The organism is Enterococcus sp. AZ103, assembly GCF_051714685.1.
Lineage (GTDB): Bacteria > Bacillota > Bacilli > Lactobacillales > Enterococcaceae > Enterococcus_A > Enterococcus_A alishanensis.
Window position 1 is genome coordinate 1,553,566 of sequence record NZ_JBIOSI010000001.1, and the last position, 57,671, is coordinate 1,611,236.

Consider the following 57,671-nt stretch of genomic DNA (forward strand, 5'->3'; position numbering starts at 1 on the left):
GGAATTACTCAGTCAAGGTGGCGCAACTGGAGGTCTAGGTTCTGAATCGGTCAATGAACAATTATTGGCTTACTTAGAAGAAAATCAAGGATCAGCTGAATATTTATTTGCAACAACTGATTCTAATTCAGCTTCACCTTATATTATTGCTTCTGGTAAGGCAGTGATGGCGATCGGTGGATACAATGGAACTGATCCAGCGATTACGCTAAAACAATTCAAGCAATTAGTTAAAGCAGGAAAGATTAAGTATTTCTATGCTAGTGGCAATAAAAATAGCACGTCTGATATTGCAGAATGGGTGGCAGAAAATGGTACCGAAGTGGACGCCAGTGAATATGGTGGACAAACTACAACAGAAGAGACAAATTCACAGCCTGAAAACGCCAGTGATTCAACAGAAGGAACGATTCAATCTAATCAAATTGGATTAATGCAAGGTGCCGGTATGGGCGGTGGTATGGATAGCGGTACCCTGTACCAATTATCAGCAGATTCAGTTAATTAAGGAGGGAAAGTTTATGGAGCAGCAACCTTTAATTTCGATTGTTTTACCAGTCTTTAATGAAGAAGAAACGCTGAATGAAACAATCTTACAAATTCAACATTATATCAATAGTCAACCAGCAACATTTGAAGTGATTTATGTGGATGATGGTTCAAATGATGACAGTGTTGAATTGATTCGGGCAGCAATTCAACAGTATCCATCTATCCGGCTGGTTCAGTTTTCAAGAAATTTTGGTCATCAAATAGCAATCTCTGCAGGTATTCGTTATGCCTCAGGTGATGCAGTAGTAGTAATGGATGCAGATTTACAAGATCCACCGGAAGTGATTACTCAAATGATTGAAAAATGGCGGGAAGGCTATGATGTGGTCTATGGTAAACGACGTTCTAGACAAGGGGAGAGCTATTTCAAAAAAGTTAGTGCTCAGATATTTTATCGTTTGCTTTCAAAAATGACTGATACGGAAATACCTTTAGATACTGGTGATTTTCGTTTAATGGATAAAAAAGTGATTACTCAATTAAAGAGAATGAATGAAACTCAACCATTTGTGCGAGGCATGGTTAGCTGGGTGGGATTTAAACAAACGGCAGTTATGTATGAACGGCATGAGCGTTTTGCAGGAGAATCTAAATATCCTTTGAGAAAAATGTTGTCACTGGCTTTTGATGGCATAACATCATTTTCAGTCGTTCCATTAAAGTTAGCCAATTATTTTGGCGGATTGTTGTTAGCAATTGATTTTTTATATTTGGTCATACATTTATTAATTGGAAATATGACGACCGACCATTGGATTATTGTGAATTTGTTAGGAATCGGCGGCGGTTTATCAATTGCAGTTGGAATGGTGGGCATTTATTTAGAACGAATTGTTAGCCAAAGCAAAGACCGGCCGTTGTATATTATCGATGAATTGATTGGTTTTCCTTATCAATCAAAGATTACAAAAAAAAATTTAGTAAAAAATGCCCATGGTATCCGCCAAAGCGCCAATGGTTGAGCCTGAAAAAAGATCAATCGTCTTTTTAAAGATGATTGGTCTTTTTTGATTTGTTATAATTAAATGAAGAGATTTGGAAGAGGTGAGAAAATGAAACGTTCACGCTATGTCGTGCTGGATCATTTAAAAGAGTTGGCTGAACAAAAAGAAAATATATCGACCCAAGCAGTTGCTGAAAATATTAATTTAAGTCGTAATGTTGTGACGACTTATTTATCTCAGTTATTAGAAGAGGGTTTAGTAGAAAAATATGGCACCCGCCCCGTCTATTGGCGACCAAAAACTGAAAAAAAAGATGCTTTTTCAGCTTTTATTGGTGCGAATGGAAGTTTAAAAGAAGCGATTGATGAGTCTAAAGCAGCAGTGACTTATCCGCCAAATGGGTTTCCAATTTTGATTACGGGAGAATCTGGTGTCGGTAAAAGTTATTTGGCGGGCTTGATTCACCAATATGCGATTCAACAAAAAGTCATTGGAAATCATGCCAATTTTGTGACGTTAAACTGCGCAGATTACGCTAATAATCCAGAATTGTTGTCTTCAGTTTTATTTGGTTATCGTAAAGGGGCTTTTACTGGAGCAAATGAAGATACTGATGGTTTGGTGCAACAAGCCGATGGTGGTTTTTTGTTTTTAGATGAAGTGCATCGTTTAAATAGTGAAAATCAAGAAAAACTATTTACTTTGTTAGATTTAGGGCAGTATTATCCATTAGGAGAAAAAGAGCAACCAATAGAAGTTAATTTGCGATTTATTTTTGCGACAACTGAATCGTTAGATGATACCTTATTACGAACTTTTCGTCGACGGGTTCCTATGAGTATTCAGTTGCCTGCTTTTCATCAAAGACCGATTCACGAGCGGTTAGAAATTACTTTTAACAATTTCATCACTGAAGCAACTAGTTTAAAAAAAGAAATGCAGGTAGGCTTAAGTGAAATTTTTCAACTAGTCAATCAGCATTATAAAGGTAATTTAGGAGATCTAAAAAATAATGTCCGCCTGTTAGCTGCCCGAGCATTGATGGAACAGCCAGAAAAAGTCGAACTGCAAATAGGAGATATGAGTCTTGGCAGTGTCACACTCAGTCAAGGTACCCAATCCACTAGCTTGACCAATCGGTTGTTTGCGGAAACGCTAGAACAATTAATCGCGACTGTTTTTGTTTCTGATAAGATTGCCGAGATGAACGAAACTCGTTTTTCTGTCCGCACAGAAATAAAAAAATTGCGGCGGCATTTTAATAATTCGGATTTAAGTGAATTATTAGTAGATAGCTTTTCCCAAATGTTGACAGTTAAAATGCAAACTTTTAAACAGAAATACGGTATTTTTAATCAAGTTTCAGCCAATGAAATAAATGAAGCGGGAATTTTAATTTATTTGTTGATGGAAGCAGCTGAAGTACCGGCACTTCCCCAAAATATCTTGACGATGATTAAAGGAAAATATTCCCGTTCTTATTATTTAATGGGAGAATTTGTCACTTTATTAAAAGATGATTTTGCGATTTCTGCGGAGCAAGCTGAGTTGTTGCAAGCATTATTGTTATTTGTTCTGATCGGTGAGGAGTATCAAGAAATTGAAAAAGTCCCTTTTTTTTGCTTGCTATTGTCTCATGGAAACATGGCTTCCAGTATTCAAAAGGTAGTCAATGGTTTGTGTCAGACGTATCTCTTTGAAGCTTTTGATATGCCGATTGATGCGTCGATGTTGGCAATCAGTAAAGAAGTTGAGAAATTTTTATTAAAACAAAATAAACCTGATCAAGAAGTGATTCTGTTGTTTGATATGGGTTCATTGAGTCAGATGTACAAAGAAATCAAGAAACAATCGGATGCTGATTTAATGGTAATCAATAATTTGACTACCTCAATGGCATTAGATATTGGTTTACAAGTTCAGCAGCAGCGGCCTTTTAAAGAAATTGCAAAAAAAGCTGAGAATTACAGTCAATTAACAAATGTTCAATATTTTGAAGGTCTTTCACAAAATCGAAATATTATTGTTTCTTGTATGTCCGGTGTCGGTTTATCGGAAGAAATCAAAAGTATGATGAATAAATGTTTACGGGAAGACACTGAAATTATTACGATGGATTATAAAGATTTGAAAACCACGTTGAATTCCCATGACTTAGATTATTTTTCCAATACCCAAATGATTTTAACGACAACCGATATTGATTCTTTTGACGAAATTTCAATTATTAATATTTATGATGTGATGGAACCAGAAGGTGCAAATCTAATGAAACAATTACTGGTAGAAAACGGTGAGTCAGTTAGCGCGACCGATGAATTACTAGATCAGTTTCTAGCCTTCTTTACGATTGAAGGAATCGCTGCGCGCTTACAGTTTTTAAATCCCGAAATTGTCATTAAAGAAGTCCAAGAAATCATTGAAAAATATGAACAGTATTATGAGTTAACCTTAAGTGGTCGAGATAAGCTGAATTTATATATGCATATCGCGTTAATGATTGAGCGAATGATGGTGAGTTCTCGTAAAGGTGAAGAAATTGTCAGTTTGGAAGAAGATTTAGATAGTGAGAAAAAAGAATTTTACTCAGTATCTAAAAATATTTTCCATAATGTCGAAACCAAATATAATATCCTTATTGACGAATATGAGCTGTCATTAATGTATGAACTGCTTAAAACACGTTTCTAAATTGAATGCTTAAAATAGTGCCCGAAATATTGAGCACTATTTTTTTGTGCTTAAAGGAGTACTCATATCAATGAAATTAAAGTTGGCACGCTAATTGCTTTTATAAAAGTGAGAAGGAGGTTGTGAGATGACAAAATTTGCAATCGCAACACATGGGAATTTTGCTAAAGGCTTAGAAAGTACGTTGGAATTATTTGTTCCCAATCAAGATATTACTTTTCTTTCAGCTTACGTTGAGGATCTTCCGCCAATCGAGCAGCAATTGGAAGATTTCTTTGCAAATTTAGATAATGAAGAATTAGTTGTTGTATTTACCGACTTATTCGGAGGAAGCGTCAATCAAAAAGTACTATTAGGTAGTGAAGGGAAAAATATTCAGATTATTGCCGGCTTTAATTTGCCAATTGTTTTAGAAATTATTTTGAATCAAGAAGATTTAACAACTGAAAAAATACAACAATTAATCGAAGCAAGTCGCGAAGCACTTCAAATAGTCCCACCAATCAATCAAATAGAAGAAAATGAAGAAGAGTTTTTTGCATAAAAGGAGAAGATGAAAATGATTAAAGCTTTACGAGTAGATGAAAGATTAGTCCATGGACAAATTGCGATGGTATGGTCGAAAGATTTGAAATTAGATGGCTTAGTAGTAGCAAATGATGAAACAGCTGCTAATCCTACGCAACAAATGGCTTTAAAAATGGCAGTACCTTCAGGTATAAAAATTATTATTAAAAGTGTTGATGATGCCGCAGCCTTAGTAAAAAATCCTAAAGCTGGGAATATGCGGCTGATGGTACTAGTCAGGACCGTTGCAGATGCAGTAAAATTCGCCAGTCAAGTCGATGATATTGAATATGTCAATGTTGGAAATGTTGGCAAAACAGTTGGTGAAGATAAAAAAACTATTACCAAGTTTGTCATGTTGACAGATAGTGAAATTGCTAGCTTAAAAGAACTAGTAACTATTTATCCAGAAACAGCTTTTCAAGTGATTCCAAGTGATGAAAAAACGTTAGCATCAGAAATTATTAGTAAACAAGGACTATAAGGGGGAACTTAAATGTTAAATGCATTAATTGTAGCAGGAGTTGTATTTTTCTGTTTGTCCATGAATGAGTTAATTGGATTTAGTTTATTATGGCGACCGATCGTGGTTTCTCCATTAGTTGGTCTACTAATGGGCGATCTGCAAACTGGATTGATTGTAGGCGCATCTTTAGAAACAATCTTTATGGGAATTATTAATGTCGGCGGTGCTTCGGCAGCCGAGCCTGGTTTAGCAGCTGCATTAGCTACAGCCTTTTCGATTCAAAACGGAAGCGGTGTTGAAGCAGCGATCGTATTAGCAATTCCGATTGCTATTTTAGGACAACAAGTGAAAACATTGATCTATATTTTTTGGAATGGTGCCTTTACTGAAAAATTCACTAAATTAGCTGGAGAAAATAAGCAAAAAGAATTTGTTCGATTACATTTCTTTGTTTGGTTCGGCTGGTGGTTCTTATATGCATTAGTACCGTTTTTCGCTATGTATTTTGGTTCGACTGCAGTAGAAAGTGCTTTGAATGCTATTCCAGAAGTAATTATGAACGGGTTAAATATTGCCGGTGGACTATTACCAGCAGTCGGGATGGCAATGCTATTGAAAATGCTTTGGTCTACTGAGATTGCAGTCTATTTCTTCTTGGGCTTTGTATTGATTGCTTACTTTGAATTACCACTAATTGCTGTTGCCGTGATTGGTTTTATTATCGCCATCATTTTTGCACAAATTGATTTCCACTTTAATAAAATTTCTAATCGAACTGCACCAGCTGCAGTTGTTGAAGATGATGGATTATCACAAGAAGAGGAGGATTTCTTCGCATGAAAATAACTAAATTACCTCAAGAGGAAAAGAAATTAGTCAAAAGTATGTTTTGGCGTTCACTAACTTTATATGCTTCTGTTAATCCAGCAAAACAAGGTGCTAATGGTTTTGCTTACTCAATGTTGCCATTTATCAATCACTTTTATAAAACAGAAGATCAACAAGCAGAAGCATTTTTACGTCACAATGTTTATTTCAATACAACGGTTCCGATGGCTTCCTTTGTAATGGGGATTGCAGCTTCAATGGAAAAAGAAAACAGTGAGAAACCTGATTTTGATGTTTCTTCAATCACTGCGATTAAAACCAGTTTGATGGGACCTTTAGCCGGAATTGGTGATTCTATTTTCATGGGTGTATGGCGCGTATTAATTGCTGGGATCGCGATTAGTTTAGCGCAATCTGGCAATATTATTGCTCCAATTTTCTTCGCTATCGGTTTTAGCTCATTACCTTGGGTTGTTCGTTACTATGGTGCATTTTTAGGCTATTCTTTAGGCTCAAAATATATTGAACGACTGTATTCAGAAGGCTTAATTTCGATTCTTTCAAAAGCTGCCAGTATTGTTGGATTAATCATGGTAGGTGCTATGACCTCATCAATGGTGATGTTTGATACAAAATTGGATTTTAAAATTCAAGGTGAATCTGTTTTAAATGTACAGGAGATGTTAGATTCATTATTTGTCGGTATTGTGCCACTATTATTAACCTTGCTTTGCTTTAAATTATTAAACAAAAAAATGAGTGTCACCGTTCTAATGGTGCTAATTATTGTTTTAGGAATATTGTTGTCAGTTTTAGGTATTGCTTAAAAGGAGTATGTGATGAATTCAGAATGGTGGAAACAAAGTGTTGTTTATCAAGTCTATCCAAAAAGTTTTTATGATAGCAACCAAGATGGATCAGGAGATATTCGAGGAATTATTGAAAAACTGGACTATTTAAAGAAATTAGGTATCGATGTAATTTGGCTTAATCCATTGTATCAGTCGCCATATGTGGATAATGGCTATGATATTTCTGATTATTATCAGATTAATCCTGATTTCGGAACGATGGCAGATTTTGACGCGTTATTACAAGAAGCCCATCAACGAGATATTAAAATCATTATGGATTTGGTAGTCAATCATACTTCTGATCAACATGAATGGTTCAAAAAAAGTCAGCAAGTGCCCAAAAACAAATACCGTGACTATTATATTTGGAAAGATCCTGTAGAGGGTCACGAACCAACCAATTGGGGCTCAAGTTTTGGCGGCTCCACTTGGGAATTTAACGAAGAAATTGGGCAATATTATTTACATTTATTTGCGAAAGAACAACCGGATTTAAATTGGGAAAATCCAGAAGTCAGACAAGAAATTTATAAAATGATGCGTTTTTGGTTAGATAAAGGGATTGACGGTTTTCGAATGGATGTGATCAGCTTACTCTCAAAAAAACCTGATTATCCAGATGGCCGTGTGATTCAAAATAGAAAATTAGGAACCTATTATGACGGCGCCTCAAATGGACCGCGAGTCCATGAATTTTTACATGAAATGTATCAAGAAGTTCTGTCTCATTACGATGTTTTAACAGTTGGTGAAACGCCTAACACGAATGCAGATCAAGGTGTTTTGTATTCTGATCCAACACGGGAAGAATTAAATATGGTTTTTCATTTTGAGCATATGCATGTGGATTATGGTAAATATGGTAAATATTCCAATGCTAGCTTTAAATTAACAGATTTGAAAAAAGTTTTAACTGAATGGCAAGAAAAACTCTATCAAAAAGGCTGGAATAGTTTGTATTGGAATAATCATGACCAAGCGCGGGTGATTTCAAGGTTTGGTGACGATCAAGAGTATCGCGTAACCTCTGGGAAAATGTTAGCGACATTATTACACTTTATGCAAGGAACTCCTTACATTTATCAAGGAGAAGAAATTGGTATGACCAACGTGAAGTTTCCGGAATTAACTGACTATCAAGATTTGGATGTATTTAATACTTACAAAGAATTAACAGAGATGCATCAATTGTCCCATGAGTTTGCAATGGAAGCAATTCATGCTAAATCACGTGACAATGCTCGTACACCAATGCAATGGAGTGAGGAAAAGTTTGCCGGATTTTCAAAAGTTAATCCATGGTTAGCGGTCAATTCAAACTATCCAGCAATCAATGTTGAAAAAGCTTTAGAAGACCCTAATTCCTTATTTTATTACTATCAAAAATTGATTCAGTTAAGAAAAGAGTATGAAATCATCACAACAGGTCGTTATCAATTGCTAGCTGCTGATTCGGAAAAAATTTATTATTATACACGAGAAACTGACGATCAAATCTTAGTTGTTGTTTGTTCGTTTTCAAACGAAACCGAAGAATTTATTTTAGAAAATTATTCAGATTTGGCAACTTACTCTGAAGCTAAATTGTTGATTGGTAACTATCTAGAGGCTAATCAAGTAGCTTCAGAAATGATTTTAAAACCATACGAGGCAGTGGCCTATTTGTTTGATAAGAAAGGAAAGTGAATATGAGTCAAGCTTGGTGGAAAAAAGCCGTATTTTATCAAATATATCCAAAAAGTTTTAATGATACTAACAATGATGGCATTGGAGATTTAAATGGCATTAGAGAAAAATTGCCATATTTAAAAGAATTGGGTATCGATGCTTTGTGGATCAGTCCCGTTTATTTATCGCCACAAGTAGATAATGGTTATGACATAGCTGATTATCGTCAAATAGATCCAATGTTTGGCACCAATCAAGAGATGTATGACTTAATCGAAGAAGCCCACGAACAGAAAATTAAAATTGTGATGGATTTCGTGGCAAATCACACTTCTGATGAATGTCTATGGTTCAAAGAAAGTCGTAAATCAAAAGATAATTTCTTTAGTGATTTTTATATTTGGAAAGATGCTAAGGCTGATGGTTCAGCACCTAATAATTGGGGCTCGAGTTTTGGCGGTTCTGCTTGGAGTTGGGATGACTCGCGGCAGCAATACTATTTACATTATTATGCCAAAGAACAGCCGGATTTAAATTGGGAAAATCCGATGGTTCGGGAATATATTTATGACATGATGCGTTTTTGGAAAAGTAAAGGCGTTGATGGTTGGCGGATGGATGTAGTAACATCTATCTCAAAAGATTTGGCTTTTCCAGATAATCCCCGAGCTTTTACTACTGAAAATCAACAAAATGGTCCAAGAATGCATGAATTTATTCATGAAATGAATCAAGAGGTTTTGAAACCTTTTGAGATGATGAGTGTGGGCGAATCGCCAGCAGCAAAATCTAACGACGCATATTTACTAGTTGATCCTAAACGGGAAGAATTGGATATGATTTTTACTTTTGAGCATATGCATGTGGATCGTAAAAAAGGCGATGTCAATGGACGTTGGGCACTTAAAAAAATGGATTTACCTCAGTTGAAAAGCATTTTGGCTTCTTGGCAGATTGAATTGCGCGACAAAGGTTGGAATGCTTTGTATTTTGAAAATCATGATCGGGCGCGGGTAATTTCTCGTTGGGGCAATGATCAAGAATTTCGTTATCAAACAGCGACAGCTTTTGCGACAGTTTTACATGGATTACAAGGAACCCCCTTTGTTTTTCAAGGGGAAGAAATCGGCATGACCAATCCAAAATTTGAGTTAGAAGAGTACGAAGACATTGAATTACGAGGGAATTATCAGTTTTATGTTGAACAGCAAAAAACTATGAATAGAGAAGCTTTTTTAGCAGCGATTCACAAAATTTCTCGCGACAATGCCCGTACACCTATGCAGTGGGATGCATCAGAAAATGCTGGTTTTAGTCAAGCGGATCCGTGGTTCAAGTTAAATCCAAATTATCCAGAAATCAATGTTGAAAATGATCGAAAAAGTGAACAATCAGTCTTTAAATATTATCAAGCATTAATCGAATTACGACATAATGAAGCTATTCTGACAGAAGGCAGTTTTGAATTATTATATCCAGAAGATGAAGCCTTGTTTATTTATAAACGACAATACGCAGGAAAAACTTGGTATGTGGTAGCTAATTTTTCAGAAACAAAGCAAGAAATACCTAGTGAAGTAAACGGTTTGACTGGAAAAATAATGATTAAAAACGATCTTCAGCGTGCAGAGCTTTCAAACAGTTTAGCACCTTATGAAGCTTTTATTATTGAAGTGTAAAAAAGTACTCGTCTGTATAGTTTTTCAGACGAGTGCTTTTTGTTTAGCTAAAGGAATTTTTATTTGAAAAATAATTCCTTGCGGCTGTAAATCAAGGGTTTTTATTTTTCCATGATGCAAATGGACAATTTGCTGGGCAATTGCAAGTCCCAAACCATAGCCACCAGTTTGTTTGCTGCGAGAAGTATCTTCGCGGTAAAAACGGTCAAAAAGTTTTTGCTGAGTCATTTTATCAATCGATGGTCCTGTATTAGCAATTTCCAACAACCAATCATTGCCGCTTCTTTTTGAAGTAACCGAGATGGTATCACCGGATGTGGTATATTTTAAAGCATTGTCCAACAAAATAACGAATAGCTGATGGACTTTTTCTTTGTCGATCATAACTAATTGAGAAAGCGTGTTTGTTAAAATCAAAGTCTTTTGTTCTTTTTCAGCTATTTCTCTAAAAGGAGTGACTAACTGATTTAAAAATTCTTGGCTATCAACTTCTATTAGGTTTAGCGAATAAGTATTTGTTTCCCCGCGAGCAAGCGTTAATAAATCATTAGTTAGGATTGATAATCGGCGGGTCTCATTTAACGCTAAAGCAATCGATTCGGCTTCATCAAGAATAGTTTGATCAGGATGCTGAAAGACACTTTGCAATTTATTTTGAATAATTGTTAAGGGCGTGCGCAATTCATGAGAGGCATTCTCGACAAAATCCTGCTGTTTCCGCCAAGCTTTCATAATCGGCCGCATCATGAGTGCCGATAAATAATAACTAATAAATAACGAGATGATCCATGAAATAAACATTGCAATAATCAAGCCAGTTTGAAAAGTTTTGACAGTTTGGGTGACTTGATTGGTATTGACTAAAAATTCTACATAAGCAATCTGATTATTATCTGAATTCGTATATTTTTTCGTTATAGAATGGAAAGAAAAGCTCCCACTACCGCTTTCTGAAGAAACTTCTAAAGAATTTACTGTGTTTAGATTGCTTTTGTTTAATTTCAACTGAGTAAGTTGTGCTAGACGACCATTGTTCTCATCATTGTTTAAAATGGTGCCATCCTTTGACCATAAAATAATCTGGCTATTAAAAAGATTTTCACCAGTTGGATCCGGTGGAGGTGTTTGAGTGAGCTTATTGTCTTTTCCAGAAAGACGATCAATTTCTTGTTGAATCAAGTCATCTTTTTCGCTCATATTTATTAAACTTTGATCGGTTTCTTTATAAATATTAGTGGTAACTAAGCGGATCATGACGATACCTAGAGTCAAAAAAATTAAAGCAAACGCCAGCATGTTCATTAGAAAATAGCGGATCCGTTGTTTTTTTAGTAGCGTATTATTCATGGCTTTGCTCCTGCAATAAATAACCCACATGTCGAAGTGTCTTGATTTTGTTTTCCAAATCAGTTCCTTTTAAATGTTTGCGTAAATGACTGACATATACTTCGACAACCGTCAAAGTTGTTTCAGAATTGTAACCCCAGATCCGATCAAAGATTTGTTCTTTGGTTAAAATAGTACCGGCATTTTGAATAAAATAGACCAATAGATCAAACTCTTTTCCCTGTAGCGGTATTTTTTCTTCACGAAAACTTACGCTGTTAGCATGGAGATTACAAATAACTTCTCCATATTGCAATGTGGCATCATCAAATAAACCGATTGACCGTTTTAATAAAGCTTTCACCCGCATCAAAAGTTCTTCACGATAGAAAGGTTTCGTCAAATAATCATCGGCGCCTTTTTGAAAACCTTCAATCTTATTGGGTAATTCATCTTTAGCACTAACGACTAGCACCGGAAGTGCGCTTTTTTTCTGTTTAAGAGCAGATAAAATATCAAAACCATTTTTCCCAGGCAGCATGATATCTAATACTAACAAATCATAAATAGTACTTTCCGCTTCAAATAAACCTAGTTCACCATCATATACTTGAGTGACTTCACCAATCTCGATCAATATTTCTTTAATACTATCGGATAATTCATAATCGTCTTCGACTAACAATATTTTAACCATGTCAACCTCACTTTAATTGTTTTTAAGAGTAGTATAAAGAAAATGTTAGAAATAAATTGGAAGATTTTACGAAAGTCTTGTTTTTATTTTCAAGAAATAATCGGCAAATTTGAAACAAATCCTTTGACTTTATGAAATACAAATGATAATTTTAATACAATCTTTTAAGGAGGTACAGAAATGATGACACACAACAAGCAGATGACAATGGAAAATACTTGTTGTTGTATGGTGCAAAAATGCAGCATACGAATTTGTCATGTCTATTAATCTGTATCTATCTTGATAATTTATTTTATTGAAGATCGAAGAGCTGCAGGAAATAGCCTGTAGCTCTTTTTTTTATTTTTAGGAGGGAAAAAATGGATATTCAAACAAAAATGATTCATGGCGGTATTAGTGAAGACGCAACAACTGGTGCTGTAAATGTACCAATTTATCTAACTTCGACCTTTAAGCAAGACGGAGTTGGTAAACCTAAAGAATATGAATACTCTCGATCAGGTAATCCAACTCGAGCAGCTCTAGAGGAATTGATTGCCGATTTAGAAGGCGGCGTAAAAGGTTTTGCTTTTTCTTCTGGTTCAGCTGGTACCCACACAGTCTTATCAATGTTTAAACGAGGCGACCATATTATTTTAGGCGATGATGTGTATGGTGGAACTTTCAGAGTGTTGGATAAAATTTTCCGTCAATTAGAAATTGAATTTACTTTGACGGACGTGACCAATCCAAAAGCGATCGAAGAAAGTATTCAAAGTAATACCAAAGCGCTGTTTCTTGAATCACCTAGTAATCCATTGTTAAAGATCACTGACATTGAAGCCAGCGCCAAAATTGCAAAGGCCCACAACATTTTAACAATTGTGGATAATACTTTTGCAACGCCTTATTTACAACAACCGTTAAGTTTAGGAGCGGACATTGTTTTGCATAGTGGAACAAAATATCTTGGTGGACACAGTGATGTTGTTTCAGGATTGGTTACCACCAATAGTCAAGAATTAGCTGAAAAAATTGGTTTCTTACAAAATGCAATTGGCGGGATTTTAGGTCCTCAAGATAGTTGGTTGGTTCAACGAGGCATTAAAACTTTAGCCGTTCGGATGGATGCGCATCAAAAAAATGCTGGTATTTTAGCTGAATACTTGGCAAATCAACCTCAAGTAGCCAAAGTATATTATCCTGGTTTAGCTGATCATCCTGGTTATGAGATTGCTAAAAAACAAATGAACGGTTTTGGTGGAATGATTTCATTTGATTTAAAAGATGAAAGTAAAGTCAATCAATTTGTGGAGAGTTTGAAGATATTTACTTTAGCCGAAAGTTTAGGTGGGGTGGAAAGCTTAGTTGAAGTACCGGCACTAATGACTCATGCGACGATTCCTAAAGCTGATCGGGAAAAATCTGGGATTAAAGACGGATTGATTCGTGCCTCTGTCGGAATTGAAAGCAGTCAAGATTTATTAAATGATTTAAAACAAGCCTTTGCGGCAATTCAATCAGAAAAGGAAGATTAAAATGAAAAAAAAATTATTAGCAGTTGCAAGTTTAGTATTAATTGGTATTTTTGCATTAAGCTTAAGTGAAAATGATCAAGCAGCCAGCAACAAAACTTTAAGAGTCGGAACTGAAGGAACTTATGCACCGTTTTCTTATCGTAATGATAAAGATAAATTGGTTGGGTACGACGTTGATGTGGCAAGAGCTGTTGCCAAAGAAATGGGTTACAAGGTTAAATTTGTCGAAGCACCATGGGATTCAATGTTAGCAGCTTTTGATGCTGGTAAATCTGATGTTGTCTTCAATCAAGCTAGTATTACGCCTGAGCGTAAGGAAAAGTATGCTTTTTCAACCCCATACACTGTTTCTCATGCTGCTTTGATTGTGAACAAAGATAATAAAGATATCAAAGATTTTTCTGATTTAAAAGGAAAAAAAGCAGCTCAAAGTTTGACTAGTAACTATGCAACGATGGCAGAAGATGATGGTGCAACAATTGTTTCTGTAGATGGTTTCAGTAAAGCGGCTGAATTAGTTAATTCCGGTCGGGCTGATGCAACCTTGAACGACGATGTAGTTTATTACGATTATGTAAAACAACAAAATGACGATAGCTTAAAAATTGTCGCAACTTCAAAAGACGAAACAAAAATGGCTGCTATGGTCCAAAAAGATGACAAAGCTTTATTGAAAAAAATTAACAAAGCCATGAAAAAATTAAAAGACAATGGTACTTTATCAAAACTGTCTGAAAAATATTTTGACAAAGACATTTCTAAATAATGAATTAAAAATAAGACTAAAAAAACGATCGTCTTAGTGAGGAGAATCAAATGGATCGAAGTATTGAAATTATTCAAAGTTCCATCTTGCCGCTTCTGACCTCTTTAATTCAAGTGACCATTCCTTTAACGCTGATTGCTTTTGCGTTGGGGATGGTTCTTGCTTTAATTACGGCTTTGGCGCGAATATCTAAAAATAAAATTTTAAATGGTATTTTTTATTTCTATGTCTGGGTCTTTCGCGGGACACCCTTATTAGTGCAATTATTTATTGTCTTTTTTGGCTTACCATCGATTGGTGTTGAATTAGATGCTTGGACAGCAGCGATTATTACTTTTTCTTTAAATACAGGTGCCTATGCTTCTGAAAATATTCGTTCAGCAATCTTAGCAATTCCAGAAGGACAATATGAATCAGCTGCATCTTTAGGCATGAGTCAGTGGCAAATTTTTTATCGTATCATTGCCCCCCAAGCTTTTAAGATTGCTTTACCACCTTTGTCAAATAATTTTATCAGTCTAGTAAAAGATACTTCTTTGGCAGCTTCAATTACGATTGTTGAAGTCTTTATGACAGCGCAAAGAATTGCTGCTAGAACCTATGAACCATTATTATTGTATTCTTTAGTTGCTGTTTATTATTTGGTCGTTTGTACTTTCTTAAATTGGCTTCAGACTTATCTAGAAAAGCGCATGTCGTATTTTTCATAAAGGAGACACACTATGCTAACAATAAAAAATTTAACCAAGTCATTTGATCAAACTGTCTTAGAAGATTTAAATATTCAATTTATTCCCGGGGAAACGACCGTTATCTTAGGACCTTCAGGATCTGGAAAAAGTACGTTATTGCGGACCATTGATTTGTTAGAAACACCTGATAAAGGTACGATCGAAATATCAGGAGAAAAATTAACTTTCCCACGGAAAATGTCATTTCCAGAATTAAAAGCTCATCGTCAACATTTCAGTATGGTTTTTCAACAGTTTAATTTATTCCCTCATTTAAGTGTCTTACAAAATGTTATGGAAGGTCCCGTTCAAGTAAAAAAAGTAAACAAAGAAACCGCTCGTAGAGAAGCTATTTTATTACTGGAAAAAGTTGGTTTAGCTGACAAGCAAAATGAATATCCTCAACAACTTTCTGGAGGTCAAATGCAGCGAGTAGCAATCGCGAGAGCTTTGGCGATGGAACCAGAATTTATTTTGTACGATGAACCTACTAGCGCGCTAGATCCAGAATTGGCACAGGAAGTTTTACAAGTGATTCAAAAAATTGCCCAAGACAAAAAAGGCCAAATCATTGTGACGCATCACATTGAATTTGCCCGTAAAGTTGCTGACCGGATTATTTTTTTGGAAAATGGTCAGATTTATTTTGAAGGTCCTGCAGCTGAATTTTTTGATAGCTCAGCAGAGCGAATTCAAAAATATGTTCAACAATTTGTCTAAGAAAGTACGTCACATTTTGTGTAACGTACTTTTTAGCTAATTACATGCTCTCAACTTTTTCAATATATTGTTCTTGTAATTTAGAAAAGAGTAGCACACTCTCTTCCCGACTCAAGCCTTCATTTCGAATCAAGAAGAATCTTTTTTCTCCTGGAGGAATGGCAGCTTTTGTTTCGGCTACATAAAAATCAATACTTGGATCAATCGATTGTCCTTCTTGATAGACAGAAATCATCCGGGTTTCAATAAAAGTTAAAAATGAAAAGAAATTTTGCAAATCATAAATCGGTACAAATTGTTCTAAGCCAACAATACCAACAATCAAATTTTTATCGTCTAACTTTTCTTTCCATAGCGGTAAAAGCAACATTGAAAAATAAGTCGTTATTTCATGGATACTATTTTTTAAATACATAAAACGTTTACGACGAGTTATTTTAATAAAGAAAGCATAGATTTCTTGATAGAGTCTTGATTTTGGATTAATTTTTCCTTTCATTTCCTCCTCCATATACTGAGGGAAGAGTAGGAAATTACTTTTAATCACTGAAAAATTCATTAGCGCTGACAGTAAGTTCGCTTTAATCATCATTAATTCATCATCATTTAAACTGATAGCATCATCTGCTAAAAATTCATCTAGAAATTCTATCACTAAACTCGTTAGTGGCAGCGTGGCTTGCTTATCCTCAAATTGTGCCATTTTTATTTTTAAACGCGGATCTTTAGTAGAAAAGGTGTAGGGTAAATAATAAAGAATATAGACTAAAGAAGAAATATCCCAATCAGCCTTGTTCAAATCAAATGATTCAGCGAAATATTCCTCTAAGTAGACTACCTCATCGGGTTGAATTAAATGTTTAAATGGATAGTTCGTAATGAACTGTTTCTGCTCCATCCTCAACTTAGCAATAAAAATTCCCATAAAAGTATAATCATAATTAAAAAATGGTGGTGTATCTAATGACAAATGAGAAAATAGCTCTTTTTCTCTATCCCCGAAACTAACCGCGTCAATTAAATCCTGTCCACTGGACCCTAACCATAATACTGATCCAAACAAGATTCGGATAACAAATTCATCACCGGTGATTTTTAGGTTTGAAATACTGATTTTGATTGGAAATTGCCTCAAATAGTCAAAATAAGGACGTAAAGCACGGCGGACTGTCGACAAACTTAAGAATAAATAATCACTGAAGTCTGCTAAATCAGCATTTGGATGTAATAAAGTATACAGGGTAAATTTATAAGGCAGAGAATTTTTAATCAAATATTTTAAATAGCGATTGTGGTCATATTTTTGCTTATCCCAATGGATTAATGAGTTATCAGAAAAAAAAGTTTCATTAAATAGCTTGATAAAATCTTTTGAAATGGAAACCAAAATATTTTGCACGGTTGTGAATGAATAATTTGTTAAAGCTTTCACTTGATTTATTGTATAAACATTGGAGTCCATTTTTTGAAGCGCATGTATAATCGTCAATTTTTTTTTTGCATCAGCACTTAATAATATTTGTTCCATCGCTCACACCCCACTTTAAATAACGACTTAATTATATCATATGGAATATTTATTTTAATAAAAAATGGTAAAATAGATAAACAAAATTGCCTAAAGATTAAAAAAATCTTTCTTTAATTTCCATAAAAATTAAAGGTTTAATAAATTAATGAGAAAAAAGAATTATTTTTAGCTAACCATAAAAAAAGTATTGATAAAAATCTTTCTTTAGTGTAAACTTTAAGTTTCACTATTTTGTTTCTCTTTTTTTGTTATTTATTTTTTTACACACTATTGAAAAATCTGAATATATCTATATAATATAATAAATGAACCCGTTTACAAATAATTGAGGAGGGAATGTTATGCTTAGCGTTTGTTATCGAAAATGATTCAGTGATCAAGCAAAACTTAGCGTGTCTAAGGAAAGTCAAGTTAACATTGTCGACCATTTTTTGCTGGGTTCACTGGAATTGTCATAAAAAAATAGAAAATTCGGCAGTTAACTTCACTTCAACCTAATTTAAAGGAAAAAGGATGGAATGAAATGAAGAAAAATTTACGTGTATTATTAGTGGGACTTTTGGCAGTAGTTGGATTAGTTATTTTCGCTGGCTGCGGATCAAATGATGGAGGAACTTCAGGTAGTAGTACTGCTGATCGGGCAGAAGCAGATATTGATTGGCAATTTATTTCACCGGCTGATATGAAAAAAGTCGTGGAAGATGAAGACGCTGAAAGTTATCACGTGGTAGATATCCAACCGGAAGCAGATTTTGCCAAAGGGCATTTGCCAAACTCGATTGAATTGGCTGCATACCCAGTAGATACAAAAGAATTAGAAGATATCGTAACAGATTCGGCAGATCAAATGTCAGATGATGAAAATCCGATTTATGTAATGTGTCCTGGTGGTGGTGCTGGAGCGAAAAGAACAATTTCAGTTTTAATCGATGCAGGGATTGATGAGTCTCGCTTATATATTATTGAAGATGGTGCCAAAGGCTGGCCATATAAAGACGATGCGGATCTTTGGGTGCAAAGCTAATTAACTAAATATGATAACAGGACCGCAAGAATTTTCTTATGGTCCTAAAGTTTTTTCTGGTTTTTTAAAGATTGAAAAGGAATTTGTGATTCGTTATACTTAATTAGAAAGAGCGGACTTACTGAATGATGGGAGGGATATTTTATGCAACATAAACATACTAGTTTTTGATTGAATCATGAAAAACTTAGAGTTTCTAAGCATGAAAAAAATATTCTTCCCTTCATTATGTTTAGTTGTGGGTAAATAGTCACTACTAATATTTCAAGGGGAGCATACTGTCTAAAACAAGTATGTTTTTTTGTTGTGGACAAAATTAGTTCGTCACTTCAAAAAAAGAAATCGAGGAGAATTTATTTATGAAAAAAGCAACTGTATTTATCGGCTGTCTGTTAATGGTGGCACTAGTTTTTGGTGCAAAAACAGAAGAAGTCTTAGCAGCAAAAAGTGATTCTAAAGAAACACATTTGGTTAAAAGTAATAAAATTAAAGACACTGATTTTTTTGTTGACGCTAAATGGGTAAATCAACACCGTGATGATGACAATACTGTGATTATTGAAGCTTCTTATGGTGAAGGAAAAGATTTTAAAAAAGGCCATCTTCCTGGATCTGTTCACATGGATACGATGGAGATCGAGACTGAAGAAAACAACTGGAATATTTTACCAGCAGAAACTTCTCGAGATGCCTTTTTGACAAAAGGTGTGAATGCTGATAGCACAGTGATTGTTTATGGTAATGATATTAATGCAGTTGGTCGGATTGCTTACGTTGCTTATTGGTTAGGTGTAAAAAATGTCAAAATTTTAGATGGTGGTTATGATGCTTGGACAGCAGCCGATTATAAAACTGAAAAAGGCAATGTAACGCCAAAAGCTGCGAGTGATTTTGGTGCAGAAGTACCTGGACGTGATGATACTTATATTGAAACAAGCGCTGATTTAGTTAAAGCAAAAGAAGCCAATCCTGAATTAATTGTTGCTTCAACACGTAGCTGGAAAGAATTTACTGGTAAAACTAGCGGCTATTCTTATATTGAAAATGCTGGAGAGCCAGAAGGTGCAGTATGGGCAAAGGCTAGTAAATCTAGTTCCGATGTAGCTTATTTAACTAATAAAGATGGCACCATGAAAGATCCAAAGAAACTTTTTGCAGCTTGGGAAAAATGGGGAATTACAAAAGATTCTGATGTAGCTTTTTATTGTGGAACTGGTTGGAGAAACACGGTTGTCTTTTTCTTAGCAAAACAATCTGGTTTTGAAAATGCTAAGATGTGGGACGGCGGCTGGTATGACTGGGATTTAGCACATCAATCAGATCCAAGTACTTATCCAGTTCAAGTGGGTGATCCTCGTGATGCCGACAAATTAGTAATCGAAAACTAATGAATAAGTTTACTTATTTAATTGTCCATCTGCTGCAAATTGTCTGTCTCTATTTTATTTATGTCTTCAATGATTTTTATCATAATCGTTTAGGATTTATGCGAAATACCGCTTATTTTCAAGAGAAATTTGCATCGAAATATAGTTCTTTTTTATGGTTAATACCAACTTTGTTCTTATTATTAGCCATTGTCTTTGTAATCAGGAAGAAAACCCTAGAAAGTTTAGTATTTTTAATTGAAAGTCTGTTGTTTTCTGGCTGGATATTTTTCTTTTCGCTGGAACAATTTGAGATTTATTATTTGATTGCTGGAATTTTCGCATTAGTTTTAATTTTACAATTGGTTTTGGTTTCGTTGCAAAAACGAAAGGTGGCGTAAAAATGTATTCCCAAAAAACCATCGATTTAGCAAAAGAAATTGCGGAAACATGTACTGAATGTGATCGCTGTATGAAGGATTGCGTCTTTTTGCAAACTTATTGTGAAAATCCCAAAATTTTATTTGAACAATTTTTAGCAGAGGATTTAGCAGCAATTATTCCCTATTCTTGTACTTTCTGTGGCCGTTGTACGGTTGTTTGTCCGCTACAATTAAAATTAGCTGATGCATTTTTGGCGATACGCCAAGATTTAGCTGCTGAAAAATTGCCATTAAAGCAACTAAGCGGTGCAGTTTGGCATCAACGCTTGTCTTGTAGTCGGATCTTTTCTGGTTTGAATCGGGGGAAATGAGATGAAATATGGATTTATGGCCGGTTGTTCATTGAGTTCAACTAGTCCCCAAAGAGTGGCTGATATTATCGAGTATTTGAAAAGCTTTTATCCCGATTTAGCGACTATTCAAGGTTGCTGCGGCAAGCCGACAAAAATGATTGGTCAGCAAGAGCTGTTTGAAAAAAGATTTCGTTCATTGGCTGAGATGGTAGCAGAAGCCGAAATTGATGAGTTAATTGTGGCCTGCCAAGGATGTATTCGTGTGATGACTGATGAAAATCAATTTAAAACCAGTTCTTTTTGGGTAAAGCTGGCAGAATTAGGTTTACCAGTAGAATTAAAGGGTAAAGCAAAAGATAGTGATGCAATATTGTCGATTCATGATTCTTGTCCCACCAAAGAAATGAGCGAAATTCATCAGGCAATTCGATTCATTTTGGAAGAATTAGGTTATCAAGTTAAAAAGCATCGCTTGTCTGGTAAAAATACAATGTGCTGCGGAATGGGCGGTATGTGTGGTGTTAGTAATCCGCCAATGGCTAAAGAAATTGCTAATAAAAGAGTAACTGATTTTAAAACCGATCAAATTGTTACTTATTGTGCTAGTTGTACCTCCGCCATGATTTTAGGTGGTGGGAATGCTTGGCATTTGTTGGATTTAATTTTTGGTCCGGTGATTCAAAAACAGGATGAAACGGTGGATCATCCTTTACAGCACTCTTTAAAAGCATGGGGGAATCGTTACAAATCAAAAAGAATGATTATGAAAAATTAGGAGGAAAAAATGAAAAAGAAATTATTAGCCGGAATCGCGCTATCTTTAGCATTATTATTGACCATTACTGGTTGTAAAACGAATAATGAAAGCAGTAGTAACAATGAGCCAGCTGAAACAACGGAAATTAAAAATTTTGAAGATGCTGTTGAGCAGGCAAAAGGAAAAACAGTTACTTTCTATGGATACGGTGGGGATGAAAAAGCCAATGCATGGGTAGATGAAGTGGTGACTCCTGCCATGAAGGAAAAATATGATGTTACTGTAAAACGAGTGGCGATGAGTGCAGAAGATTTCATGAATAAAATGGTCACCGAAAAAGAAGCAGGCACAAAAAAAGGTGATATGGATGTTTTGTGGATTAATGGTGAAAATTTTTACACTGCTAAACAAGCCGATCTTTTATTCGGCCCGATTCAGGACAAAGTGGAGAGCTTTGAAAAATTGATGGACACAGAAGGGCACAATTCAAATTATGATTTTGGTGTGCCGATTGATGGATTGGAAGTTCCCTATGGTTCTGCGCAATTAGTTTTTGGTGGGAACACCAATGATTTTTCCGATGGCTTCCCGACGAGTTCAGAAGCTTTGTTAGCATATGCTAAAGATAATCCTGGAAAAATTACTTATACAGCGTTACCTGAATTTACCGGCAGTGCTTTTGTTAGAAATATTATTTGTGACATTATCGGCTATGATGCGTTGGAAGCAGCTCCTGCTGATAAAGATAAGTTGTATGAAGTAATTAAACCGGGTTTAGATTATTTGAACGAGCTTAAACCTTATTTATGGCAAGAAGGGAAAACTTATCCTGCGACAACGGCTGAATTAAATGAAATGTTTGCGTCAGGCCAAGTTTCAATGACTTATAGCTACTCACAAATGCATGTTGCTGAAAAAATTGCCGACGGTGAGTTTCCAGAAACAACTGATGCTTTCTTATTTGATAAAGGTACGATTGCAAATGAAAGCTATTTAGCCATTCCTGAAACAGCACCGCAAAAAGCAGCAGCGATTGTTTTAATTAATGAAATGACGAGCGAATCTGCTCAACTAAAAAAAGCAACAGCCAAGTATGGTTACTCGATTCCACCATTCGATGAAACAAAATTGTCAGAAAATGCCAAAGCAACATTAAATAGTTTGTATGAAGAGCCAGGAGCTTTATCATTGGCAGAATTAAATGAAAAACAAATTCCTGAAGTACAAGCCGAAAAAATTCCAATCATCGAAGAATTATGGAAAGAACATGTCTTAAATGAATAAGAAATCAATTTTTTTAATTGTTCCTTTTTTACTTTTAAACAGCGTTGTTATTATAGCAGCGCTGTTTAAAGCTATTCAGGTAAGTTTTGGTTATTATCCAGTGGTGGGGATGACAACTTGGACGACTGAATATTTTCAACAGGTACTCACTAGTCAATATTTTCAAAGCTCTATTTTTTATAGTTTATATTTGGCTATCACCGCTACCGTATTTTCAATTGTGTTAGGTTTAGCATTAGCATTTATAATAATGAAATCAAAGTCTAGATGGTTCCAAAAAATACTGCAGATACCAATTGCAATGCCTCATCTAATTGTGACCTTAATGGTAATGCAAATGATTAGTCAATCAGGAATCATTTCACGGATTTTTTTTCAAATAGGTGTGATTTCTGATATTAATCAATTTCCGCTGTTGATTCATGATCAAGGAGGCTTTGGTATTTTATTAGTATTTCTATATAAAGAAATTCCTTATGTCGCAGTTGCAACTTTAGCAATTTTAAAACAAATGCAATTTGGTTATTTAGAAGTTGCGAAAAATTTGGGTGCTTCGCCGCGACAAGCTTTTTTTAAAGTGACTTTGCCATTGATTCAACCAACCTTAGCAACACTTTTTATTATCTTATTTTGCTTTGTTTTTGCTTCGTTTGAAGTACCATACTTATTAGGTAGTCCGCGTCACGAAACAATCGCAGTGACCGCTTATCAATTATTTAACCAAGTTGATTTGACGACACGTCCTCAAGCTTTTGCTTTAAATTTAATCATGTCTGCCATTTGCTTATTGGTTTCATTTTTAACTTTATTGGTCAGTCGCCTTTTACCAGGAGGTCATGGAGGTGGTCTGAATGAAGAATAGTATAAAATTTATAGTTGGTTTTATTATTATCTTGCCAGTGGCTGTTTTAGTTTTGTGGGCGCTAGGTAAGGATTGGTTGTACCCACAAATTGTTCCTGCTGAGTTTAGTTTAAAATTTATCCAGCAAATGGTTAAGGATCCGAACTTTGTAGCTGCTTTATTAAATAGTGTTTATATTGCTTTTGCAGCAACTTTTTTGACTTTAATTATCGCACTGCCGACTGCTAAGTTTTTAGCTTTTCAACATTTTTTACCTCGCCGTTTTGTCGAACTAATTATATATCTGGCACTAATTTTACCAGGGATTGCTATTATCACATCTAGTCAAACAGTTTTCTTACAAATGCGACTAACTGGAACTTTTACGGGACTTATTTTAATACATAGCTATTTCATGTTGCCTTATGCCTTACAAATATTGCTGGAGAGTTATCGCAAAATGGGCTTTGGCTATAGTGAAACGGCAAAAGTTTTAGGCGCAACGAACTGGCAAACGTTTATTTCAGTGACTTTTCCCCTGCTTAAACCGGGGATCTTAGCGGCTGGTAATTTAATTTATTTTGTTTCTTTTAGTCAGTATTTACCGACATTTTTTATTGGCGGTGGCAGAATCATTACTTTACCAATGCTATTATTGCCTTATGCAAATAACGGTCGTTTCGGAATTGCTTCTAGTTATAGTCTATTATTTTTAGTAGTCTCTTTAATCGCAGTTGGTTTAATAAAAAAAGGTATTGGAGGGAAAAAAGATGGGCTTACAACTTAAAAATATCGACCTCCAGTATGGGAAGCAATCAGTTTTAAAAAATATCTCCTTCACCATTAATGAAGGGGAAATTGTCACTCTCTTTGGGCCTTCTGGTGTTGGTAAAACTAGTTTACTGAAAATGATCGCAGGCATTCAGCCAGCAGCTGCTGGTGAAATAATATTTGATGGGTTTAAACAAGAGGAAGTTATTTTAGTTTTTCAAGATTTTTGGTTGTTTCCTCATATGACGGTGTTGGAAAATATTGCTTTTGGTTTAAAGGTTCGCCGTAAGGATAAGCAAGTGATTGCTGAGAAAGTGGCAGAGATGCTTCAGATTTTTGATTTAAAAGAGTTGGCAAAACAATACCCTAGCCAACTTTCAGGCGGACAAAAACAACGAGTAGCATTGGCACGCGCCTTAATTTTAGCACCGCGATTATTGTTATTAGATGAACCTTTTTCAAACTTAGATAGTCATTTACGTTTAAAGATGCGCGAGTACTTGTTGAAACTGCAAAAAGAATTTCAATTTAGCGTATTACTAGTTACTCATGATCAAGAAGAAGCTTTTTTATTATCGGACAAAATGGTGATCTTATTGGATCAGGAAGTGCAACAAATTGCCTCACCAAAAGAAATATATTATCAGCCAAAAAATAAAAAAGTAGCTAATTTTATCGGTGAGATGAACTATTTATCTGGAATGATTGATGGCAATATTTTTCAAATTGGTGATCAAGAGATTTTGTTGAAAAATGAAGCAAAAATCAAAGGAGACAGCGAAGTTTTAATTCCTTATGCTAGCCAAGTTGATCTTGTTGAAGTTGGTGTTGAAGCAACTGTCGGAAAAGTATTTTGGCGACCAAATGGCTATCAAGTTACGTTCAGTGTAGCAGGACAATCGTTGATTTTGAATAATTTATCTGTGGAATTAAAAGCTGGACAAACAGTTTATTTAGAATTTCCTAGAGAGTTGCAGGTCATAGCCTTATGATGATTTCCATTATTATGCCGATCTTAAACGAAGCAGAAAATTTAAAAAGAATATTGCCTCAATTAAAACAAATTAAAAGCAGCTTACCCTATGAGCTTATTATAGTGGACGGCGGCAGCCAAGATGGGTCGCAAGAGATTGCTGGGAAATATGGGACAGTTTATCATTTCCAAGAAAAAAATCGTGGCGCACAATTACGCTATGGAGTCAGCCAAGCAAAAGGAGAAATCTTGTGGTTTTTACATGCTGATAGTTGGTTTGAAGAGGATTTAACTAATCTGTTTGAAAAGATGGTTTCAATCTTAAAACAACCGAATGTCAGTGCTGGTTTTTTCCGAATTACTTTTAAAGGAAAAGGTTGGTTCTATCGGTATTTAGGTTTTTCTTCTCACCTGAGAGCCTTACATTTAGGTCTAATTTTTGGCGATCAAGGAATGTTTATTAGTCGAGAAATTTATCATCAAGTAGGTGGCTTTGAAGCGATTCCTCTAATGGAAGATTTTGATTTAAGTCGCAAGCTAGCAAAAATTGGGAAATTTGTTCCGCTTGGTTTAAGGATTTTTTCTTCAGATCGCCGCTTTGAAGGACAAAAATTTCGTGTTCACGTTAAGATGCATTGGTATCAATGGCAATATCTACATGGAAAAACCTCTGAAGAATTAGTAAAAAAGTACTATAAGGAGTAAAAATGATTGAAAAAATAGCGGACTATTTAAAACAAAAAAAGTTGCTTAATCGGTTAAAATTACGAGATGATTTTACAGTCACATTTTTAGCACAAGGAGAATACAATCAAAACTTTCTCATTTCAGACGGTCAAAGAAAATATGTGTTTCGATTGAATTATGGCAGTCAATTACAATTAACTAATCAAATTAGCTATGAATATCAAGCGTTAGAATGGTTAGAAAAATCTCAACGGACACCTAAGGTTTATTATGTGGATGATCAACGACAAGATTTTTCACAAGGCTTATTAATTATGGCTTTTTTAGAGGGAGAACCATTAGATTATCGTAAAGATTTATTGACAGCAGCTGATATTTTTAGTGATATCCATCAATTAGCAATTGATACGACGGCAGAAAAGTATTTCGTCACCGAAAAGGAAAATATACTAGCTGCTCGAATTGAAGAATGCCAGTTTCTATTGCAACCCGTCTTTAAAAGCTCGGTAATCACTGAACGTGCAAAGCATCTTTTAGCAGCAGCTTTGGAAGAAAATAAAAAAAATGTTCATCAACAGGATTTTTTTAATCAGCAAAATGTATGGTCAGTTAATAACACAGAAGTTAATTCTCATAACTTTATTATTGGCGAAAAGGGTTATTTAATTGATTGGGAAAAACCAGTGATTAGTCATCCGGTACAAGATATCTCCCAATTTTTAGCCAGCACAACAACATTGTGGCGGAGCAATCTAAGACTGACTTTAACGGAAAAACAGGAGTTTTTAACTCGTTATCTAATGAGAACTTCTTTTGATCCAGCAGCCTTTTTTAAAGCGTTACAGATTTATCACCCTTATTTGATGTTACGGGCCTTATCTTGGTCGGCAATGGCGTATGATAATTATTTAACAGGCGACAAAGCGTTAAAAAATCAAGAGATCTTTGAGAAAGTCAGCCAATATTTAGAACCAGAATTCTTAACAAAGGCATTGAGAGAAGATGTGCTAAAAGATGAATAAAAAAGCTTATATTTTATTTACCCGCATTCCCACGGTTGGAAAAGTGAAAACACGTTTAGCAAAAACGCTTGGTGATCAGTTTGCTACCGAAGTACAGGCGGTGATGTTAGAAGATTTGTACCAACACTTTTCTGAGCTGTCTAAATCAGGAATTGATCTTTTTATTGCCTATTCTGATGAACAGGCACCGGAAGCTTTTCTAAAACAATTACCGCCAAGTAGTCATAGTTTTTTACAATCAGGAAAGACTATCGGCGAACGAATGTGGCGAGCGATGAATCATGTTTTTGCTTTAGGTTATGAAAAAGTTATTTTAACCGGTAGTGATTTACCAGAGCTTTCAAAAGAATTAATCGAGGAAGCTTTTAAGCAATTACAAGAAGTTGTAATTGGGCCGTCAAAAGATGGAGGTTACTATTTAATAGGTAGCTGCCGTAATGTTGACTTAAAGCCTATTTTTTTAAGTGATTTACAGTGGGGAAGGAACTCAGTTTTAGCGGAAACCTTACTTTTATTGAAGAATTATCAAGTGAGTCAAGTGGAAGCTTTACAAGATATTGACGAAGAAAAAGATCTGCGAGAAGTCAGCCGAAGTTTAAGTAAAGCTAGTCAATTGAAAAAATGGCTAGTTGAAAATGGAGAAAATAAATGAAAAAAATTATTCTAGACTGTGACAACACTTTTGGCATGGACCAGAAGGATGTAGATGATGGTTTGACTATTCTTTACCTATTAGGACAAAAAAATTTAAAGCTTTTAGGGGTAACATTAAGTCATGGCAATGGGAGTTATGCTGAAGTATTATCAGCTACTCAAAATTTTATTCAATTGCTTGAATTGAAAATAGATATTTATCCTGGCCATCAGCAAATTGAAAAAAATCAAGCTGCGCAATTTTTAGTGGATTCTGTGAATCATTCACCAAATGAAGTGACTATTTTAGCCATCGGTGCTTTAACTAATTTAGCGCAAGCTGCTACAATCGATCCAACTTTTTTTAGTAAAGTAAAAAAAATCGTTCTAATGGGCGGAATTACTCAAGATTTAATCATCTATGGACATCAGGTGAATGAATTAAATTTTTCAGTCGATGCAAAAAGTACTGACGTGGTTTTGCATGCTAAAACACCACTGACAATTATGAACGGCCATATGACAGCCGGTGCTTTCTTTTCTTTGACTGAAAAAAATCAGTTACTTGAAGAAATCGCACCATATACTAGTCAAGCTGCCCAAGAATGGCTAGCTGATACTATCTCAAGTTGGGTGAGTGTAAATCAATACTTTACTGGAGTTGCTGGCTTCTGTAACTGGGATATGACAACAGCGATTTATTTAAATCATCCTGAATTGTTTTCAACTGAAAGTTATTATTTAGCAGAAAACTTAACTGAGTTAACAAAAGGGAAATTAACCTTTGCTGAGCAATCTGATTATCCACTTGTTATGCCAGCAAAAATTTTAGATTTAAAACGGTTTAATCAATTGATGATTCGAGGAATTGTGAAGGGGTTAAAAAAAGAGGGATAAAATGAAAAAAATTCTACTGTTTATAGCAGCCTTAATAATTGTCGGTGTTTTGGCACAACAATTTGGTTGGGTGCATTTTTTAACTGATGTTCAAAGTTTACGGCAAGTGTTAGAGGATTTTGGTTGGTGGGGTTATCTCATTTTTATTTTATTATCAATATTAGTCGCGGTTTTTTTATTGCCGGGACAATTTTTGGCAATTGTCGGTGGATTGGTTTATGGTGGTTTTTTAGGGGGTGCCTTAACGGTTATAGGCGCTTCAATTGGTGCAACGATTTCTTTTATTTTAGGAAAATACATTGCTCGGGACTATGTGTTAAAAAAGTTTGGCAATAGTGAGACCTTTAAAAAAATTGAAAAGGGCGTGAAAGAAAATGGGGTTTCTTTTTTAATTTTTACTCGTTTGGTGCCAGTTTTTCCTTATGCGATTCAAAGCTACGCCTATGCGATGACTCCTATGACGGTAAAAAAATTTAGTCTCATTTCTTTTTTAACAATGTTACCAGCTAGTTTTATCTACGCCTTCATGGCATCAGAAATTGCTACAAAAGGTGTTTCTATTAAATTACTATTTGAATTTACGATTGCGGGTATATTATTGGCTTTACTGGCATATTTACCAAAAAAATTTAGTCATAAAATCAATCGTTTAACTAAAGAATACAAAAAAAACGATTAAAAGGTGGAGACTTTTATTTGCTAAAAATTTACGGTAGAATAAGGATGTTATCGGGAATGTTGTTATAGATGGTTAGGAGCGTTTAAGATGATCTCAGAAGCTATTGCTTTTCAAAAAAAATTTTCTTTAGCTGAAGGCAATCAATTTGAACAATATCAAATTTTGATGCCGAAGTTGAATGAAAGGGATTTATTAGTAAAAACGGTTGCGATTTCTATTACCCAAATTGATACGATCTTAAGAGAAAAAATCAAGGGACCAAATCGAACTTATGTTTTAGGTTTTGGCGGTGTTGGGGTGATTACTAGAAAAGGTAGCGAAGATATTCCTTTTAGCATTGGTGATCGAATTCTTTATGTCAACAAGGTAGGAAAATATGGGAGTTACAGTGATTTTCAGGTAATTGATAGTCGATCAGCGGTGAAATTACCAGAAGATTTTAGTAGCGAGGATGGCGCAGCTTTTTCTTACTGTTTTTTACTGGCTTACCATGCGTTATTCGATAAGTTTAATTTAATTTCAGAAAAAAACAAAAATCAAGGGAAGATGCTAATTGTAAATTCGTCAGGTGGTGTTGGATCGATTGCAATTCAGCTAGCAAAATGGGCCGGTTTAGAAGTAATCGCTGCAATTAATGAAAGTAACTCAAAAATTTGGATTGAAAAAATGGGTGCAAAAATTGTGATTAACCAACAAAATAATCTATCTAGCGAACTAAGAAAAGTTGAAGTCGATCACGTGGATTATGCACTACACATTAATACAGACAATAATAAAATTAAACAAACCTTTGATTATATGGGAGACAAGGGCGATTTAGTGGCAGTGACCGTCACGAAAGACAAAAAAAATCCTAAACCAGATGCTCAATTGAAAGTCATTAATGCTGAAGAATATTTTGATGAGTCAGCTAAAGAAGTTGAAAAAATAAGCGAAAATCAAAAGCATCTGCAATTTTTATTAGACTTGTGGGCACAAGAGGAAATTCAATCAATTATCACGGCACAAGTCAGTGAATTCACACCTAAAGTTATTTTTGGGGCACATAAATTAATCGAAACCAATCCCAATTTCAGACATATTGTGGTTTCTAACAAGTGAGAAAATAAAAACTTTCTCCTTTTTTAAGCTTGGAATGTTTTAAAAAAGGATAACTAACTGTTCAATAGGTTGATTTATTATAAATTGGCATTCAGAAATAATTTAGACATTTTAAGAGAAATATACTTTTAAAAATTAAAATGGTGCGACTAGTTGATTTAGACTAATCGCACCATTTTTTAGTTTCTAATTGAGTAATCGAAGGCTCCTAGGGCGGCTGTAGCACCAGACCCCATCGAGATAATAATTTGCTTGTAAGCACTGTCAGTGCAGTCACCTGCAGCAAAAACACCAGGAATATTTGTTGCTCCTTGTCTATCTACAATAATTTCCCCTCGAGAGTTTAAATTGACACTATCTGTTAACCATTCGGTATTTGGCATCAAACCAATTAAAATAAATACGCCAGCAACATTAATAGTGGTCTCTTTTTCGGTTGCTCGATCAACATAAGTCAAAGCTTCAACTTGATCGGTACCAGTAATTTCTTTAGTAGCCGCATTTAAGACTACTGTGACATTGGTTAAAGTTGCTAATTTTTTCTGTAAAACTTGGTCGGCTTTTAATTCAGGTAGAAATTCAATGACATAGACATGCTTAGCTAATCCAGCCAAATCAATGGCTGCTTCAATTCCTGAATTCCCGCCGCCAATTACAGCCACATCTTTTCCTTTAAATAAAGGACCATCACAATGAGGACAATAAGCAATCCCTTTATTTTTGAATTCTTTTTCACCAGGAACGTTGATACTACGCCAACGAGCTCCAGTTGCTAAGATAGCAGTCTTTGATTTTAAAACAGCACCGTTTTCTAATTCAACTTCAATCAGTTCGTTGCGGCGAATATCTTTTGCTCTTTGACCTTTCATAATATCAACTTCGTATTGATTAACATGTTCTTCTACTTGATGCATCAGTTGTGGTCCTTCTGTATAAGGTGTACCAATCATGTTTTCAATTCCTAAAGTTTCCAATACTTGTCCACCAAAATTGTCAACGACCATGCCGGTTTTAATTCCTTTTCTAGCAGCATAAATAGCTGCACTACCACCAGCTGGCCCACCACCGACAACTAAGACATCAAAAATATCTTTATTTTCAAATTGATCTGCAGATAAAGGACCAACAACTTTTTCAAGAATTTGTTCAATCGTCATGCGACCGCTGGAAAATTCTTCGCCGTTTAAGAAGACTGTTGGGACAGCCATCACCTTTTTCTGATCAACTTCGTCTTGATACATACTACCTTCAATCATGGTGTGAGAAATACGAGGATTTAAGACACTCATAATATTTAAAGCTTGAACGACATCTGGACAATTATGGCAAGTTAAACTGACATAATTTTCGAAATGTGCCGATTTTGTCACTTCTTTTATCTTATCAATAATAGGTAATTCGACTTTAGGCGGTCGTCCACTAACTTGCAGTAGAGCCAAGATGAAAGAAGTAAATTCATGTCCCATTGGTAAACCGGCAAATGCGATGCCACTTTTACCGTCAGCAGGATTAATTTCGAAGCTAGGTGTTCGTTCCAAACTAACTTTTTCTAGTGTAATTTTATCAGATAGTTCAAGGACTTCATTTAAAAATTCAGCTACTTTTTTTGAATTGTCATCTTCAGCTAGACTGGCACTGAAAATAATATCAGTTTCCATCAATTCTAAATATTGTTTTAGTTGTGCTCTGGTTTCGTTATCTAACATTGCATACTCCTAAATTTTTCCGACTAAGTCAAAACTAGGTTTTAGCGTTTCGCCATCTTCTTTCCATTTAGCAGGGCAAACTTCGCCTGGATGAGAACGCACATACTGTCCAGCGCGGATTTTGTCTACTAGGATACTTGCGTCACGGCCGATACCATCTGCATTAATTTCAACAGCTTGAACAATACCGTCTGGATCAATGATAAAAGTTCCTCTTTGGGCTAAGCCTTGTTCTTCATCCAAAACATCGAAAGCACGAGCAATTTGATGGGAAGGATCACCAATCATTGTATATTTAATTTTTCCAATAGCATCTGAAGTGTCATGCCAAGCTTTGTGGGTAAAATGCGTATCAGTTGAGCATGAATAAACTTCTACTCCTAAGCCTTGTAAAGTATCATATTGTTCTTGTAAATCCTCTAATTCAGTTGGACAAACAAATGTAAAGTCAGCAGGATAAAAACATAAAACAGTCCATTTACCTTTAAAATCTTCATTTGTTACTTCACCAAATTCACCATTGTGATAAGTTTGGGCTTTAAATTCTGCGATTTCTTTTCCGATTAGTGACATGTAAATACCTCCGTGTTGTTATTGAGAAAATCTTCTCTAATTGAAAATGATTAATAAAAAAGATTGGGAAAACTAAATTAATTTTTCTCTCAATCTATAATTATTATAAACAAAAAAGAGTAATCATGTAAAGATATTTTTAAACAAAAAAATTGATGTCCGAAGACACCAATTGATTTATTCTCTAATTTGTCCATTCCCATAAATTATATATTTGGACGACGTTAAGGCCAATAAGCCCATTGGTCCTCTGGCGTGAAGTTTTTGCGTAGAGATCCCAATCTCAGCACCAAAACCAAACATAAAGCCGTCAGTGAAACGAGTAGAAGCATTGACGTAGACAGCGGCAGCGTCAACTTCATTTAAAAACCTTTGGCTGGCTTGATAACTGTCAGTCACAATTGCTTCAGAATGTTTTGTGTTGTAATGATTAATATGATTAATGGCTTCATCTAAAGATGAAACTACACGAATTGCTAAAATATAATCTAAAAATTCCGTCTGCCAATCTGCTTCAGTTGCAAGTTGTCCATCAGAAAAATATTGTAAGGCTGTCTCATCGGCATGAACTTCCACTGCATTTTTTTTCAATTCAACAGCTAACAATGGTAGAAAATCATCAGCAACTTCTGTATGAACTAAAATGGTTTCAATCGCATTGCAAACTGATGGACGTTGTGCCTTGGCATTAATCACGATTTGGACTGCCATTTCTAAATCAGCAGCGTGATCAACATAAACGTGATTATTTCCGGTACCAGTTTCGATTACTGGCACTGTTGCTGTTTGTTTTACTCGTTGAATCAGACGATCACTGCCACGAGGAATTAACACATCTAAATAATCTGTCAATTGCATCATTTGATTGGCAACTTCATGACTTGTATCTGAAACAAACTGAATGGCTTCTTTCGGTAAGTCACAAGCTAGCAATGTTTCTTGCAAAATATCGACTAAGGTTTGGTTAGAATAAAAAGCTTCCTTACCACCACGTAAAATGACACAATTACCTGTTTTAAAACATAAACTTGCCGCATCTGTTGTAACATTTGGGCGAGATTCAAAAATAATACCGATTACACCTAGAGCCACACGTTTTTGACCAATCGTTAAGCCCTCTGGTGTTTGCCACATTTTTTCGACTTCACCGATCGGGTCTGTCAAAGCCGCAACTTGTTCGATGCCAATCGCCATATCTTCAATCCGCTCTGCGGTTAACTTCAAACGGTCGATCATCGTTGGTCGAATGCCGTATTCAGGAGCTTTTTCCAAATCTTTTTGATTAGCTGCTAAAATCCGTGGAACATTATTGCGTAAAGATTCAGCCATTTTTAATAAAGCAGTATTTTTTTCAGGAGTTGATAAATTTCCTAGTTGTCGACTGACTTTTTGCGCTGCTTGACCTAAGTTGGTCATTAAATTACTCATGTGCATCCTCCTTAAATAACGTGCCCACTTCATTTCCAGCTAAAATATCAAAAATAATTCTAGGCGGTTTTCCATTAGCTAAAACCATAGCGCTTTGAGATTTTAAGATCCGTTCAGCGGCTTTTAGTTTGCTCACCATACCACCAGTACCAAAGGAGCTGACTGTGCCACCTGCTTTGGCCATCACTGCTTCGTCAATTTTATTGATACTTTTATATAGAACAGCTTTTTTATTTGTATAAGGGTTTGCTGAATAAAATCCATCAATATCTGACAACATGATTAATAAATCTGCTTCGATAATTTCAGCAACAATCGCAGATAATTGGTCGTTGTCACCAAATTTTGTACTGTGATCCATCTCGTCAACTGCGACAGTATCATTTTCATTAATTATTGGAATAATACTCATCTTTAAAAGTTCTTCCAATGTATTAATGACATTTTTGCGACTTTCGGGAAACTCGACAATATCTCTGGTCATTAAAACTTGCGCGGTTTGCTGATTGTAAGCAAAAAAGCGTTGATTGTAATAATGCATTAATTCAAATTGCCCAACAGCAGCAATTGCTTGTTGCGCTGGAATCTCACTTGGTCGTTTTGGTATTTGTAGTTTGTCTAAACCTACACCAATTGCTCCCGATGAGACTAAAATAATTTCTTTGCCTTGATTAGTTAAGTCGGTCAAAACAAAAGCTAATTGATCTATCCCAGAAAAATTTACTTTGCCATTAGGATGAATCAGAGAGCTGGTCCCAATTTTTATAACGATTCTTTTGACATCTTTTAAAAATGTTCTCATACTTTCACCTCAAAATTGTGCCACCAGTTTTAAGAGTGTGATTTTTATTGTACAGGATTTTAATTTAATTTTCACTACTTTGTTATTATTTTTTTAAAATTTATAGTCCTAACTAAGATGAACAGGTAAAATATAGGAAAAAAGAGGTGACCTATGGAAGCGAAAAAATTTTTAGAAATAATCCAACAGGGTCTGATTGTTTCTTGTCAGGCTTTGCCGGGAGAACCGTTATATACTGAAGCTGGCAATATTATGCCTTATTTGGCTTTAGCGGCAAAAGAAGCCGGAGCAGTGGGTATTCGTGCCAATTCAGGCAGAGATATTTTACAAATTAAAGAACTGGTCGATTTACCGATGATTGGAATTATAAAAAGAGATTATCCGCCAGAAGCACCATTTATCACAGCGACTATGGTGGAAGTAGATCAGTTAGTTGAAACCGGGGTTGAAGTAATTGCGCTAGATGCGACTTTACGTAAACGGCATGATGGAAAAACGATTCAACAATTTATTAAGGAAATCAAAACAAAATATCCACAGCAATTATTAATGGCAGATATTGATACTTTTGCAGCAGGCATGAACGCTTATCAAGCCGGTGTGGATTTTGTGGGGACAACTTTGGCTGGTTATACCGCGGAAACGACTGGGCAAAAAGGACCAGCGATTGAATTAATGCAACAGCTGATTGCAGAAAAGATTCCCGTCATTGCTGAGGGACAAATTCACACACCAGACGAGGCTAAGCAGATTCAAGCACTGGGAGTTGCTGGAATTGTCGTCGGTGGGGCGATCACACGACCAAAAGAAATCGCAAAAAGATTTATCGATGCATTAGAAAGTTAACAAAATAATTTTCAAATGGTTATAAAAGCGTTATCATAAACTTGTAGAAAATGAAAGGAGTTTCCATTTATGACCAATCCATTTAAAATTACGATTTACTCTGACGGTGCCCAGTTAGAAAAGATGAAAGCCAGCTTAGCAACTGGTTTTGTTTCAGGATTCACAACGAATCCTTCACTAATGAAGGCAGCTGGTATTACTGATTATTGGGCATTTGCCAAAGAAGCGGTAGCAACATTTCCTGATTCTCCCTTATCTTTTGAAGTTTTTGCTGATGATTCAGCGACTATGAAGAAAGAAGCGCTGAAGTTAACTGAACTAGGTGAAAATGTTTTTGTAAAAATTCCGGTCTTGAATACAGCAGGAGAAAGTTCCGGCCCATTAATCAAAGAACTATCAGAAGCGGGTGTTCAATTAAATATTACAGCGATTACTACCACCGCACAAGTTAAGGATGCGGTTGAAAACTTTGCCGCAAATACAACTAATTTGGTGTCAATTTTTGTTGGTCGCTTAAATGATGTAGGGATTGATACAACTGCTTTTGTAAAAGAAAGCCGTAAACTATGTGATACTAAACCAGGTTCACTATTATTGTGGGCTTCTACTCGAGAAGTCTGGAATATTTTTGAAGCTGAAAAACAAGGCTGTGATATTATTACAGTGCCACCTGGAATTATTGATAAGCTGGCTAAACTTGGAACGACTGCGGAAGAAGTTGCCTTAGATACAGTCAAAACTTTCCAAAAAGATATTGATGATTTAGGCTTTTCAATTTTATAAAAAATAAGCAGATCGAATAATTTCGATCTGCTTATTTATTTACTGGACAGCTTTTCCTTTTTTATAAACTTTTTTTGCTTGTTGTAACACCGTAATATCTGTTAAAGGATTATTGTCTAAGATGATAAAATCGGCAAGCTTTCCAACTGCAATTGAGCCAGCATGATCATTTATTTTTAGTAAAGCGGCAGCGTTAATTGTCGCAGCCTGTAAAGCTTGTAAAGTTGTTAAGTGAGAATTAGCTACTAATAATTCTAACTCCTTAGATGATTGATTGTTGAAATTATTGTAGGCCGTTCCAGAATCAGTTCCTAGGACAATTTTTACGCCAGCTTGAGCTGCTTTTTCAATACTTTCAATATGGGCTGCTTGAATTTCTCGCGATTTTTTTATCATAAAATCTGGTAAATTAGTCGCGTATTTTTCCATTGACCAAGGTGCACTTAGGGTCGGTACTAGAAATGTATCATGTCTAAGTAATAGATCAATCGCTTCATCATCTAAATAAACGCCGTGTTCGATTGAATCTACCCCAGCTCGAATCGCATTTTTTATTCCTTCGTTTCCTTGGGCATGGGCGGCAGCAGTTTTTCCTTTATGGTGGGCTTCTTCAATGGCTGCTCGCATTTCTATTTCAGTCAGTTGAACATCTTCTGGCCGTTCGCCGCTGAATGAGACGCCACCAGTAGCCATTAATTTAATATTGTCGACGCCTTTTTTTAAAAGAATACGGGCATATTTTCTCGTTTCATCGGGACCATCCACTTCGTAACTACCCTTATATAAATGTCCGCCAGTCATTGCCAAAGACTTTCCTGAAGCAATGATTCCTGGAGCGTCGGTTAAGTCACCTTGTCTTTCTAACTTTGCTAATTCGATATCAATATCAAACGTTGAACCAACATCGCGAATATAAGTCACACCATCTCGTAAAATTTGGGAAAGGTTTCTGAGTGCCATAAAAGTCGAAGCGGCGGCAGTGGATTTATCTGCGCCTAATTTTGAAATTTTTTCATATGGATCAGCAACAATATGCGTATGGGCATTGATTAACCCCGGGATGACAAATTTTCCAGCTAAGTCTACTTCTGTGTCAAACTGAGGGGATGGTTCCGTCGATACGTGATAGAAGTTACCTGTTTTTTCATCAACAATGAAATTTGTCTTTTCAAAAGAATCGTTGTCACCAATAAAAACTTGGGCATTTTTGTATAAAGTTTTAGTCATAAGAGGACTCCATTCGTTAAATTTTAATCATATTATAATCTTTAAGAAGCCTGATGGGTAGTCTTTTTCTGCCAAATTTAATTTGCGATGGTGTTTATGATTGGTTATACTAATCATTGAGAGCGTTTGCAAAAAAAGGGGGGAGGATATTATGCTGCGTCGATGACAAGTAAAAAACTTAGAGGCTCTAAGCAAAAAAATATCTTTCTTCCTAACTAGTCAGGTTTCTAGTGAGGTGGAAAACTAGAGGAGATTTGACTGATGAAATTAAAAACAGAATTGCCAGAGATCTTTGATGAATTTGGAGAAGCTCGTAAAAACGGTTTTATGGCAGTGAAAGAATTGAAAGAAACAGGTCAACCAGTGGTGGGTGTGTATTGTACCTTTATGCCAGAGGAATTGGTCTTAGCTAGCGGAGCGGTTCAAATAAGTTTGTGCTCTACTTCAGATGAAACAATTGGAGCAGCTGAAGAAGATTTACCACGAAATCTTTGTCCATTAATTAAATCTAGCTATGGTTTTGGCAAAACCGATAAATGTCCTTATTTTTATTTTTCAGACTTAGTTGTGGGGGAAACGACTTGTGATGGAAAGAAAAAAATGTATGAATACATGGCCGATTTTAAAGATACCTATTTGATGCAACTACCACACAATCGTGATAGCGATGCTAGCAAACAATTATGGTATTCAGAAATTAAAAGCTTCAAAGAAAAATTGGAAGATTTTTTTGGTGTAGAAATTACCGAAGAAAAAATTCATGAAGCAATTCTATTAAAAAACCGTGAGCGCAAAGCCAAACAAAATTTTTATCGTTTGGGTCAATTGAATCCACCTGCGATTACTGGAAGTGAAATCTTCCAAGTGATGTATGGTTCCCAGTATAAATTTGATAAAGAAGAAGTCATTGAAATGTTAGAAACAACGACTGCAAAAGTAAAAGAAAAATACGAAAACGGGGAAAGTTTAACTAAAAAGCCACGAATCCTAGTAACAGGTTCCCCAATGGGTGGAGTTACCGAAAAAGTGATTCGAGCGATTGAGGAAAATGGTGGTATTGTAGTGGGGTACGAAAATTGTACAGTGGCAAAAGCAGTTGAACGGCTAGTCGATGAAAATGAACAAGATGTTTACCAAGCCTTAACCGATAAATACATTAATATCGGCTGTGCATGCATGTCTAACAATCAGCCCCGTAAGGAATTATTGAGCCAAATGATTGATGATTACCAAGTAGATGGAGTGATCGATATGGTGCTCCAAAATTGCATTCCATTTTCTGTCGAATCATCTCGAATGAAACGCTACTTAAATGATGAAAAACAAACACCTTATCTTTATTTAGAAACAGATTATTCAACCTCTGATATCGAACAAATCAATACGCGGGTGACTGCTTTTATTGAGATGTTGGAAGAAGAGCAAGTATGGATATAATTGGTTTAGATTCTGGTTCGACAACGACAAAAGGTGTATTGTTTTCCGATCATCAATTAATTGATCAATATTTATTGCCTACCGCAGGAAACCCCAAAGCTGCGATGGCTGAAGTGGTAGCTTATTTGTCCGATAATCATGATTTAAAAGAATTTAAATTAGTGACAACTGGCTATGGCAGAAAATTAATTGACAGTGATTTAGCGGTGACTGAAATTACCTGTCATGGAAAAGGTGCTGAATATATCGCCCCTGGAGTGAAAGAAGTAATTGATATCGGTGGTCAGGATTGTAAAACCATTTCTTTGAATGGAAAAGGCTCAGTCGTAGAATTTAACATGAATGATCGCTGTGCTGCCGGAACTGGTCGTTTTGTTGAAGTAATGATGAGAACTTTAGGCGAGGAAATTACGATCATTGACCAGTTTGTTGAAAATGCGCAACCGGTAAAAATCAATAGCATGTGTACGGTTTTTGCTGAATCAGAAGTGATTGGTTTGATTGCAAAAGGTGAAGAACGAGAAGATATTGCCTTAGGTGTTTTGCATTCGATTGCTAAAAGAATTAGCAGTCAATATTCTAAATTACGACCAAAAATAGGTGAAGAAATTTTATTTACCGGAGGTTTGTCTCATAGTCGAGCATTTTCTGAAGTATTATCAGAATATGTTCATGCACCAGTAAACACCAATCCGTTATCCCAATATGCGGGAGCGATTGGTGCAGCTCAAATTGGTTTAAAAAAACTAAGTTAAAAAAGCGGGTCTTATAAAAAAGACCTGCTTTATTTTTGCCGAATTTGAATCAAAGCCATAGCAATCGCTGGCAAGTATAAAAAAATCAATGAGAGTCTTTGCCATAGACCATGTGTGGAGACTAAATACTTTCCAACAATCGGTAAATAGTAAGAAGCAAATAGAATTAAAGTAATGATTGCGCCAATCAAACAAATAATAAAAAATAATACTGGAAAAAGATTACCAATAATATATGCTCGTCCAGCTAAAATTAACGGAACAAGTAGCATCCCAATCATAGCAATAGCCGTAAAGCCTGCGTGAAGTAGATAAGTAGGATTGCGAAAGTTTTCAGCAGCCGGATCTAATTGGATTAAGCTAGATAAAATACAATCACCAATGCCATAAAGAGCAATTGCAGCAGCCAAAATTTTGGCGAACAAACTGGATTCCAGACTGAAAAATTGATAGATACCAACACTAGATAAAACAAATAGACTACCTGTTATAATTGAACCGTGATTAAATATCTGCTGCACTGGACTAGATTTTTCTCCTAGTTGACTAATCAGCATCGTTTTTTGATTAAATCCGGGATAAGCACTGCCCAATAAATAAGGTAAAGAAAAATCTCCTAGACAAGCCAGTAATAAAAAATAAGGGGATAAAGTTTTTAGTAGATGCATATGAACAGTCCTTTCCTAATTCATTTTACCTAAATTTATAGCAATTGAAAATAATAAAGTGATAGATTGACCAAGCGATCAAAGGAGCGTATCTTTTGAACTAAAGAGGAGTGAACAAAATGCCAGCAGTAATTGAACTAAATCAAATAAGCAAAAAATTTGGGAAATTCGAAGCATTGAAAGATGTGAGCTTTACTTTAAATCAAGGGGAAGTAATGGGCTTTATTGGACCTAACGGCGCTGGTAAATCTACCACTATTCGAATTTTGTTAGGAATGTTAAAAAAGACTAGTGGTGAGGCGACTATTTTTGGTGAAGATGTCTGGCATGAAGATACTAAAATACATCAACGGATTGCTTATGTGCCTGGGGATGTCTATTTGTGGCCAAACTTAACTGGTGGAGAAATCATTGATTTATTATTACGCCTAAACAATCAAGAACGGAATCAAAAAACGACCGAATTAATTGATCTTTTTCAGTTAGATCCTAAGAAAAAAGCCCGTTCTTATTCGAAAGGCAATCGTCAAAAAGTTGCTTTAATAGCAGCTTTATCCCAAGAAGCTGATTTATATATTTTTGATGAGCCCACTTCTGGATTGGATCCCTTGAATGAAAAAACTTTTTAAAATGAAGTAATGAAATTAAAAGCGGCGGGGAAAAGTATCTTGCTTTCCAGTCATATTTTGTCAGAAGTCGAAAAAATGTGTGACCACATTACGATTATTCGTGAAGGTGAAATTATTGAATCTGGAGATTTAGCCAGTATGCGACATTTAACTTTCTTACAAATTACGGTGGAAACAAAAGAAAGTCTGGCTGATTTGAAAGATTTTACAGGTGTAGAAAAAATTTCTATTAACGAAGATGACAAAAAAGCGGTGCTATCTGTTAATAATGATCAACTCAATTTAGTGTTAGCAGAATTAACTAAAAAAGAAATTATCACTATCACAACGGCACCGCCTACATTAGAAGATTTATTCCTGCAGTATTATCGAAAAGCAGGTGAAGTTGATGACTAATGCAAACCACACGATTTATTTATTGAAAGCCAATATACGTCAAAACTTATTTAGACATCTATTGTGGTTGGTTATTTTAGTAGGGATTTTTGCGGCAATGGCTGGACAGTTTAATAATTTATTCGGGACGACAGCCGAAATAACAACAATTATGACGACGTTGAAAACACCCGCGATGGTTAGTTTATTTGGTGAAGTAACAGCCACAAAACCTTATACCACTGCCGATGTTTTTTCTTCGGAAATGGTAATCTTTATGGGAATATTTATGATATTCATGAATATTTCGTTGGCAGTCAGAAATACTCGAAGTCAGGAAGATTCTGGGTTGTTAGAAATGATTCGATCACGAAAGGTCGGCCGAGTTGCGCCAATTTATGCCACATTGATTGAAATACTTTTAATAAACAGTTTGATGGGTGGTTTATTCATTTTAAGTTTAATAGTTGGAAAATTAAATGGGGCGACTATTGCTGGTGATTTGTTGATGGGTGTTAGTTTTGCAGTTATTGGTATTTTATTTGGTTGTATCAGCATTTTTTTAGCACAATTAACTAGTAGTAGCCGTGGAGCGTACTTTTTTAGCTATGGTTTGTTTGGTATTTTTTATTTACTGCGGATGCTGACTGATATGACAAACCCTAAATATACTTGGCTTTCACCAGTCGGCTGGATTCAAAAGACCGAAATTTATACCAATAATAATTGGCTACCAATTATTATGATGGTGCTTAGTAGTTTTATCTTTTTATTTGCTGGAATAAAAATTGCTAGTGGGAGAGATATTGGTAGTGGTATTTTTACACCTCGTTCGGGTCGAAGTCAGGCTAGTTGGTTTTTAAATTCGCCTCTTCGGCTACTTTTAAAAATTGAACGAAATAGTATGCTTGGCTGGATGCTAGGGGGTCTTATTTTAGGTGCAGCTTATGGCTCGGTATTTAATTCCATTGGCGATATTATTGGAACGAATCCTACCTATAAAAAGATTTTAGGTGTTTCTGCAATCAATGATGCTAATCGGGATTTATTGCTTAATTATTTAAATATGTTGGCGTTGTTTTTCGTGGCAATTGCAGCAATCAGTGGTTTAATTGTGATATTTCGATTGAATAGTGATGAAAAAAAAGGCTATTTAGAAATTTTACATTCAAAAGCGATAAGTAAAACAAAATTAGCCAATAGTTATTTTTTAATCGGGATTGGATTGAGTAGTTGTGTCTTTATTTTAACTTTAAGTGGCGCTTTTTTTATTGGAATTGGCATTTTCTTCTGTGGTGTAGCTCCTAAGTTATCATTGATTGCTTGGTTGTATCTATTAGCTGGTTTATTAGTGAAAATGTTTGGTCCATTATTAAATCTTTCAGAAAAATTTGAGAATTTCTCTCCTTTAGGTTGGATGGGGAAAATTCCAGTGGAAGAAGTTAATTATCCTTTAGCCGTTGGATTATTGGCGGCATTTCTAGTGATGATTACATTAAGCTTAATTGCTTATAATAAACGAGATGTGATTTAGATTTGCAATAAAAAGCAGTGGCAAAAGTAAGTATGCTTTTGCCACTGTTTTGTCGTTATAATAATAAAAATAAACTGTCCTCAAGCACTACACCAAAAAAAATTACCAGCGAGTCTACTAAAAGGACACCCATATTAGTGCCAAACATAATAGCTAGACGTTCTAGTTGGTCAATAATTTTTTTCTCTTTGAAATAGACTTTAAATAAATAAATATTTGCACCATACAAAATGATGGTCGCACAAATAATTCCCCAAATCATTTTAAATCCCTCCCAATCTCCTTCCTACTTATTGTACCTCTAGATGCTCTTTTTTGGAAACGTTTCATCAAAAAATATTTTGGATTAATAGTTGAATAAAAAGGTAAAAAAATCATAATTTTTATGAAAAATGAATAATAAGAGCTATATTTTTTAGCAAGTGATCTATGATATAATTGATGGAAACGCAATAATTCAAGGTTTTTTAACTGATTTTGTACTTTTCAAACAGATTTCTTGAAATTTTATTTTAAGGTGCTTATGATGAAGGTGGAAAGAAGGGATTTTTTATGTTCCAAGTTTACACTTTACATGGCGACAATGAACCGTGGTGGTTCTTTGAAGATTGGGAAGCTGATGCGACGGATCTGAAAGCTTTCGATACTTTTGAAGAAGCAGAAGGATATTATTACCAACAATTTGAAACTTTAAATTCAGATTATACATATCATAATAAAAAAAATAATTTTTTAAGTGCATTTTGGGATGAATCAGATGAACGTTGGTGTGAAGAGTGTGATGACTTTTTACAACAATATTGGGGACTTGCGTTGTTAGAAAACAAACAGCCAGTTAAACTGGAAGAACGGAAGGAACTTTATGAAACAACTAATTCTAGCGGAAAAGCCAAGTGTTGCAAGAGATCTCAGCAAAGTGCTTAACGCGAATCAAAAACATAAAAACTATTTCGAAGGTGACAAGGTAATTGTTACTTGGGCATTAGGACATTTACTTAGTCTAAAAATGCCAGAGGATTTGAAACCTGAATGGAAAACGTGGCAAATTGATACTTTGCCCATGATTCCCAAATACATTGGTATTAAACCATTACCCAAAACCCGTGGACAATTAAAAACCATCGGACAACTAGCTAAGCGCAAAGACATTTCTGAAGCGGTCATCGCTACTGATGCCGGTCGAGAAGGCGAACTAGTTGCTCGGTGGATTTTAGAGTACGTAAAATTTGATAAACCTGTGAAAAGACTTTGGATTTCATCACAAACCAATAAAGCGATCAAAGAAGGTTTCTCTAAGTTAAAACCAGCTAAAGAGTATGATAACCTTTATCAATCAGCTTTGGCTCGCTCAAAAGCCGATTGGTTGGTGGGTCTAAATGTGACTCGTGCATTGACAGTTAAATATGAAGATAATTTATCTGCCGGTCGGGTACAAACTCCTACGTTAGCTTTGGTGCGGCAACAAGAAAAGAAAATCGAGAAATTTCGACCACAAAATTATTTTGTGATTTCTTTGGACGTTGCTGGTCAAACAGCTAAATTAAATCAAAAAAACCCTTATGGCATCACTGAACGTGAAGACGCTGAGAAACTTGCAAAAAAAATGAGTCAGCAAAAAGGACAAGTCACTAATATCACTGAAAAAGAAAAAACTGAACCGGCACCATTGCCTTATGATTTAACGGAAATTCAGCGAGAAGCCAATAGCCGTTATCAATACTCAGCCAAAAAAACCTTATCGTTGGTTCAAAGTTTATATGAAGTTCATAAAATAGTGACTTATCCGCGTACCGATAGCAAATATCTAACACAAGATATGAAGGCAACTATGAAGGAACGGTTACAAGCCATTAGTGACTTTTCTCCTGAAGTAAAAACCTATATTAAAAATGGTGGTAAAGTAATTCAAAATAAAGTTTTTCAAGATAGCAAAGTAACGGATCATCATGCTTTAATTCCGACAGAACAACGCCCTCGTTATGAAAAACTATCCAATGATGAACAGCGGATTTATACGATGATTGTTGAAAGATTTTTGGGGCTATTTGCCGAAGCGCATAAAGAAAGCCAACAAAAAGTAACGGTTGCTTTTGGAGAAGAAACGTTTACGTTCAGACAAAATAAAGTGTTGGTGGCTGGTTGGAAAAAAAGTGAAGCAGACAAACCAGCTATTTCTTGGCAAAAGGATCAACGTATTCAACCAAATTTTACGGTAGAAAAAGCATTGACTTCACCGCCGAAACCTTTGAGTGAAGGAACTTTGTTGGCAAATATGGAAAAACATAGCCTGGGCACACCGGCAACACGCGCTGAGATCATCGAAAAATTGATTAAATCAGAACTCATGGAACGAACAAATAATGGCTTACAAGTTTCTCCTAAAGGTAAACAATTGCTAGAATTGGTCAATCCCGCATTAGTAACGCCAGAATTAACTGAAAAATGGGAACGACAATTAGAAGCAATCGCGAATGGGAAATTTTCTAGCCAAGCCTTTATTAAAGAAATTGAAAAAGATACGGCATCCTTAGTTAACGAAGTGAAACAAAGCACTAAGAAGTATCAAGATTTTTCAATCACAACTAAAAAATGTCCAGTCTGTGGCTCTAGCCTGAGAGAAAAAAATACGCGAGACGGAAAAATTTATATTTGTACCAATCCTGAATGTGATTACCGTCGTCGCAAAGATCCTAAAGTTTCCAACCATCGCTGTCCACAATGTCATCGTAAAATGGAAATTATCGATGGAAAAAATGGTGCTTACTTCCGTTGTAAATATGATGGTACCACTGAAAAAATGTCAGACAAAAAAGCCCGTAGCAAAAAAATGACCAAGCATGAAGAACGTCGTTTGTTGAACAAAGTCAACCAAGAAGCTGAACCACAAGAAAGTGCGTTGGCTCAAGCGTTGAAAGCAGCGATGGAAAAAGATTAATTGATAACCAGCAAAATCTCAAAATGATTTTGCTGGTTTTTTTGTAAAAAATAGTATAATTATTATTTTTATTAAATAAAATATATCTTGCATAAGTTTATTGTGTATAATTAATAAGGAGAGATTTAAATTTTATTATAGGAGGATTTATTATGAAAAAGAAATGGTTAGGGTTGATTGCTGGGGCAGGTTTATTTTTGTTTGTTGGATGCGGTGGAAATCAAGAAACAGCAGAGGATACACCCGTCACGAATGATTCTGAACAAGTATCAGTAAATCAAGACGAACAGGCCGAAAAAGATGCAAAAACGTTGTTGAACTTTTTATATCAGGGGAAACGGTCTGAACAGTTGAGAGATGTAACGAATCAAAGTGCAGATAGTATCGACTCTTATTTAGTTAGTGAACTATCGAAAAAACAGGATGAAATGTTTGCTGAAAATGAAAATCGAGATGACTATTATTTAGTGATTGATGATTCAAATTATTATGCTTCAGATATTGTAAAAGACTATGCAGAGGCTTATTTAAAACAAACAAAAAGAATATCCTTCGATATTCAAAATGTAAATGTTTCAGGAGATGAAGCCACAGTGGTAGCTTCTTATTATCCAATTGCTGGACTGCAAGAAGCAAATCCGATTGGGGCTGCTCGGACTGAACTATTTGGAGGAATCGATGAAGATACTTTTATTCGTAAATCTCAAAACAAAGATTTAAAAACTATTAAATCTTTAATTACTTTAAAACTGTATGCAATCTATTATGGGGAATTAGATTATGATGCAGAAAAAGTATTAAGTCCGGTTGAGTTGGAATTTACATTGACGAAAAAAGGTGATCATTTCATGGCCAATGATGATGTCATTTACCAACTAGTAAAAGAATCTCGAATTAGCACATATCAAGATAACTCATCTGATTCTGAGACGACAGAATCCTTAATTGAAGAAAGTGCTAGTGAGTACTAAATAAAGATAAACTAGCAATTATCAGAGACTGAACAATTTAAATTGTTCAGTCTTTTTTTTGATAAAGTTGGAAGTACAAAATTCTACAGCAAAATGAAAACGATTTCTAAAAACTGGAATTTTGTTTTTTTATAGCGTATAATGATTTTGGTTTATACCAATTGAGAGGTGTTTGAATGAAAGCAAAAGAACAAGTGTTGGCTTTTTTGAAAGATCATCCGCAAGAATTTACAGCGCAACAATTAGCCGGTGAATTAAAAAGCGATCGCACTAATATTAGTCGTTACTTAAATGAATTGACTAAATCTGGTGATGTCAAAAAAATTGATGGTCGTCCAGTCAAATTTCAAGTAATTATCAAGGCAAATGAAGAAAATATTACTTTTGAGAACTTAATTGGTCGTGATGATTCACTAAAAAGTCAAATTCAAAAATCAAAAGCGGCAATTTTATACCCACCTCGGGGTTTACATACAATTATTTTTGGAGAAACAGGTACGGGAAAAACAATGTTTGCTGAATGCATGTATCATTTTGCAGTTTCCTCCAAAGTCTTACAGTCTAGCGCCCCCTTTATTACTTTTAATTGTGCTGACTATGCCCAAAATCCGCAACTGTTATTCGGTCATATCTTTGGTGTGACAAAAGGTGCCTTCACTGGTGCTGAAGAAACGAGAGATGGTTTAGTGGCACAGGCAGACGGAGGTATTTTATTTCTAGATGAAATTCATCGACTACCACCAGAAGGTCAAGAAATGTTGTTCACTTTTATTGATAAAGGTGTCTATCGACCGTTAGGTGCCAATGAAGAACAAAATGCCTCTGTTCAGATTATCGGTGCCACAACAGAAACAAGTGCTAGTTTTTTATCCACTTTTAATCGGCGAATTCCTATGCAAATTGAATTACCGCCATTAAGAGAACGCTCGATGGACGAACGTTTAGCGATTATCAAAACTTTTTTACAACAAGAAGCCAATCGTTTAAATGAAGAAATTTCCATTGATAAAAGAAGCTTGCTAGGATTTTTATTATATCCAGCTGAAGGGAATATTGGGCAGCTAAAACGAGATTTGAAACTGGTTTGTGCCAAAGCTTTCCTTCATTACCAAGCCAATGATGGTCATGAAAAATTGATGGTTACCGAAGAAGATTTACCGTTAAATGTTCAAAAAGGTTTGTTATATATGAAAGATGTTCCCGATACTTTAGGACCTTTAATGGATAATAAAAATTTATATTTAAATTTAAAACCTGGAACAGAAGAAGTTGTCTGGCGACAAGATCCCACTAAAGATATGGAGGTCTATCATTCGATTACTTATAAATTGGACAAATTGGGTCGGGAAAACCTTTCAGAAATTGATTTAGAAAGATTGATTAGTCAAGATGTGGATCGCTACTTTGAAAATTATGTGGAAGAATTATCTCATGCTAACATTTATCGGGAAATCATATCTGATGATTTATGGCAATTGACCAATCAACTATATGAAATGGCGGCAAAAAAACTAGATCGTAACTATGATGAAAAAGTCCGTTTCGCCTTTGCGTTACACATTAGTTCAACAATTGAACGAATTCGAGCTGGCCAATTCATCAGCCATCCTAATCTAAATGAGGTTCGTCGAAAATATTCTAAAGAATTTCAATTAGCAATTGAGTTTTCGATTCAAATTGAAGAAGCTTATAATGTTGAAATTTCTATGGATGAAATTGGATTTATCACGATGTTTTTAACTCAGGATGTACAAGAGAAAAATGCTTTTCAGCAAAAGCAAGTTGGCGTCTTTGTGGTGATGCATGGACATTCAACTGCTTCAAGTATGTTAGAAACAGTCCAAGAATTATTGGGTACCAATGCTGGTGTTGCTTTTAATATGCCATTAACGATGAATACTTCTGAAATGTATCGTCAAATTAACTATTATTTAGCTCAAGAAAAAGCCAATTATTCAGAAGGCATTATTTTATTAACTGACATGGGCTCACCTAATAATTTTGGAAATTTAATTTATCATGAAATGGGTATTCGTACTCGAGTAATTTCAATGGCTTCTACGATGTTGGTCTTGGAATCATTACGTTTAGCAACATTAGGACGCAGTTTGGAAGAAATTTATCATAGTGTGATGACGATGTTTATCAACATGGTTCAACTAGAAGAAACACCTGAAAAAGATGAGCATAAAGTAATTGTAGTGGCTTGCTTTACTGGAGAAGGCGTGTCGAAGCGCTTAAATCAAGTGGTTAGTCAAATTGTTGATCCAAAAGAGTTTGAAATTATTCAGCTGCAATCTTTAGAGCGAGAAAGTTTCAAGCATCGCTTAGATCAATTAGTGACCCATAAAAATATTGTGGCTATTGTGGGGACGTTGGAGATTCAATACCAGCAAATTCCTTTTTTCCCAGCCTTAAATATGTTTCAACGAGAAAAAATCATTGAATTCCAAAATTTTTTAGGAAGTGATGTGGCTCTTCCACAAATGGCGGAATCTTTGACCCAAGACTTTTCAGCTGAAATTGACACGCAAAAGCTTTTTTTACAAATCGATGATGCGTTGCAAAATATTCGAAAAAGCCAAGCAATGATTATAGAAAATAATGTCTTACAGGCTTTACTTATTCATATTGCTTTTTTAGTTGATAAGATAAAAAAAGATGAACCACGATCAGCTTTTAAAGAAGTAAAATATTTCCATCTACAAAATCAAAAGTTGTTTGAAGCAGTAAAAAATGAACTTCAAAAAATCAGTGATAATTTTGAAATTCGTTTCAATGAAGATGATTTGGCTTATATTGTAAAAACACTTTTAGATAATCAAATTGAACTAGGATTGCACACTGTGTAATCCTAGTTCTTTTGTGTGTAAAAGTAAAAAGGTCATAGCATCAGCTTTTCTCGCTACAAATAGTTGGCACGCAAATTGCTTTTATAAAGATGAATACAAATTAAGGAGTGACAAATATGAAAAGAATTATGTTAGTTTGTTCGGCGGGCATGTCAACGAGTTTATTAGTAACAAAAATGGAAAAAGCTGCTGCCGATCAAGGAATTGAAACGGATATTTTCGCAGTCTCTGCCTCAGAAGCTGATGACAAAATTGAAGATAAAGCAAATCCTATTGATGTTTTGTTATTAGGACCGCAAGTTCGTTTTATGAAAGGTCAATTTGAACAAAAATTAGCCGGTACAAATGTCCCATTAGACATTATTGATATGAAAGATTACGGCATGATGAATGGCGAAGCAGTATTGCAAACAGCGATTAATTTGATTGAAGATAAAGATAAGTAAGGAGTGATTTTTATGGCAGAAATGAGTCAGGAACAATTAGAAGCAGCCATGGGATTAATTATTAATTCTGGAAATGCAAAAAGTGATGCAATGGAAGCAATCCAAGCTGCTAAATCTGGTGATTTTGGATTAGCTGATGAAAAATTAGCGACTGCTAGTCAATCATTAGTTGAAGCCCATCATGCCCAAACTAATTTATTAAAAGAAGAAGCTAGTGGTAATAATATGACCGTGACATTATTAGCCGTTCACAGTCAAGATCATTTGATGACTAGTATGACTTTTAATGATTTAGCTAAAGAAGTAATTGATATTTATCGTCGCCTTGATGCGGAGTGATTTAAATGAAACTGAGCTCGACAACTGAAAATAAACAAGCAATCACAAAATTAATTGAATACGCCTTCAATAAACAAACACCGATTATTGAGGATTCATTATTTTTAAGTCGTTATCAGCACAGTGATGTTTATGGTACTTATTTTAAACATCAATTAACGAGTATGGTGATGAGCAATCATTTCAAAGCCAAATTTTTTGGTTCAACAATTAAGATGGCCGGGATTGGATATGTAGCTAGCTTACCAGAATATCGTGGCACTGGCGGGATTAAGGATATCATGAGTGAGTTACTGACGGATTTAAAACAAGAGGGCTTCATTATTAGCCAGTTGGCCCCTTTTTCTGAAAACTTTTATCGCAAATTCGGTTATGAAAATACCAGTTGGCAAAAAAGATATCAAATTCCGGCAGCTGCCTTCAATCATCTTGAAGATGAAAAAACCGGATCAATAGTCAGAGACAGTTGGGAAAGCTTAAAACCAGAAATTTTATCATTGTATCAACAGGCATTAACTTTTCAAGAAGTCGGCACTGTCGTGCGAGAAATGTGGTGGTGGGAACGGCTCAATCAATATTATCAAGGAAGATTTTATGCTGTTTGTTACGACGACTCTGGACAGCGAGCTGGTTATTTAATTTATCGTTTGCAAAAAGAAACTTTTATCGTTGATGAGTTGGTTTATCAGAACAATTTTGCTTTGCGAAAATTATTAACTTATTTAAAAGCCCATACCGCTTCTTTTAGTCAGTTTACTTATGACGCCTCAACAAGCGAAATTTTAGAGAACTGTTTCAATGAACAACAAGAAATCCAAATTCAAATAAAACCTTATATGATGAGTCGCATTATCGACTTTTCTAGTTTGCTAAAAATTTTACCAATAGAAGAAAAAGCTATTATTTTTGAAGTCAGCAGTGATGACTATTGTCCAGAAAATATTGGTTGCTTTAGAAAAACTGGAGAAACAGTCGAAAAAGTTACTGGGGAGAGCGATATCAAAGCTTCGATTGAAGCATGGAGTGAGTTACTTCTAGGAAGAATGACTCTACAAGAAGGAATTTTATTAGAAAAAATTGAAGTATCTAAGGAAATTAATATTCCTAAGGGACAGCAAAGTTTTTATGATTATTTTTAAAAGAAGGAAAAAATAGGAGGAATTGTACATGAATGCATTTATCGATTTTATGGAGAAACACTTTATTCCCGTAGCATCAAAAATTGGTGCTCAGCGCCATTTAGTAGCGATCAGAGACGCTTTTATGGTGACTATGCCACTAATGATTTTAGGATCTTTCGGGGTATTAATTAATAATTTACCGATTCCTGGCTTCCAAGAATTTATGACTAATATTTTTGGAGGAGAAGCTTGGAAAGGTTTTGGTGGTGCAGTTTGGAACGGAACATTCGGTGTTCTTTCGGTCTTTATTGCTTTTCTAGTTGCTTATAATTTAGCACATACTTATGGAAAAGATGCTGTGGCAACTGGAGTTGTTTCAGTCGCAACTTTCTTTACACTGGGTGCAGCTTTAACAGGAATGAATTCAAGCGGTTTGTTCGTTGCATTAATTGTAGGTATTTTAGTAGCAGAAATCTTCACACGTTTAGTTGGTAATCCAAAATTAATTGTTAAGATGCCTGATGGTGTACCGCCAGCAGTTGCTCGAGCTTTTGCTTCATTATTCCCAGCGATGATTACGATTTCAATTTTTGGTTTAATTACAGCAATTCTTGCTGGCTTTGGGATTGAAGATATGTTTGCATCATTCTATGAGCTAGTTCAAGAACCATTTATGGGCTTAGCAAACTCTTATCCTTCAGCATTATTAATTGCTTTTATTACACCATTCTTATGGTTCTTTGGTTTACATGGTGCCAACATGATCGATCCTTTTATGCAAACAATTAATGCACCAGCAATTGAAGCAAATGCAAACGCAATTGCAAGAGGTTTGGACGCTCCTTACATTGTAAACAAACCATTTATCGATTCATTTGTAAACTTAGGTGGTACAGGGGTAACTTTAGGTTTAGTAATCGCGATTTATTTAGTCGGTCGTAAAAATAAACAGTTGATGGTCGTAAATAACTTGGCAGCAGCACCTGGACTTTTCAATATCAATGAACCTTTACTATTTGGTTTCCCAATTGTCTTGAACCCAATTATGTTTATTCCATTTATTTTAGCACCAATGATTACAGTAACGATTGCTTATTTTGCAACTAGTACTGGTTTAGTACCACCAGCAACAGCGATTGCTCCTTGGGTAACACCGCCAATTATCGGTGGCGCATTAGTAACGGGAAGTATTTCTGGTGGGATTTTAGCAGCAATTAACTTAATTATCTCAGTTGTTATTTACATTCCATTTATTATTATGATTAATATTCAAGAAGCCCGTAAAGCAAATATTTAAAAAATAAAAAAGGATTTGCCGGTAGCAATACTGTTGCGAATCCTTTTTTTAATCAAAGGAGAAAACCAATGAAAAAATTCCCGAAAAAATTCTGGTGGGGTGCTGCTACATCTGGCCCACAAAGTGAAGGTCGTTTCCATAAGAAGCATGCCAATGTTTTTGACTATCATTATCAAATAGAACCAGAAAAATTTTATAATCAAGTCGGACCAGATACAGCTTCGAACTTTTACAATGATTATGCCAAAGATTTAGCTTTAATGAGCAGCATTGGCATGAATAGTTTACGAACAAGTATTCAATGGAGTCGTTTAATTGATGATTTAGAATTAAATACCGTAAATAAAGATGCTGTAAATTTTTATAATAATGTCATTGATACCATGCTGACAAAAGGACTTACACCAGTGATGAATTTGCATCATTTTGATTTGCCAGTAGAACTGTATGATAAATATGGTGGCTGGGAGAGTAAAAAAGTCGTTGATTTGTATGTTGGTTTTGCGACAAAATGTTTTGAATTATTTGGTGATCAGGTGAAATATTGGACGACTCATAATGAACCGATGGTAGTCGTGGAAGGAGAATATCTTTTCCAATTTCATTATCCCAATCTTGTTGATGGAAAAAAAGCAGTTCAAGTAGCTTACAATTTAAACTTAGCATCAGCTAAAGCAATTGCTGCTTTTAAAAAATTAAATATTGCCGATGCGCAAATTGGAACGGTTTTGAATTTGACGCCAACTTACGCCGCAAGTGATAAGCCAGAAGATTTGGAAGCTGCTAGAATTGCCGAACTTTGGAACAATAAAATGTTTTTAGAACCAGCAATATTTGGTCATTTTCCGGCCGAGTTGGAAGCATTATTGGAAAAAGACCAAGTAATTTGGGAAACTTCAACTGAAGAAGCTGAAATTATTAAAAATAATACTATCGACTTTTTAGGTGTCAATTATTATCATCCTAACCGAGTAAAAGCACCAGATGTTGCACCAGATTCAGTGGGTGAATGGATGCCAGATCGTTATTATGATAATTTTGATATGCCGGGAAGAAGAGTCAATCTTGATCGTGGATGGGAAATTTACCCTGAAGCAATTTATGATATTGCCCTGAATATTAAAGAAAATTACGGCAATATTCCTTGGTATGTCTCGGAAAATGGAATGGGCGTTTCTAATGAAAAACGTTTCAAAAATGCAGATGGTGTAATTCAAGATGATTATCGCATTGACTTTTTGACAGAGCATTTAAGTTATTTACATCAAGGAATTGAAGCAGGCTCAAATTGCTTTGGTTATCATATGTGGACACCAATTGATTGTTGGTCTTGGTTAAATGCCTACAAAAATCGTTATGGTTTTATTTCTAATAATATCCACACGCAAGAAAAAACAATCAAAAAATCTGGCTATTGGTTTAAAGCCGTAGCTGAAAGAAATGGTTTGGAGGATTAATATGAAACGGGAAATCGGAATTTCTTTATATCCTGATCACAGTGACGCTGAAAAAGACCGTGAATATATTCAAAAGGCGGCAGACTTAGGTTATTCTCGCATCTTTATGAGTATGCTGGAAGTAACTGAAGGAAAAGAAAAAGTAGCTGAGAAATTTAAAGGAATTATTGCATTTGCTAAAGCTCAAGGATTTGAGACGATTTTAGATATTGCGCCGTCAATTTTTGATGAATTACAGATTTCATATGATGATCTAAGCTTTTTTGCGGAACTTGGTGCAGATGGCATTCGCTTGGATGAAGGCTTTGATGGCAATAAAGAAAGTATGTTGAGTTTTAATCCTTTTGGTTTAGCGATTGAGTTAAATATGAGTAATAATGTTGCTTATTTAGAAAATATTTTATCTTACGAAGCCAACCGACCATTTATTTATGGTTGTCATAATTTTTATCCACAAAAAGGGTCTGCTTTACCCTATGATTTCTTTATTAGTTGTAGTCAACGTTTTAAACGTCAAGGTATAAAAACGGCCGCTTTTATTACGAGTCATCAAGGAACGCTGGGACCATGGGATGTAAATGATGGTTTGCCAACTTTAGAAATGCATCGAGAATTACCAATTGATTTACAAGCCCGGCATATGTTTGCGACAGGATTAATTGATTGTGTGATTATTGGAAATGCCTATGCAAGTGATGAAGAGTTAGAAAAAGTTGCGGCAGTCAATCGTTACAAATTAAGTTTAACTATTGATTTTGAAAAAGATACGAGTGAATTAGAAAAGCTAATTGTCGCAGATCCAGCGCACTTTAGACGGGGAGATATCTCAGCTGAAGCGGTGCGTTCAACTATGCCGCGAGTAAAATATAAAAATGAGAACAATCCACCGCATGACAATCAATTTGAGTTTCAAATTGGTGATGTGGTGATTGGTAACGATGATTTTGGTAAATATAAAAATGAAATGCAAATTGTTTTAACGCCTCACAGTGATCCAAGAAAAAATTTAGTTGGGAAAATTCCTCAAGAAGAGCATATTTTATTAAAATTTTTACGTCCTTGGAGCAAATTTCAGCTAGTATCTGAAAACTAACTGGGAATTAAATTAAAAAAAGATGAACTTTTCAATTGACAAAGTGTCTCTCTCGGTGTAAATTTATACCTAACTTATAGAATTGACATTGAAAAGAAGAGTAACGATTGATTGTTTAAAGAGAGTTTCTGGTTGGTGGAAAGAAACAGCAAGTTAATTGTGAACCACATCTTGGAGTCGATTGGCTGAAAATTAAGTAGGCGAATCCGGGAATGCCCGTTACAGCTGCGGTCATGTTGACCAATGGAGTGTGTTGCTGTGAAGCAACACAAAAAAAAGGTGGAACCACGTTTATACGTCCTTTAGCTATGATAGCTAAAGGACTTTTTTATTTCTCCAAACAACATAACCGGTAGAGGTTTTTCTCGTGAGAGAAAAACGAATCTGAGGTGGAATCACGTCTATACGTCCTCTGACAAGTTATTTGTCAGGGGCTTTTTTTATGTCTATGGGAGGAAAGCAAATGAATTATTTAATTGATGTGATGCCACAACTTTTAGCTGGTGCAACAACAACAGTAAAACTATTTTTATATACAATTGTTGGTTCGTTACCTTTAGGAATTATTTTGGCTTTTGGATTAGTTAGTCGCTTCAAACCGTTACAATGGATTATTCAACTTTATGTTTGGGTGATGCGGGGCACGCCACTTCTTTTACAATTAATTTTAGTTTTTTACGGATTACCGATTATCGGAATTGTATTTGATCGTTTCCCAGCAGCATTATTTGCATTTATTTTAAACTATGCAGCTTATTATGCAGAAATTTTCCGTGGAGGGATTCAGTCAGTACCGGTTGGTCAATATGAGGCCGCGCGTGTAATTGGTTTAACGCCAGGCCAAACCATTACTAAAATTGTTATTCCACAGGTTACTAAAATTGTGTTGCCATCTGTTGGAAATGAAGTGATTAGTTTAGTTAAAGATACTTCATTAGTTTATGTTTTAGGTTTATCTGATGTCATGCGGGCCGGACGGATTGCGATGGAACGAGACACAACTTTGATGCCATTGATTGGTGTAGCTATCATTTATTTAGTTATGACCGGTATTACAACATTAATCATGAAGCAATTAGAACGACGGATGAATTATTATCGTTAGGAAGGTGAGAAAATGATTGAATTAAAAGATATTAACAAGTCTTATGGTAATAAAAAAGTGATTGATCATTTAGATCTAATTATTCCCGATGGACAAATTTTAGCCATTGTCGGACCTTCTGGTGGAGGAAAAACAACCTTATTAAGAACTTTAGCAGGCTTAGAAACAGCTGAAAGCGGCACATTTTTATTGGATGGTCAGCCCTTTGATCCTAGCGATACGAAACAAGATCAAGTGGTGGGCGTTGTGTTTCAAGATTTTCAATTATTTCCCCACTTAAGTGTCTTAGATAATATTACAATTGGTCCACGTTTGGTTTTAAAAGAAGATAAGGAGACTTATTTAAAAAAAGCTCGTAATTTAGCTAGTTTATTAGGGATTGAAGAATTGTTAGATAATTATCCTTTCCAATTATCAGGGGGACAAAAACAACGCTTAGCAATTGCGCGGGCGATGGCAATGGATCCTAAGGTTTTGGCGTATGATGAACCAACTAGTGCGCTAGATCCAGAATTACGGCAACAAGTGGAAAAACTAATTTTAGATTTAAAAGCTGATGGGGTCACACAAATTGTGGTAACTCATGATTTAGTTTTTGCAGAAAATATTGCCGATGAATTATTGAAGGTAGAGCCAATTTCATAAGCGATTCAAAAAATAGAAAAAATGGAGGAATTAAAATGAAAAAATTTTTATTCGGGTTTTTAGCGGTAATTAGTATGGTCACTTTAGCAGCTTGTGGATCAAGTAATGATTCAACTAGTGATTCAACAGATAGTTGGAAAACAATTGAAGAAAACAAAAAAGTAGTGATTGGTTTAGATGATACTTTTGTACCAATGGGATTTAAAGATGATGATGGAAAAATTGTTGGTTTCGATGTGGACTTAGCAAAAGCCGTATTTGATGAATATGGTATTACTGCTGAATTTCAACCAATTGAATGGTCTATGAAGGAAAATGAATTGCAAAACGGGACG

At 35.3% G+C, this 57,671-nt stretch carries 56 protein-coding genes, 1 pseudogene and 1 other annotated feature (2 of these 58 only partly in view); of the genes and pseudogenes, 47 read left to right on the forward strand and 10 right to left on the reverse strand.

Features of this window, described 5'->3' with window-relative positions:
- The 9 genes from ID741_RS07845 to ID741_RS07885 form a co-directional block, all read left to right on the forward strand.
- On the forward strand, window positions 1–508 hold the 3' end of the coding sequence (locus tag ID741_RS07845; protein WP_246601525.1) for an ArnT family glycosyltransferase. It extends 1,595 nt beyond the left edge of the window; the window shows 508 of its 2,103 coding nt (coding positions 1,596–2,103); its start codon lies off the left edge, out of view; its stop codon occupies window positions 506–508.
- Window positions 509–521: 13 nt separating this feature from the next.
- Window positions 522–1,514: a glycosyltransferase family 2 protein gene (locus ID741_RS07850; protein ID WP_438719635.1), complete on the forward strand. Its 993-nt coding sequence runs from the start codon at window positions 522–524 to the stop codon at window positions 1,512–1,514.
- A gap of 90 nt (window positions 1,515–1,604) precedes the next feature.
- Entirely contained in the window at window positions 1,605–4,187 is a 2,583-nt protein-coding gene (locus tag ID741_RS07855) for a sigma 54-interacting transcriptional regulator (protein ID WP_438719636.1), read from the forward strand.
- 127 nt (window positions 4,188–4,314) lie between these two features.
- Window positions 4,315–4,731, forward strand: a complete 417-nt coding sequence (locus ID741_RS07860) for a PTS sugar transporter subunit IIA (RefSeq protein ID WP_218326858.1) — start codon at window positions 4,315–4,317, stop codon at window positions 4,729–4,731.
- A gap of 15 nt (window positions 4,732–4,746) precedes the next feature.
- Window positions 4,747–5,238, forward strand: a complete 492-nt coding sequence (locus tag ID741_RS07865) for a PTS sugar transporter subunit IIB (RefSeq protein ID WP_218326857.1) — start codon at window positions 4,747–4,749, stop codon at window positions 5,236–5,238.
- 12 nt (window positions 5,239–5,250) lie between these two features.
- The gene (locus ID741_RS07870; protein WP_218326856.1) at window positions 5,251–6,060 is read left to right on the forward strand and encodes a PTS mannose/fructose/sorbose/N-acetylgalactosamine transporter subunit IIC; all 810 of its coding nucleotides are present in this window, start codon (window positions 5,251–5,253) and stop codon (window positions 6,058–6,060) included.
- Complete coding sequence (locus ID741_RS07875; RefSeq protein WP_218326855.1) at window positions 6,057–6,875, forward strand: PTS system mannose/fructose/sorbose family transporter subunit IID; 819 nt, start codon at window positions 6,057–6,059, stop codon at window positions 6,873–6,875. Before ID741_RS07870 ends, ID741_RS07875 begins: the two co-directional genes overlap by 4 nt.
- Before the next feature lie 12 nt (window positions 6,876–6,887).
- The gene (locus ID741_RS07880; protein ID WP_438719637.1) at window positions 6,888–8,588 is read left to right on the forward strand and encodes a glycoside hydrolase family 13 protein; all 1,701 of its coding nucleotides are present in this window, start codon (window positions 6,888–6,890) and stop codon (window positions 8,586–8,588) included.
- A gap of 2 nt (window positions 8,589–8,590) precedes the next feature.
- The gene (locus tag ID741_RS07885) at window positions 8,591–10,249 is read left to right on the forward strand and encodes a glycoside hydrolase family 13 protein (protein WP_438719638.1); all 1,659 of its coding nucleotides are present in this window, start codon (window positions 8,591–8,593) and stop codon (window positions 10,247–10,249) included.
- 24 nt (window positions 10,250–10,273) lie between these two features.
- Here ID741_RS07885 and ID741_RS07890 read toward each other — a convergent pair whose 3' ends face one another.
- Complete coding sequence (locus ID741_RS07890; protein ID WP_438719639.1) at window positions 10,274–11,596, reverse strand: sensor histidine kinase; 1,323 nt, start codon at window positions 11,594–11,596, stop codon at window positions 10,274–10,276.
- Complete coding sequence (locus ID741_RS07895) at window positions 11,589–12,272, reverse strand: response regulator transcription factor (protein ID WP_438719640.1); 684 nt, start codon at window positions 12,270–12,272, stop codon at window positions 11,589–11,591. Before ID741_RS07895 ends, ID741_RS07890 begins: the two co-directional genes overlap by 8 nt.
- 362 nt (window positions 12,273–12,634) lie before the next feature.
- On the opposite strand from ID741_RS07895, the gene ID741_RS07900 reads away from it, so the two are divergent.
- The 4 genes from ID741_RS07900 to ID741_RS07915 are packed head-to-tail and all read left to right on the forward strand — an operon-like array spanning window position 12,635 to window position 16,009.
- Window positions 12,635–13,792: a cystathionine gamma-synthase gene (locus ID741_RS07900; RefSeq protein ID WP_438719641.1), complete on the forward strand. Its 1,158-nt coding sequence runs from the start codon at window positions 12,635–12,637 to the stop codon at window positions 13,790–13,792.
- A 1-nt stretch (window position 13,793) separates the two neighbouring features.
- Window positions 13,794–14,558, forward strand: a complete 765-nt coding sequence (locus ID741_RS07905) for an amino acid ABC transporter substrate-binding protein (protein ID WP_218326849.1) — start codon at window positions 13,794–13,796, stop codon at window positions 14,556–14,558.
- Window positions 14,559–14,608: 50 nt separating this feature from the next.
- Window positions 14,609–15,268 carry an amino acid ABC transporter permease gene (locus ID741_RS07910; RefSeq protein ID WP_218326848.1) on the forward strand — a complete coding sequence of 220 codons (660 nt, stop codon included), beginning with the start codon at window positions 14,609–14,611 and terminating at the stop codon, window positions 15,266–15,268.
- Window positions 15,269–15,280: 12 nt separating this feature from the next.
- Complete coding sequence (locus ID741_RS07915) at window positions 15,281–16,009, forward strand: amino acid ABC transporter ATP-binding protein (protein ID WP_438719642.1); 729 nt, start codon at window positions 15,281–15,283, stop codon at window positions 16,007–16,009.
- Window positions 16,010–16,049: 40 nt separating this feature from the next.
- Here ID741_RS07915 and ID741_RS07920 read toward each other — a convergent pair whose 3' ends face one another.
- Window positions 16,050–17,537 (reverse strand): helix-turn-helix domain-containing protein, encoded by a 1,488-nt coding sequence (locus ID741_RS07920; RefSeq protein WP_438719643.1) that lies wholly within the window; start codon window positions 17,535–17,537, stop codon window positions 16,050–16,052.
- Between the two features lie 526 nt (window positions 17,538–18,063).
- On the opposite strand from ID741_RS07920, the gene ID741_RS07925 reads away from it, so the two are divergent.
- From ID741_RS07925 to ID741_RS07995, 15 genes are all read left to right on the forward strand, one after another.
- Window positions 18,064–18,564, forward strand: a complete 501-nt coding sequence (locus ID741_RS07925) for a rhodanese-like domain-containing protein (RefSeq protein ID WP_438719644.1) — start codon at window positions 18,064–18,066, stop codon at window positions 18,562–18,564.
- A 359-nt stretch (window positions 18,565–18,923) separates the two neighbouring features.
- Window positions 18,924–19,952 (forward strand): sulfurtransferase, encoded by a 1,029-nt coding sequence (locus tag ID741_RS07930; protein ID WP_218326844.1) that lies wholly within the window; start codon window positions 18,924–18,926, stop codon window positions 19,950–19,952.
- Window positions 19,952–20,332 (forward strand): hypothetical protein, encoded by a 381-nt coding sequence (locus tag ID741_RS07935; RefSeq protein ID WP_438719645.1) that lies wholly within the window; start codon window positions 19,952–19,954, stop codon window positions 20,330–20,332. Before ID741_RS07930 ends, ID741_RS07935 begins: the two co-directional genes overlap by 1 nt.
- A 2-nt stretch (window positions 20,333–20,334) precedes the next feature.
- Window positions 20,335–20,685 carry a 4Fe-4S dicluster domain-containing protein gene (locus ID741_RS07940; protein WP_438719646.1) on the forward strand — a complete coding sequence of 117 codons (351 nt, stop codon included), beginning with the start codon at window positions 20,335–20,337 and terminating at the stop codon, window positions 20,683–20,685.
- A gap of 1 nt (window position 20,686) precedes the next feature.
- Entirely contained in the window at window positions 20,687–21,442 is a 756-nt protein-coding gene (locus ID741_RS07945) for a heterodisulfide reductase-related iron-sulfur binding cluster (RefSeq protein ID WP_438719647.1), read from the forward strand.
- Window positions 21,443–21,451: 9 nt separating this feature from the next.
- Window positions 21,452–22,708, forward strand: coding sequence for an ABC transporter substrate-binding protein (locus tag ID741_RS07950; RefSeq protein WP_438719648.1), 1,257 nt, complete (start codon window positions 21,452–21,454; stop codon window positions 22,706–22,708).
- Window positions 22,701–23,570 carry an ABC transporter permease gene (locus tag ID741_RS07955; protein ID WP_438719649.1) on the forward strand — a complete coding sequence of 290 codons (870 nt, stop codon included), beginning with the start codon at window positions 22,701–22,703 and terminating at the stop codon, window positions 23,568–23,570. Before ID741_RS07950 ends, ID741_RS07955 begins: the two co-directional genes overlap by 8 nt.
- Window positions 23,560–24,336: an ABC transporter permease gene (locus tag ID741_RS07960; RefSeq protein WP_438719650.1), complete on the forward strand. Its 777-nt coding sequence runs from the start codon at window positions 23,560–23,562 to the stop codon at window positions 24,334–24,336. Before ID741_RS07955 ends, ID741_RS07960 begins: the two co-directional genes overlap by 11 nt.
- Entirely contained in the window at window positions 24,320–25,312 is a 993-nt protein-coding gene (locus ID741_RS07965) for an ABC transporter ATP-binding protein (protein WP_438719651.1), read from the forward strand. Before ID741_RS07960 ends, ID741_RS07965 begins: the two co-directional genes overlap by 17 nt.
- On the forward strand, window positions 25,309–25,998 hold the full coding sequence (locus ID741_RS07970; RefSeq protein WP_438719652.1) for a TIGR04283 family arsenosugar biosynthesis glycosyltransferase: 690 nt from the start codon (window positions 25,309–25,311) through the stop codon (window positions 25,996–25,998). Before ID741_RS07965 ends, ID741_RS07970 begins: the two co-directional genes overlap by 4 nt.
- A gap of 2 nt (window positions 25,999–26,000) precedes the next feature.
- Entirely contained in the window at window positions 26,001–27,002 is a 1,002-nt protein-coding gene (locus ID741_RS07975) for a phosphotransferase family protein (RefSeq protein WP_438719653.1), read from the forward strand.
- Window positions 26,995–27,654 carry a TIGR04282 family arsenosugar biosynthesis glycosyltransferase gene (locus tag ID741_RS07980; RefSeq protein ID WP_438719654.1) on the forward strand — a complete coding sequence of 220 codons (660 nt, stop codon included), beginning with the start codon at window positions 26,995–26,997 and terminating at the stop codon, window positions 27,652–27,654. The genes ID741_RS07975 and ID741_RS07980 overlap by 8 nt, the downstream gene beginning before the upstream one ends.
- A complete protein-coding gene (locus ID741_RS07985; protein WP_438719655.1) occupies window positions 27,651–28,532 on the forward strand; it encodes a nucleoside hydrolase in 882 nt (293 codons plus the stop codon). Before ID741_RS07980 ends, ID741_RS07985 begins: the two co-directional genes overlap by 4 nt.
- A 1-nt stretch (window position 28,533) precedes the next feature.
- The gene (locus tag ID741_RS07990; RefSeq protein ID WP_218326833.1) at window positions 28,534–29,211 is read left to right on the forward strand and encodes a TVP38/TMEM64 family protein; all 678 of its coding nucleotides are present in this window, start codon (window positions 28,534–28,536) and stop codon (window positions 29,209–29,211) included.
- Between the two features lie 87 nt (window positions 29,212–29,298).
- Window positions 29,299–30,312 carry a zinc-binding dehydrogenase gene (locus ID741_RS07995; protein ID WP_438719656.1) on the forward strand — a complete coding sequence of 338 codons (1,014 nt, stop codon included), beginning with the start codon at window positions 29,299–29,301 and terminating at the stop codon, window positions 30,310–30,312.
- Between the two features lie 179 nt (window positions 30,313–30,491).
- Here the strand turns inward: ID741_RS07995 and ahpF are convergent, their stop codons facing one another.
- The 4 genes from ahpF to proB form a co-directional block, all read right to left on the reverse strand.
- Window positions 30,492–32,018, reverse strand: coding sequence for an alkyl hydroperoxide reductase subunit F (gene ahpF, locus ID741_RS08000; RefSeq protein WP_438719657.1), 1,527 nt, complete (start codon window positions 32,016–32,018; stop codon window positions 30,492–30,494).
- Between the two features lie 9 nt (window positions 32,019–32,027).
- A complete protein-coding gene (ahpC, locus tag ID741_RS08005; RefSeq protein ID WP_218326830.1) occupies window positions 32,028–32,591 on the reverse strand; it encodes an alkyl hydroperoxide reductase subunit C in 564 nt (187 codons plus the stop codon).
- 177 nt (window positions 32,592–32,768) lie between these two features.
- Window positions 32,769–34,019, reverse strand: a complete 1,251-nt coding sequence (locus ID741_RS08010) for a glutamate-5-semialdehyde dehydrogenase (protein ID WP_438719658.1) — start codon at window positions 34,017–34,019, stop codon at window positions 32,769–32,771.
- Window positions 34,012–34,821 (reverse strand): glutamate 5-kinase, encoded by an 810-nt coding sequence (proB, locus tag ID741_RS08015; RefSeq protein ID WP_438719659.1) that lies wholly within the window; start codon window positions 34,819–34,821, stop codon window positions 34,012–34,014. The genes ID741_RS08010 and proB overlap by 8 nt, the downstream gene beginning before the upstream one ends.
- 153 nt (window positions 34,822–34,974) lie before the next feature.
- Between proB and ID741_RS08020 the strand changes: the two genes are divergently transcribed.
- Window positions 34,975–35,667 (forward strand): N-acetylmannosamine-6-phosphate 2-epimerase, encoded by a 693-nt coding sequence (locus ID741_RS08020; RefSeq protein WP_218326827.1) that lies wholly within the window; start codon window positions 34,975–34,977, stop codon window positions 35,665–35,667.
- A gap of 69 nt (window positions 35,668–35,736) precedes the next feature.
- The gene (locus ID741_RS08025; RefSeq protein WP_438719660.1) at window positions 35,737–36,450 is read left to right on the forward strand and encodes a transaldolase; all 714 of its coding nucleotides are present in this window, start codon (window positions 35,737–35,739) and stop codon (window positions 36,448–36,450) included.
- Between the two features lie 39 nt (window positions 36,451–36,489).
- On the opposite strand, the gene ID741_RS08030 is transcribed toward ID741_RS08025, so the two are convergent.
- Complete coding sequence (locus tag ID741_RS08030) at window positions 36,490–37,677, reverse strand: amidohydrolase family protein (RefSeq protein WP_438719661.1); 1,188 nt, start codon at window positions 37,675–37,677, stop codon at window positions 36,490–36,492.
- A gap of 261 nt (window positions 37,678–37,938) precedes the next feature.
- Here ID741_RS08030 and ID741_RS08035 point away from each other — a divergent pair, with 261 nt between their 5' ends.
- Together ID741_RS08035 and ID741_RS08040 are read left to right on the forward strand one after the other, a co-directional pair.
- Window positions 37,939–39,114 (forward strand): double-cubane-cluster-containing anaerobic reductase, encoded by a 1,176-nt coding sequence (locus ID741_RS08035; RefSeq protein WP_438719662.1) that lies wholly within the window; start codon window positions 37,939–37,941, stop codon window positions 39,112–39,114.
- Window positions 39,105–39,869: an acyl-CoA dehydratase activase gene (locus ID741_RS08040; RefSeq protein ID WP_438719663.1), complete on the forward strand. Its 765-nt coding sequence runs from the start codon at window positions 39,105–39,107 to the stop codon at window positions 39,867–39,869. The genes ID741_RS08035 and ID741_RS08040 overlap by 10 nt, the downstream gene beginning before the upstream one ends.
- 29 nt (window positions 39,870–39,898) lie before the next feature.
- Here the strand turns inward: ID741_RS08040 and ID741_RS08045 are convergent, their stop codons facing one another.
- Window positions 39,899–40,537 carry a DUF998 domain-containing protein gene (locus tag ID741_RS08045; protein WP_438719664.1) on the reverse strand — a complete coding sequence of 213 codons (639 nt, stop codon included), beginning with the start codon at window positions 40,535–40,537 and terminating at the stop codon, window positions 39,899–39,901.
- A gap of 119 nt (window positions 40,538–40,656) precedes the next feature.
- Here ID741_RS08045 and ID741_RS08050 point away from each other — a divergent pair.
- Window positions 40,657–41,562: pseudogene (locus ID741_RS08050) on the forward strand (ATP-binding cassette domain-containing protein).
- Complete coding sequence (locus ID741_RS08055; RefSeq protein WP_438719665.1) at window positions 41,555–43,075, forward strand: ABC transporter permease; 1,521 nt, start codon at window positions 41,555–41,557, stop codon at window positions 43,073–43,075. Before ID741_RS08050 ends, ID741_RS08055 begins: the two are co-directional and overlap by 8 nt.
- Before the next feature lie 55 nt (window positions 43,076–43,130).
- Here ID741_RS08055 and ID741_RS08060 read toward each other — a convergent pair whose 3' ends face one another.
- Window positions 43,131–43,337 carry a hypothetical protein gene (locus ID741_RS08060; RefSeq protein WP_218326819.1) on the reverse strand — a complete coding sequence of 69 codons (207 nt, stop codon included), beginning with the start codon at window positions 43,335–43,337 and terminating at the stop codon, window positions 43,131–43,133.
- Between the two features lie 290 nt (window positions 43,338–43,627).
- Here ID741_RS08060 and ID741_RS08065 point away from each other — a divergent pair, with 290 nt between their 5' ends.
- From ID741_RS08065 to ID741_RS08125, 13 genes are all read left to right on the forward strand, one after another.
- Window positions 43,628–43,999 (forward strand): DUF1033 family protein, encoded by a 372-nt coding sequence (locus ID741_RS08065; protein ID WP_218326818.1) that lies wholly within the window; start codon window positions 43,628–43,630, stop codon window positions 43,997–43,999.
- Complete coding sequence (locus ID741_RS08070) at window positions 43,938–46,010, forward strand: DNA topoisomerase III (protein ID WP_438719666.1); 2,073 nt, start codon at window positions 43,938–43,940, stop codon at window positions 46,008–46,010. Before ID741_RS08065 ends, ID741_RS08070 begins: the two co-directional genes overlap by 62 nt.
- Before the next feature lie 152 nt (window positions 46,011–46,162).
- Entirely contained in the window at window positions 46,163–46,981 is an 819-nt protein-coding gene (locus tag ID741_RS08075; RefSeq protein ID WP_438719667.1) for a hypothetical protein, read from the forward strand.
- A 176-nt stretch (window positions 46,982–47,157) separates the two neighbouring features.
- Window positions 47,158–49,833: a sigma 54-interacting transcriptional regulator gene (locus tag ID741_RS08080; protein ID WP_438719668.1), complete on the forward strand. Its 2,676-nt coding sequence runs from the start codon at window positions 47,158–47,160 to the stop codon at window positions 49,831–49,833.
- A 116-nt stretch (window positions 49,834–49,949) separates the two neighbouring features.
- Window positions 49,950–50,279, forward strand: coding sequence for a PTS sugar transporter subunit IIB (locus tag ID741_RS08085; RefSeq protein ID WP_218326814.1), 330 nt, complete (start codon window positions 49,950–49,952; stop codon window positions 50,277–50,279).
- A gap of 21 nt (window positions 50,280–50,300) precedes the next feature.
- Window positions 50,301–50,618, forward strand: coding sequence for a PTS lactose/cellobiose transporter subunit IIA (locus ID741_RS08090; RefSeq protein WP_343214730.1), 318 nt, complete (start codon window positions 50,301–50,303; stop codon window positions 50,616–50,618).
- Window positions 50,619–50,623: 5 nt separating this feature from the next.
- Window positions 50,624–51,757 carry a GNAT family N-acetyltransferase gene (locus ID741_RS08095; RefSeq protein ID WP_438719669.1) on the forward strand — a complete coding sequence of 378 codons (1,134 nt, stop codon included), beginning with the start codon at window positions 50,624–50,626 and terminating at the stop codon, window positions 51,755–51,757.
- A gap of 28 nt (window positions 51,758–51,785) precedes the next feature.
- The gene (locus ID741_RS08100) at window positions 51,786–53,036 is read left to right on the forward strand and encodes a PTS sugar transporter subunit IIC (protein WP_438719670.1); all 1,251 of its coding nucleotides are present in this window, start codon (window positions 51,786–51,788) and stop codon (window positions 53,034–53,036) included.
- A gap of 68 nt (window positions 53,037–53,104) precedes the next feature.
- Entirely contained in the window at window positions 53,105–54,493 is a 1,389-nt protein-coding gene (locus tag ID741_RS08105; protein WP_438719671.1) for a glycoside hydrolase family 1 protein, read from the forward strand.
- Between the two features lies 1 nt (window position 54,494).
- Entirely contained in the window at window positions 54,495–55,586 is a 1,092-nt protein-coding gene (locus ID741_RS08110) for a DUF871 domain-containing protein (RefSeq protein WP_438719672.1), read from the forward strand.
- Between the two features lie 79 nt (window positions 55,587–55,665).
- Window positions 55,666–55,892: a binding site (T-box leader), on the forward strand.
- A 157-nt stretch (window positions 55,893–56,049) separates the two neighbouring features.
- The gene (locus tag ID741_RS08115) at window positions 56,050–56,691 is read left to right on the forward strand and encodes an amino acid ABC transporter permease (RefSeq protein ID WP_218326808.1); all 642 of its coding nucleotides are present in this window, start codon (window positions 56,050–56,052) and stop codon (window positions 56,689–56,691) included.
- Window positions 56,692–56,703: 12 nt separating this feature from the next.
- Window positions 56,704–57,336, forward strand: a complete 633-nt coding sequence (locus ID741_RS08120) for an amino acid ABC transporter ATP-binding protein (RefSeq protein ID WP_438719673.1) — start codon at window positions 56,704–56,706, stop codon at window positions 57,334–57,336.
- Between the two features lie 29 nt (window positions 57,337–57,365).
- A protein-coding gene (locus tag ID741_RS08125; protein ID WP_218326949.1) for an amino acid ABC transporter substrate-binding protein crosses the window boundary here: on the forward strand, window positions 57,366–57,671 show its start. It continues 531 nt past the right edge of the window; only the first 306 of its 837 coding nucleotides appear in the window; its start codon is at window positions 57,366–57,368; its stop codon lies off the right edge, out of view.

Bases quoted from the DNA above. Each gene is read 5' to 3' on its own strand.
- ID741_RS07960 (WP_438719650.1), top strand. From the start codon at position 23,560: ATGAAGAATAGTATAAAATTTATAGTTGGTTTTATTATTATCTTGCCA.
- ID741_RS07865 (WP_218326857.1), top strand. From the start codon at position 4,747: ATGATTAAAGCTTTACGAGTAGATGAAAGATTAGTCCATGGACAAATT.
- ID741_RS08035 (WP_438719662.1), top strand. From the start codon at position 37,939: ATGAAATTAAAAACAGAATTGCCAGAGATCTTTGATGAATTTGGAGAA.
- ID741_RS07940 (WP_438719646.1), top strand. From the start codon at position 20,335: ATGTATTCCCAAAAAACCATCGATTTAGCAAAAGAAATTGCGGAAACA.
- ID741_RS08010 (WP_438719658.1), bottom strand. From the start codon at position 34,019: ATGAGTAATTTAATGACCAACTTAGGTCAAGCAGCGCAAAAAGTCAGT.
- ID741_RS07860 (WP_218326858.1), top strand. From the start codon at position 4,315: ATGACAAAATTTGCAATCGCAACACATGGGAATTTTGCTAAAGGCTTA.
- ID741_RS07920 (WP_438719643.1), bottom strand. From the start codon at position 17,537: ATGGAACAAATATTATTAAGTGCTGATGCAAAAAAAAAATTGACGATT.
- ID741_RS07880 (WP_438719637.1), top strand. From the start codon at position 6,888: ATGAATTCAGAATGGTGGAAACAAAGTGTTGTTTATCAAGTCTATCCA.
- ID741_RS07965 (WP_438719651.1), top strand. From the start codon at position 24,320: ATGGGCTTACAACTTAAAAATATCGACCTCCAGTATGGGAAGCAATCA.
- ID741_RS08100 (WP_438719670.1), top strand. From the start codon at position 51,786: ATGAATGCATTTATCGATTTTATGGAGAAACACTTTATTCCCGTAGCA.
- ID741_RS08095 (WP_438719669.1), top strand. From the start codon at position 50,624: ATGAAACTGAGCTCGACAACTGAAAATAAACAAGCAATCACAAAATTA.
- ID741_RS07890 (WP_438719639.1), bottom strand. From the start codon at position 11,596: ATGAATAATACGCTACTAAAAAAACAACGGATCCGCTATTTTCTAATG.
- ID741_RS07985 (WP_438719655.1), top strand. From the start codon at position 27,651: ATGAAAAAAATTATTCTAGACTGTGACAACACTTTTGGCATGGACCAG.
- ID741_RS07955 (WP_438719649.1), top strand. From the start codon at position 22,701: ATGAATAAGAAATCAATTTTTTTAATTGTTCCTTTTTTACTTTTAAAC.
- ID741_RS07980 (WP_438719654.1), top strand. From the start codon at position 26,995: ATGAATAAAAAAGCTTATATTTTATTTACCCGCATTCCCACGGTTGGA.
- ID741_RS07945 (WP_438719647.1), top strand. From the start codon at position 20,687: ATGAAATATGGATTTATGGCCGGTTGTTCATTGAGTTCAACTAGTCCC.
- ID741_RS07930 (WP_218326844.1), top strand. From the start codon at position 18,924: ATGAAAAAAGCAACTGTATTTATCGGCTGTCTGTTAATGGTGGCACTA.
- ID741_RS08040 (WP_438719663.1), top strand. From the start codon at position 39,105: ATGGATATAATTGGTTTAGATTCTGGTTCGACAACGACAAAAGGTGTA.
- ID741_RS08025 (WP_438719660.1), top strand. From the start codon at position 35,737: ATGACCAATCCATTTAAAATTACGATTTACTCTGACGGTGCCCAGTTA.
- ID741_RS07990 (WP_218326833.1), top strand. From the start codon at position 28,534: ATGAAAAAAATTCTACTGTTTATAGCAGCCTTAATAATTGTCGGTGTT.
- ID741_RS07895 (WP_438719640.1), bottom strand. From the start codon at position 12,272: ATGGTTAAAATATTGTTAGTCGAAGACGATTATGAATTATCCGATAGT.
- ID741_RS08030 (WP_438719661.1), bottom strand. From the start codon at position 37,677: ATGACTAAAACTTTATACAAAAATGCCCAAGTTTTTATTGGTGACAAC.
- ID741_RS07950 (WP_438719648.1), top strand. From the start codon at position 21,452: ATGAAAAAGAAATTATTAGCCGGAATCGCGCTATCTTTAGCATTATTA.
- ID741_RS07850 (WP_438719635.1), top strand. From the start codon at position 522: ATGGAGCAGCAACCTTTAATTTCGATTGTTTTACCAGTCTTTAATGAA.
- ID741_RS08080 (WP_438719668.1), top strand. From the start codon at position 47,158: ATGAAAGCAAAAGAACAAGTGTTGGCTTTTTTGAAAGATCATCCGCAA.
- ID741_RS08120 (WP_438719673.1), top strand. From the start codon at position 56,704: ATGATTGAATTAAAAGATATTAACAAGTCTTATGGTAATAAAAAAGTG.
- ID741_RS07915 (WP_438719642.1), top strand. From the start codon at position 15,281: ATGCTAACAATAAAAAATTTAACCAAGTCATTTGATCAAACTGTCTTA.
- ID741_RS07970 (WP_438719652.1), top strand. From the start codon at position 25,309: ATGATGATTTCCATTATTATGCCGATCTTAAACGAAGCAGAAAATTTA.
- ID741_RS08075 (WP_438719667.1), top strand. From the start codon at position 46,163: ATGAAAAAGAAATGGTTAGGGTTGATTGCTGGGGCAGGTTTATTTTTG.
- ID741_RS07900 (WP_438719641.1), top strand. From the start codon at position 12,635: ATGGATATTCAAACAAAAATGATTCATGGCGGTATTAGTGAAGACGCA.
- ID741_RS07855 (WP_438719636.1), top strand. From the start codon at position 1,605: ATGAAACGTTCACGCTATGTCGTGCTGGATCATTTAAAAGAGTTGGCT.
- ID741_RS08060 (WP_218326819.1), bottom strand. From the start codon at position 43,337: ATGATTTGGGGAATTATTTGTGCGACCATCATTTTGTATGGTGCAAAT.
- ID741_RS08115 (WP_218326808.1), top strand. From the start codon at position 56,050: ATGAATTATTTAATTGATGTGATGCCACAACTTTTAGCTGGTGCAACA.
- ahpC (WP_218326830.1), bottom strand. From the start codon at position 32,591: ATGTCACTAATCGGAAAAGAAATCGCAGAATTTAAAGCCCAAACTTAT.
- ID741_RS07885 (WP_438719638.1), top strand. From the start codon at position 8,591: ATGAGTCAAGCTTGGTGGAAAAAAGCCGTATTTTATCAAATATATCCA.
- ID741_RS08110 (WP_438719672.1), top strand. From the start codon at position 54,495: ATGAAACGGGAAATCGGAATTTCTTTATATCCTGATCACAGTGACGCT.
- ID741_RS07910 (WP_218326848.1), top strand. From the start codon at position 14,609: ATGGATCGAAGTATTGAAATTATTCAAAGTTCCATCTTGCCGCTTCTG.
- ID741_RS08105 (WP_438719671.1), top strand. From the start codon at position 53,105: ATGAAAAAATTCCCGAAAAAATTCTGGTGGGGTGCTGCTACATCTGGC.
- ID741_RS08070 (WP_438719666.1), top strand. From the start codon at position 43,938: ATGAAACAACTAATTCTAGCGGAAAAGCCAAGTGTTGCAAGAGATCTC.
- ID741_RS08085 (WP_218326814.1), top strand. From the start codon at position 49,950: ATGAAAAGAATTATGTTAGTTTGTTCGGCGGGCATGTCAACGAGTTTA.
- ahpF (WP_438719657.1), bottom strand. From the start codon at position 32,018: ATGTTAGATAACGAAACCAGAGCACAACTAAAACAATATTTAGAATTG.
- ID741_RS08055 (WP_438719665.1), top strand. From the start codon at position 41,555: ATGACTAATGCAAACCACACGATTTATTTATTGAAAGCCAATATACGT.
- ID741_RS07925 (WP_438719644.1), top strand. From the start codon at position 18,064: ATGAAGAAAAATTTACGTGTATTATTAGTGGGACTTTTGGCAGTAGTT.
- ID741_RS07975 (WP_438719653.1), top strand. From the start codon at position 26,001: ATGATTGAAAAAATAGCGGACTATTTAAAACAAAAAAAGTTGCTTAAT.
- ID741_RS07935 (WP_438719645.1), top strand. From the start codon at position 19,952: ATGAATAAGTTTACTTATTTAATTGTCCATCTGCTGCAAATTGTCTGT.
- ID741_RS08020 (WP_218326827.1), top strand. From the start codon at position 34,975: ATGGAAGCGAAAAAATTTTTAGAAATAATCCAACAGGGTCTGATTGTT.
- ID741_RS08090 (WP_343214730.1), top strand. From the start codon at position 50,301: ATGAGTCAGGAACAATTAGAAGCAGCCATGGGATTAATTATTAATTCT.
- ID741_RS07875 (WP_218326855.1), top strand. From the start codon at position 6,057: ATGAAAATAACTAAATTACCTCAAGAGGAAAAGAAATTAGTCAAAAGT.
- ID741_RS07995 (WP_438719656.1), top strand. From the start codon at position 29,299: ATGATCTCAGAAGCTATTGCTTTTCAAAAAAAATTTTCTTTAGCTGAA.
- ID741_RS07870 (WP_218326856.1), top strand. From the start codon at position 5,251: ATGTTAAATGCATTAATTGTAGCAGGAGTTGTATTTTTCTGTTTGTCC.
- ID741_RS08045 (WP_438719664.1), bottom strand. From the start codon at position 40,537: ATGCATCTACTAAAAACTTTATCCCCTTATTTTTTATTACTGGCTTGT.
- ID741_RS07905 (WP_218326849.1), top strand. From the start codon at position 13,794: ATGAAAAAAAAATTATTAGCAGTTGCAAGTTTAGTATTAATTGGTATT.
- ID741_RS08065 (WP_218326818.1), top strand. From the start codon at position 43,628: ATGTTCCAAGTTTACACTTTACATGGCGACAATGAACCGTGGTGGTTC.
- proB (WP_438719659.1), bottom strand. From the start codon at position 34,821: ATGAGAACATTTTTAAAAGATGTCAAAAGAATCGTTATAAAAATTGGG.